The sequence below is a fragment of the Nocardioides rubriscoriae genome (assembly GCF_008087085.1).
Taxonomy (GTDB): Bacteria; Actinomycetota; Actinomycetes; order Propionibacteriales; family Nocardioidaceae; genus Nocardioides; species Nocardioides rubriscoriae.
Map to the genome: position 1 here is coordinate 564276 of NZ_VIYJ01000001.1, position 57393 is coordinate 621668.

The 57393-nt window shown below is 72.8% G+C and carries 52 protein-coding genes and 1 tRNA gene (2 of these 53 running past the window's edge); 35 read left to right on the forward strand and 18 right to left on the reverse strand.

Annotated elements, in window-relative coordinates; genetic code table 11:
- The 6 genes from FZC61_RS02730 to FZC61_RS22910 form a co-directional block, all read left to right on the forward strand.
- Positions 1-307, forward strand: the 3' portion of a protein-coding gene (locus FZC61_RS02730; protein WP_148612199.1) for a choice-of-anchor P family protein. It extends 986 nt beyond the left edge of the window; 307 of the gene's 1293 nt are visible here — the last part of the coding sequence; the start codon falls outside the window, past its left edge; its stop codon occupies positions 305-307.
- Between the two features lie 158 nt (positions 308-465).
- The gene (locus FZC61_RS02735; protein ID WP_148612201.1) at positions 466-3042 is read left to right on the forward strand and encodes a hypothetical protein; all 2577 of its coding nucleotides are present in this window, start codon (positions 466-468) and stop codon (positions 3040-3042) included.
- Between the two features lie 155 nt (positions 3043-3197).
- Entirely contained in the window at positions 3198-6539 is a 3342-nt protein-coding gene (locus FZC61_RS02740; RefSeq protein WP_148612203.1) for a (Fe-S)-binding protein, read from the forward strand.
- Positions 6540-6724: 185 nt separating this feature from the next.
- On the forward strand, positions 6725-7294 hold the full coding sequence (locus tag FZC61_RS02745; RefSeq protein WP_148612205.1) for a toxin-antitoxin system HicB family antitoxin: 570 nt from the start codon (positions 6725-6727) through the stop codon (positions 7292-7294).
- A gap of 76 nt (positions 7295-7370) precedes the next feature.
- The gene (locus tag FZC61_RS02750) at positions 7371-8195 is read left to right on the forward strand and encodes a DUF4097 family beta strand repeat-containing protein (protein WP_148612207.1); all 825 of its coding nucleotides are present in this window, start codon (positions 7371-7373) and stop codon (positions 8193-8195) included.
- 38 nt (positions 8196-8233) lie between these two features.
- Positions 8234-8395 (forward strand): hypothetical protein, encoded by a 162-nt coding sequence (locus FZC61_RS22910; RefSeq protein ID WP_170285947.1) that lies wholly within the window; start codon positions 8234-8236, stop codon positions 8393-8395.
- A 22-nt stretch (positions 8396-8417) separates the two neighbouring features.
- On the opposite strand, the gene dcd is transcribed toward FZC61_RS22910, so the two are convergent.
- A complete protein-coding gene (gene dcd / locus FZC61_RS02755; protein WP_148612209.1) occupies positions 8418-8993 on the reverse strand; it encodes a dCTP deaminase in 576 nt (191 codons plus the stop codon).
- A 93-nt stretch (positions 8994-9086) separates the two neighbouring features.
- Here dcd and FZC61_RS02760 point away from each other — a divergent pair, with 93 nt between their 5' ends.
- From FZC61_RS02760 to FZC61_RS02770, 3 genes are all read left to right on the forward strand, one after another.
- Positions 9087-9857: an SGNH/GDSL hydrolase family protein gene (locus FZC61_RS02760; RefSeq protein WP_211357049.1), complete on the forward strand. Its 771-nt coding sequence runs from the start codon at positions 9087-9089 to the stop codon at positions 9855-9857.
- Between the two features lie 15 nt (positions 9858-9872).
- Positions 9873-9948, forward strand: a tRNA-Gly gene (locus tag FZC61_RS02765).
- 162 nt (positions 9949-10110) lie between these two features.
- Entirely contained in the window at positions 10111-10767 is a 657-nt protein-coding gene (locus tag FZC61_RS02770; protein WP_148612565.1) for a DUF2461 domain-containing protein, read from the forward strand.
- On the opposite strand, the gene FZC61_RS02775 is transcribed toward FZC61_RS02770, so the two are convergent.
- Both FZC61_RS02775 and FZC61_RS02780 read right to left on the reverse strand, forming a co-directional pair.
- Positions 10754-11530 carry a hypothetical protein gene (locus FZC61_RS02775; protein ID WP_148612211.1) on the reverse strand — a complete coding sequence of 259 codons (777 nt, stop codon included), beginning with the start codon at positions 11528-11530 and terminating at the stop codon, positions 10754-10756. The two genes, FZC61_RS02770 and FZC61_RS02775, sit on opposite strands and share 14 nt — an antisense overlap.
- Complete coding sequence (locus tag FZC61_RS02780) at positions 11523-12050, reverse strand: SigE family RNA polymerase sigma factor (protein WP_148612212.1); 528 nt, start codon at positions 12048-12050, stop codon at positions 11523-11525. Before FZC61_RS02780 ends, FZC61_RS02775 begins: the two co-directional genes overlap by 8 nt.
- Positions 12051-12190: 140 nt before the next feature.
- On the opposite strand from FZC61_RS02780, the gene FZC61_RS02785 reads away from it, so the two are divergent.
- Positions 12191-12643, forward strand: a complete 453-nt coding sequence (locus tag FZC61_RS02785; protein ID WP_148612215.1) for a nuclear transport factor 2 family protein — start codon at positions 12191-12193, stop codon at positions 12641-12643.
- 45 nt (positions 12644-12688) lie between these two features.
- Positions 12689-13516 (forward strand): hypothetical protein, encoded by an 828-nt coding sequence (locus FZC61_RS02790; RefSeq protein ID WP_148612217.1) that lies wholly within the window; start codon positions 12689-12691, stop codon positions 13514-13516.
- Positions 13517-13900: 384 nt separating this feature from the next.
- On the opposite strand, the gene FZC61_RS02795 is transcribed toward FZC61_RS02790, so the two are convergent.
- Positions 13901-14359, reverse strand: coding sequence for an RrF2 family transcriptional regulator (locus FZC61_RS02795; protein WP_148612219.1), 459 nt, complete (start codon positions 14357-14359; stop codon positions 13901-13903).
- Positions 14360-14536: 177 nt separating this feature from the next.
- Here FZC61_RS02795 and FZC61_RS02800 point away from each other — a divergent pair, with 177 nt between their 5' ends.
- From FZC61_RS02800 to FZC61_RS02815, 4 genes are all read left to right on the forward strand, one after another.
- Positions 14537-16291 (forward strand): PHA/PHB synthase family protein, encoded by a 1755-nt coding sequence (locus tag FZC61_RS02800; RefSeq protein ID WP_148612221.1) that lies wholly within the window; start codon positions 14537-14539, stop codon positions 16289-16291.
- Complete coding sequence (gene phaZ, locus FZC61_RS02805) at positions 16281-17126, forward strand: poly(3-hydroxyalkanoate) depolymerase (protein WP_148612223.1); 846 nt, start codon at positions 16281-16283, stop codon at positions 17124-17126. The genes FZC61_RS02800 and phaZ overlap by 11 nt, the downstream gene beginning before the upstream one ends.
- On the forward strand, positions 17123-18319 hold the full coding sequence (locus FZC61_RS02810; RefSeq protein ID WP_211357050.1) for an acyl-CoA dehydrogenase family protein: 1197 nt from the start codon (positions 17123-17125) through the stop codon (positions 18317-18319). The genes phaZ and FZC61_RS02810 overlap by 4 nt, the downstream gene beginning before the upstream one ends.
- Before the next feature lie 171 nt (positions 18320-18490).
- Positions 18491-20365, forward strand: a complete 1875-nt coding sequence (locus tag FZC61_RS02815; protein WP_148612225.1) for an acyl-CoA dehydrogenase — start codon at positions 18491-18493, stop codon at positions 20363-20365.
- A 67-nt stretch (positions 20366-20432) separates the two neighbouring features.
- Here FZC61_RS02815 and FZC61_RS02820 read toward each other — a convergent pair whose 3' ends face one another.
- Entirely contained in the window at positions 20433-21293 is an 861-nt protein-coding gene (locus FZC61_RS02820) for a LysR family transcriptional regulator ArgP (protein WP_148612227.1), read from the reverse strand.
- Between the two features lie 69 nt (positions 21294-21362).
- Here FZC61_RS02820 and FZC61_RS02825 point away from each other — a divergent pair, with 69 nt between their 5' ends.
- Genes FZC61_RS02825 through FZC61_RS02840 form a run of 4 tightly spaced genes read left to right on the forward strand, consistent with a single transcriptional unit; the run spans position 21363 to position 24390 of the window.
- Positions 21363-21962 carry a LysE/ArgO family amino acid transporter gene (locus tag FZC61_RS02825; RefSeq protein WP_148612229.1) on the forward strand — a complete coding sequence of 200 codons (600 nt, stop codon included), beginning with the start codon at positions 21363-21365 and terminating at the stop codon, positions 21960-21962.
- A gap of 41 nt (positions 21963-22003) precedes the next feature.
- Positions 22004-22600: a hypothetical protein gene (locus FZC61_RS02830; RefSeq protein ID WP_170285907.1), complete on the forward strand. Its 597-nt coding sequence runs from the start codon at positions 22004-22006 to the stop codon at positions 22598-22600.
- A gap of 24 nt (positions 22601-22624) precedes the next feature.
- A complete protein-coding gene (locus tag FZC61_RS02835; protein WP_148612234.1) occupies positions 22625-23440 on the forward strand; it encodes a maleylpyruvate isomerase family mycothiol-dependent enzyme in 816 nt (271 codons plus the stop codon).
- A complete protein-coding gene (locus tag FZC61_RS02840) occupies positions 23437-24390 on the forward strand; it encodes an oxidoreductase (RefSeq protein WP_148612236.1) in 954 nt (317 codons plus the stop codon). Before FZC61_RS02835 ends, FZC61_RS02840 begins: the two co-directional genes overlap by 4 nt.
- Before the next feature lie 95 nt (positions 24391-24485).
- On the opposite strand, the gene FZC61_RS02845 is transcribed toward FZC61_RS02840, so the two are convergent.
- Positions 24486-26834 carry a DUF6351 family protein gene (locus FZC61_RS02845; protein WP_211357051.1) on the reverse strand — a complete coding sequence of 783 codons (2349 nt, stop codon included), beginning with the start codon at positions 26832-26834 and terminating at the stop codon, positions 24486-24488.
- 119 nt (positions 26835-26953) lie between these two features.
- Here FZC61_RS02845 and pgm point away from each other — a divergent pair, with 119 nt between their 5' ends.
- Positions 26954-28597, forward strand: coding sequence for a phosphoglucomutase (alpha-D-glucose-1,6-bisphosphate-dependent) (gene pgm / locus FZC61_RS02850; RefSeq protein WP_148612238.1), 1644 nt, complete (start codon positions 26954-26956; stop codon positions 28595-28597).
- 72 nt (positions 28598-28669) lie between these two features.
- Here the strand turns inward: pgm and FZC61_RS02855 are convergent, their stop codons facing one another.
- Complete coding sequence (locus FZC61_RS02855; RefSeq protein WP_148612240.1) at positions 28670-29914, reverse strand: fatty acid desaturase family protein; 1245 nt, start codon at positions 29912-29914, stop codon at positions 28670-28672.
- A gap of 28 nt (positions 29915-29942) precedes the next feature.
- On the reverse strand, positions 29943-31061 hold the full coding sequence (locus FZC61_RS02860; RefSeq protein ID WP_148612242.1) for a ferredoxin reductase: 1119 nt from the start codon (positions 31059-31061) through the stop codon (positions 29943-29945).
- A gap of 84 nt (positions 31062-31145) precedes the next feature.
- On the opposite strand from FZC61_RS02860, the gene FZC61_RS02865 reads away from it, so the two are divergent.
- The 3 genes from FZC61_RS02865 to FZC61_RS02875 are packed head-to-tail and all read left to right on the forward strand — an operon-like array spanning position 31146 to position 34257.
- Complete coding sequence (locus FZC61_RS02865) at positions 31146-32345, forward strand: PucR family transcriptional regulator (protein WP_148612244.1); 1200 nt, start codon at positions 31146-31148, stop codon at positions 32343-32345.
- Positions 32342-33271, forward strand: a complete 930-nt coding sequence (locus tag FZC61_RS02870; RefSeq protein WP_148612246.1) for an SGNH/GDSL hydrolase family protein — start codon at positions 32342-32344, stop codon at positions 33269-33271. The genes FZC61_RS02865 and FZC61_RS02870 overlap by 4 nt, the downstream gene beginning before the upstream one ends.
- Before the next feature lie 29 nt (positions 33272-33300).
- Positions 33301-34257 (forward strand): SGNH/GDSL hydrolase family protein, encoded by a 957-nt coding sequence (locus tag FZC61_RS02875; protein ID WP_148612248.1) that lies wholly within the window; start codon positions 33301-33303, stop codon positions 34255-34257.
- Positions 34258-34343: 86 nt separating this feature from the next.
- Here FZC61_RS02875 and FZC61_RS02880 read toward each other — a convergent pair whose 3' ends face one another.
- Positions 34344-35873 carry an amidohydrolase gene (locus FZC61_RS02880; RefSeq protein WP_246142479.1) on the reverse strand — a complete coding sequence of 510 codons (1530 nt, stop codon included), beginning with the start codon at positions 35871-35873 and terminating at the stop codon, positions 34344-34346.
- A gap of 52 nt (positions 35874-35925) precedes the next feature.
- Here FZC61_RS02880 and FZC61_RS02885 point away from each other — a divergent pair, with 52 nt between their 5' ends.
- On the forward strand, positions 35926-36615 hold the full coding sequence (locus FZC61_RS02885; RefSeq protein ID WP_148612250.1) for a hypothetical protein: 690 nt from the start codon (positions 35926-35928) through the stop codon (positions 36613-36615).
- Positions 36616-36629: 14 nt separating this feature from the next.
- Here the strand turns inward: FZC61_RS02885 and FZC61_RS23350 are convergent, their stop codons facing one another.
- Entirely contained in the window at positions 36630-38156 is a 1527-nt protein-coding gene (locus FZC61_RS23350) for a serine/threonine-protein kinase (protein WP_211357052.1), read from the reverse strand.
- 54 nt (positions 38157-38210) lie between these two features.
- Between FZC61_RS23350 and FZC61_RS02895 the strand changes: the two genes are divergently transcribed.
- The 5 genes from FZC61_RS02895 to FZC61_RS02915 all read left to right on the forward strand — a co-directional run bounded on the left by FZC61_RS02895 (position 38211) and on the right by FZC61_RS02915 (position 44423).
- The gene (locus tag FZC61_RS02895) at positions 38211-38804 is read left to right on the forward strand and encodes an RNA polymerase sigma factor (RefSeq protein ID WP_148612252.1); all 594 of its coding nucleotides are present in this window, start codon (positions 38211-38213) and stop codon (positions 38802-38804) included.
- A gap of 159 nt (positions 38805-38963) precedes the next feature.
- A complete protein-coding gene (locus tag FZC61_RS02900) occupies positions 38964-39317 on the forward strand; it encodes a DUF485 domain-containing protein (protein WP_148612254.1) in 354 nt (117 codons plus the stop codon).
- Positions 39317-40936 carry a solute symporter family protein gene (locus FZC61_RS02905; RefSeq protein WP_148612256.1) on the forward strand — a complete coding sequence of 540 codons (1620 nt, stop codon included), beginning with the start codon at positions 39317-39319 and terminating at the stop codon, positions 40934-40936. Before FZC61_RS02900 ends, FZC61_RS02905 begins: the two co-directional genes overlap by 1 nt.
- Positions 40937-41117: 181 nt before the next feature.
- Positions 41118-43121, forward strand: a complete 2004-nt coding sequence (gene acs, locus FZC61_RS02910) for an acetate--CoA ligase (protein ID WP_148612573.1) — start codon at positions 41118-41120, stop codon at positions 43119-43121.
- Positions 43122-43250: 129 nt separating this feature from the next.
- Entirely contained in the window at positions 43251-44423 is a 1173-nt protein-coding gene (locus FZC61_RS02915) for a serine hydrolase domain-containing protein (protein ID WP_148612258.1), read from the forward strand.
- A 28-nt stretch (positions 44424-44451) separates the two neighbouring features.
- On the opposite strand, the gene FZC61_RS02920 is transcribed toward FZC61_RS02915, so the two are convergent.
- Positions 44452-45561, reverse strand: a complete 1110-nt coding sequence (locus tag FZC61_RS02920; RefSeq protein ID WP_148612260.1) for an alpha/beta hydrolase — start codon at positions 45559-45561, stop codon at positions 44452-44454.
- Positions 45562-45689: 128 nt separating this feature from the next.
- On the opposite strand from FZC61_RS02920, the gene nhaA reads away from it, so the two are divergent.
- From nhaA to FZC61_RS02935, 3 genes are read left to right on the forward strand one after another with little or no spacing between them, the layout of a single operon-like run.
- Complete coding sequence (gene nhaA, locus FZC61_RS02925) at positions 45690-46988, forward strand: Na+/H+ antiporter NhaA (RefSeq protein WP_211357053.1); 1299 nt, start codon at positions 45690-45692, stop codon at positions 46986-46988.
- Positions 46989-47048: 60 nt separating this feature from the next.
- A complete protein-coding gene (locus FZC61_RS02930; RefSeq protein WP_148612264.1) occupies positions 47049-47453 on the forward strand; it encodes a phage holin family protein in 405 nt (134 codons plus the stop codon).
- 3 nt (positions 47454-47456) lie between these two features.
- Positions 47457-48317, forward strand: coding sequence for a GNAT family N-acetyltransferase (locus FZC61_RS02935; RefSeq protein WP_148612266.1), 861 nt, complete (start codon positions 47457-47459; stop codon positions 48315-48317).
- A 41-nt stretch (positions 48318-48358) separates the two neighbouring features.
- On the opposite strand, the gene FZC61_RS02940 is transcribed toward FZC61_RS02935, so the two are convergent.
- The 4 genes from FZC61_RS02940 to nth are packed head-to-tail and all read right to left on the reverse strand — an operon-like array spanning position 48359 to position 51529.
- Positions 48359-49555 (reverse strand): MarP family serine protease, encoded by a 1197-nt coding sequence (locus FZC61_RS02940; protein ID WP_148612268.1) that lies wholly within the window; start codon positions 49553-49555, stop codon positions 48359-48361.
- Complete coding sequence (locus tag FZC61_RS02945) at positions 49552-50280, reverse strand: NUDIX hydrolase (protein WP_246142480.1); 729 nt, start codon at positions 50278-50280, stop codon at positions 49552-49554. The genes FZC61_RS02940 and FZC61_RS02945 overlap by 4 nt, the downstream gene beginning before the upstream one ends.
- Positions 50277-50876 (reverse strand): TlpA family protein disulfide reductase, encoded by a 600-nt coding sequence (locus FZC61_RS02950; RefSeq protein WP_170285948.1) that lies wholly within the window; start codon positions 50874-50876, stop codon positions 50277-50279. Before FZC61_RS02950 ends, FZC61_RS02945 begins: the two co-directional genes overlap by 4 nt.
- Positions 50873-51529, reverse strand: coding sequence for an endonuclease III (gene nth, locus FZC61_RS02955; RefSeq protein ID WP_148612577.1), 657 nt, complete (start codon positions 51527-51529; stop codon positions 50873-50875). Before nth ends, FZC61_RS02950 begins: the two co-directional genes overlap by 4 nt.
- 252 nt (positions 51530-51781) lie before the next feature.
- On the opposite strand from nth, the gene FZC61_RS02960 reads away from it, so the two are divergent.
- Complete coding sequence (locus tag FZC61_RS02960) at positions 51782-52459, forward strand: Crp/Fnr family transcriptional regulator (RefSeq protein WP_148612272.1); 678 nt, start codon at positions 51782-51784, stop codon at positions 52457-52459.
- An 86-nt stretch (positions 52460-52545) separates the two neighbouring features.
- Here FZC61_RS02960 and FZC61_RS02965 read toward each other — a convergent pair whose 3' ends face one another.
- The gene (locus FZC61_RS02965) at positions 52546-54429 is read right to left on the reverse strand and encodes a DUF6345 domain-containing protein (protein ID WP_148612274.1); all 1884 of its coding nucleotides are present in this window, start codon (positions 54427-54429) and stop codon (positions 52546-52548) included.
- A 168-nt stretch (positions 54430-54597) separates the two neighbouring features.
- On the opposite strand from FZC61_RS02965, the gene FZC61_RS02970 reads away from it, so the two are divergent.
- Positions 54598-55092, forward strand: a complete 495-nt coding sequence (locus FZC61_RS02970; protein ID WP_246142481.1) for a SigE family RNA polymerase sigma factor — start codon at positions 54598-54600, stop codon at positions 55090-55092.
- Positions 55093-55205: 113 nt separating this feature from the next.
- Complete coding sequence (locus FZC61_RS02975) at positions 55206-56453, forward strand: WD40 repeat domain-containing protein (RefSeq protein WP_148612278.1); 1248 nt, start codon at positions 55206-55208, stop codon at positions 56451-56453.
- Here FZC61_RS02975 and FZC61_RS02980 read toward each other — a convergent pair.
- Positions 56432-57247, reverse strand: a complete 816-nt coding sequence (locus FZC61_RS02980) for an MBL fold metallo-hydrolase (RefSeq protein WP_148612280.1) — start codon at positions 57245-57247, stop codon at positions 56432-56434. The two genes, FZC61_RS02975 and FZC61_RS02980, sit on opposite strands and share 22 nt — an antisense overlap.
- Positions 57244-57393, reverse strand: partial view of an NUDIX hydrolase gene (locus tag FZC61_RS02985; RefSeq protein WP_148612282.1) — the 3' end only. The gene runs 729 nt beyond the window's last position; only the last 150 of its 879 coding nucleotides appear in the window; the start codon falls outside the window, past its right edge; its stop codon occupies positions 57244-57246. Before FZC61_RS02985 ends, FZC61_RS02980 begins: the two co-directional genes overlap by 4 nt.

The following is a 57393-nucleotide window of genomic DNA, read 5'->3' on the forward strand; positions in this document are numbered from 1 at the left end:
ACGCGTCGAGGTCAACGGCATCCTCGGTGTCGCCAACGTCAAGCGCGAGCGCGGCGTCATCACGCGCAACAGCAAGGGCAGCACCGTCCTGGAGATCATCATCGACGGCCAGAGCTACCAGATCCCGGCGATCGGCTCGCTGGAGATCCCGGGCCTGGTCAAGCTGCAGGACCGCATCGAGATCAGGACCAAGAACGGTCTGAAGGTCATCGGCCTGCGCATCACGCTGCTCGACGGCACCGGCGCGGTGCTCGACCTGGGCGTCGCCCAGCTCGGCATCCGTCCCGGGGTCAAGGCCGGCAGCTGACGCCAGCGCCCCGCGCTCACGCACCACGCACGCGCCGCCCGTCTCCTCGTCGCAGGAGGCGGGCGGTCGTCGTTCTCCCACGACGGTCGGTGCCCGACCCTACGATGAGCCGTCCCGCTGTCGCCCCCGTCACACCCGTGCTCCCGAGGTGGACCCGCATGAGACCAGATCACCAGCCGCACCGGCCCCGCCGCCTGCGCTCGGCCTGCGCCGCCTCGACCACCGCCCTCGCGGTCGTGGTCGCAGCGCTCCTGCTGCCGTCGTCGGCCGACGGCCGGACCACGTCGCTGCGCGAGGCCCACGAGCAGCGCAAGGCGGCCGCCGGGCTCCCCCACGTCGATCCCTACGGCACCCCGCCCCACACGCACGACCCGCGCTTCAACAACATGCTGGCCCGCAGCGGCGAGACCGGCGACGAGACCCGCGACCCGACGACGGCGGCGCAGGCCCGCACCGCCGCCGCCTACGTCGCCTCGCAGCGCCGTCTCCCCGACCCCCGGCTGACCACCGTGCCGGTGGTTCAGGAGCGACTCGACGTCCCCCAGGACCGCTTCGCCATGGCCGGCGGCTGCTACACCCTGAGTCCCTCGCCGGGCCGCTTCGTACGCCGCACCGCCGGCGGACTTCGGGTCGAGCGTGTCGGGCTGCGACAGGCGACCCGGTTCCGCTTCCAGGCGACCCGGCTGGGCACCTACCTGCTCTTCACCCACGGTCGCCGCTTCCTGGCCGGCAGCGACGGTCTCGGCCTCGACGCGCGACCCAGTCGCGACGCCGAGCTCACCGTCGCCCGCACCGCTGCAGGCTTCACGTTCCGGCTGCCCGACGGCCGGTCCCTGCGCGCCTCCGGGTCGACGCTGGGCCTCGGCGCCACGCCGACCCCCTTCGCGCTGCGCCGGGTCGACCCCTGCCTGCCCTATCCCGAGGCCCAGGTCGACGTGTCCGGCGACCCCCACGCGGGCGTCACCGCGATCCAGGAGGTGCGCGGCTACATCGACGCCCACACCCACGGCATGGCCTTCGAGTTCCTCGGCGGACGGGCCCACTGCGGCCGTCCGTGGCACCCCTACGGCGTGGCCTACGCGCTGGTCGACTGCCCCGACCACGCAGCCACCGGCGGCAACGGCGCGGCGCTCGAGGCGTTCCTGTCCGGCGAGCCCAGCCACGACCCCGTCGGGTGGCCGACCTTCAAGGACTGGCCGGCCCCGGAGTCGCTGACCCACGAGGGCACCTACTACCGCTGGCTCGAGCGTGCGTGGCGCGGCGGCCAGCGGATCTTCGTCAACCTGCTGGTCGAGAACAACAAGCTGTGCGAGGTCTACCCGCTGAAGAAGAACAGCTGCGACGACATGGACTCCATCCGGCTGCAGGCGCGTGACATGTACGCCTTCCAGAACTACATCGACGCCCAGTTCGGCGGGCCCGGCAAGGGCTTCTACCGGATCGTGAAGACCCCCTTCGAGGCCCGCCGGGTCATCAACGCCGGCAAGCTCGCCGTCGTCATGGGCATCGAGACCAGCGTGCCCTTCGGCTGCACCTTCAAGGCGGTCGCCGGCTCCGACGTCCCGGCCTGCACCGCCGCCGACATCACCCGGCAGATCGACGAGATGCACGGGCTCGGCGTGCGCCAGATGGAGCTGGTCAACAAGTTCGACAACGCGCTGGGCGGGGTCGCGGGCGACGAGGGCACGACGGGCGTGGTCGTCAACGGCGCCAACTTCCTCGAGACCGGCACCTTCTGGGACATGCGCACCTGCTCGCCGGCCACCACCCCCGACCACGACCGGACGCAGTACGCCCTGCCCGGCGGCACCCCCGCCGCGCCCGCCCAGGACGCCATCTTCGGGGCCATCGGGCAGCTCTTCGGCGGCCTGCTGCCCGCCACCCCGGTCTACCCGGCGCCCCAGCACTGCAATGCGCGCGGACTGACCTCGCTCGGCGAGCACACCGTCCGCGAGCTGGTGAAGCGCCACATGCTCTTCGACCCCGACCACCTCAGCGTCAAGGCCCGCGCGAGCGCGATGGACGTGATCGAGCGGCTGCGCTACCCCGGCGTGCTGTCGAGCCACTCCTGGTCGACCCCCGACGCCTACCCCCGCATCTACCGCGCCGGCGGCTTCATCACCCCCTACGCCGGCGACTCGACCGGGTTCGTCGACAAGTGGCGCACCCACGTCCGGTGGGCCGACCCCCGTTACTACTGGGGCATCGGCTTCGGCGCCGACATCAACGGCCTCGGCGCCCAGGGTGCGGCCCGTGGTGCCGACGCGCGGCGACCGGTGACCTACCCCTTCCGCGGCCTGGGCGGCGTCCTGGTCCGCCAGCAGCACGCCGGGCGCCGCGTCTACGACATCAACCGCGACGGCGTCGCCCAGTACGGCCTCTATCCCGACTGGATCCAGGACCTCGCCCAGGTCGCCGGCACGACGCGGCCGGCCGACGGGGCCGCCATCCTCGACGACATGTCGCGCGGCGCCGAGGCCTACCTGCAGATGTGGGAGCGCGCCACGGGCATCCGGCCCGACTCCTGCCGCAACCCCGGTCTGCGCAAGACGGTCGGCCAGGTCCGGCGGCAGGTCCGCCGCGGCATGACGACCGTCGAGGTGATGCGCGCGGTCGGCCAGCCCTACAGCCGACTGGGCTCGACGTACGGCGTCTGCGCCACGGCCGCCGACCGGCCCCGGGTCATGGTGACGATCACCTTCTCCCCGCGGGGCCGCGTCACCCGGGTCACCTGACCGCGGCCGGCGTCCACCGGGGTGAGCGACCGCAGGTTACCCATCGGTAGGATCCTTCTCACCCTGAGATGCGCTGACGTGGGCGGGGCCGGGCAATAGGCTCGTCCAGCCCGTGGCGCTGACCCCTGGGCCGCCGATCGAGTGGAGTCCTCCCCATGTTCCAGACCGTCGCCATCATCATCTCCCTGGCCATCACGGCCGTGGCGGTGACCATCACGACGCTGGCCGTGCGCCAGATGCTCGGGGTGCTCCGGCAGGGCCAGCCCGTGATCGGGCGTCGCGACCAGCCGGTGCAGCGCACGGTCACCATGCTCAAGGAGACCTTCGGCCACACCCGGATGCTCCAGTGGACCTGGGTCGGCATCATGCACTGGTTCGTCTACGCGGCGTTCCTGATCCTCAGCACAGCCGTCGCGACCGCCTACGTGCAGCTGTTCGACCCCGAGTTCGTGCTGCCGATCATCGGCCACTGGTACCCCGTGGAGTGGACCCTCGAGTTCATCGGCCTGCTGAGCACCATCGGCATCATCTACCTGATCATCTACCGCCAGAAGCACCACCCGCGCAGCCTCGGGCGCCAGAGCCGCTTCTTCGGCTCGACGATGTGGCAGGCCTACTTCGTCGAGGCGTTCGCCCTGCTCGAGGGCGGCGCGATCCTGTTCATCCGCGGCGCCGAGTACAAGCTCACCGAGCTCTACCACGGCGGGGAGCACGGCGGCCGTGGACACTTCCCGCTGTCGTCGTACGTCGGTGACGCGCTCTACCCCGACGGTGAGGGCGCGCTGGAGAACATCATCTTCGGCGTCGCGCTGTTCAAGATCGTGCTCGCGATGATCTGGCTCATCGTCATCTCCCGCAACCTGACCATGGGCGTGGCCTGGCACCGGTTCACCGCGTGGCCCAACATCTGGTTCAAGCGCGAAGGCTCGGGCCGCACCGCGCTGGGCGCCGTCAAGCCGCTCACCTCCGAGGGCAAGGCGATCACCCTCGACGACATCGACGACCTCGACGAGGACGCCACGCTGGGCGTCGGCTCGTTCGAGGACTTCTCCTGGAAGGGCATCCTCGACTTCACGACCTGCACCGAGTGCGGCCGCTGCCAGTCGCAGTGCCCGGCCTGGAACACCGAGAAGCCGCTGTCGCCCAAGCTGCTCATCACGGGCCTGCGCGACCACGCCTACGCGATGGCCGCGGGCGACGAGTCCGCCCAGGGCCGCACACTCATCGGCACCGGCGACCGCGACGCCCACGGTGACGGCTCCGACGAGCGGGCGGCCGACTGGTTCTACAACCCCGAGGGCGGGGCGTTCGTCATCGACGAGGACGTCCTGTGGAACTGCACCTCGTGCGGGGCCTGCGTGCAGCAGTGCCCGGTCGACATCGAGCACGTCGACCACATCATCGACATGCGCCGCTACCAGGTGCTGGTCGAGTCCAACTTCCCGGCCGAGCTCAACGGGCTGTTCAAGGGCCTCGAGAACAAGGGCAACCCGTGGAGCATGTCGCCCACCGCGCGCCTGGACTGGGCCAAGGGCCTCGACTTCGAGGTCAAGGTCGTCGGCGACACCATCGAGTCCCTCGACGAGGTCGAGTGGCTGTTCTGGGTCGGCTGCGCCGGCGCCTACGAGGACCGCGCCAAGAAGACGACCCGCGCGGTCGCCGAGCTGCTCGACATGGCCGGTGTCTCGTTCGGCGTGCTCGGCAACGGCGAGACCTGCACCGGTGACCCGGCGCGCCGCGCCGGCAACGAGTTCGTCTTCCAGGGCCTGGCCCAGCAGAACGTCGAGGTGCTGACCGAGGCGAAGGCCAAGAAGGTCGTCTCCACCTGCGCCCACTGCTTCAACACCCTCAAGAACGAGTACAGCGAGTTCGGCATCGAGCTCGAGGTCGTGCACCACACCCAGCTCCTCAACCGGCTGGTCCGCGAGGGCAAGCTGACGCCGGTCAAGGAGGGCGCGGGCGCCCACAAGCGCTCCATCACCTACCACGACCCGTGCTACATCGGCCGTCACAACGGCGTCTACACGCCGCCGCGCGAGCTCCTGCAGATCCTGCCCGGGGCGACGTACGTCGAGATGGAGCGCAACAGCGAGCGGTCCTTCTGCTGCGGCGCCGGCGGCGCGCGGCTGTGGATGGAGGAGAACATCGGCTCGCGGATCAACATGAACCGCACCGACGAGGCCGTCGCCACGGGCGCCGACCAGATCGCCGTGGGCTGCCCGTTCTGCCGCGTGATGCTGTCCGACGGCCTGACGATGAAGCAGTCGCGCGACGAGGCGCGCGAGGAGGTCGAGATCCTCGACGTCGCCCAGATGCTGCTCGCCTCGGTCAAGGGCGAGCAGGCCACCAAGCTCGCCCCCGGTGCCGGCGCCGCCACCAAGGCCGCCGAGGCCAAGGCCGCGCCTGCCGCTCCGGAGCAGGACGTCGCGACCAAGGCCGAGCCCGAGGCCGGCGACGTGACCATCACCGACGACACCGTGGTCGCCACCGAGGACGCCGGCCCGCTGGCCAAGGCGTCCGGCGGCTCGTCGCTCTTCGACGACCCGGCGGTCCGAGACGAGCCCGCCGCCACCGCCGACGAGGACAAGACCCCTGCCGAGGAGGCGCAGGCCGCCAAGCCCGCCTCCTCCGGCGGGTCCCTCTTCGACCTCGGCGCCGACGAGCCGGCCGACGAGAAGCCCGCAGGCGGGTCGCTGTTCGACCTCGGCGGCGACGAGCCGAAGCCCGCGAAGGCCGAGGCCAAGACCGAGGCCAAGACCGAGAGCAAGACCGAGACCGACAGCGAGCCCGCTGCCGACCTCGGCTCGGGCGGGTCGCTGTTCGACCTGCAGGCCGACGAGCCCGAGGCGAAGGCCGCTGCGGCGCCCGAGCCCGCGGCAGTGCCCGCGCCCGAGGCGGCCAGCCCGGCCGCCCCGGCCGCCCCGGCCGCCGACCTCGGCTCCGGCGGGTCGCTGTTCGACATCGCCGCCCCGCAGGCGCCGGCCGCCCACGCGGCGTCCGAGCCCGCCGAGCCTGCTGAGCCCGCCGAGCCCGTGGCCGCCGTCGAGCCCGAGCCCGAGCCGGCCGCGACGCCCGCGGCGACGGCGTCACCCTCCGCCGAGATCCCCGACGGCGGGTCGCTGTTCGACATCCAGGCCCCGGAGCCCGTCGCAGCCGCCGCTCCCGTCGAGGACAAGCTCACCGAGCCCGAGCCCAAGTCCGAGCCGGAGCCGACGCCGGCCCCGACCGACACCGAGGGCCAGCCCGGCACGCTGTCGGGCGGCGCCGCGGTCAGCGCCGCCGCCACCGCGATCGCCTCGGACGCCCCGACCCCCGAGCCCGAGACGGCCACGGTCGAGGAGGCCGACGCCCTGGTCGAGGAGACCCCGGCCGAGCCGGAGCCCGAGCCCGAGCCGCAGGCGACCGCGGAGCCGACGTCGACGCCGCAGAGCAGCGGCGAGGCCCACCAGCCCCGCACCGACGTCGAGATCGGCGAAGGCTCCCTCTTCGACCTCTGACCCCGGCCACCGCTGACCCGTCGCGTCTACGCGACGGGTCAGCGTCATTTCGGGTCGACCCGTCGCGTAGACGCGACGGGTCGACGGGTACGACGCCATGGCGACACCACGTGAGCGTCAGCGAGACATCATAATGATGTCAGAAATGCTTGACGTGATGTCATCATGATGTCAGAGTGGTGCGCATGGACCTCACCCCGTACGTCGACCACCTGCGTCGCGACCTGCTCGCGGCCGCCGAGGGTGCCGGTGACGAGCTGCGCACCGCCGCCGAGCGCCTGGGCTTCGCCCTCGACCCGGCGGCCCGCCTCGCCCTGATGGAGGCCATCAGCCAGGCGTGCTCCGAGATCACCGCGGAGATGCCGTCGGGGGGCGTCGACGTCCGCCTCGACGGACGCGACCTCGCCTTCGTCGTCGACTCGGCCCTCGCGGCCCCCGTCGCGCCGACCCCGCCGACGCCCCCTGCGCCGCCCGCCCCCCCGGCCCCGCCCGAGGACGCCGACGACGACACCACGGCGCGGATCACCCTGCGCCTGCCCGAGTCGGTCAAGACCCGGGCCGAGGACGCCGCGGCCGCCGCCGGTCAGTCCCTCAACACCTGGCTGGTCAATGTCGTCCGCGCCGCCACCCGCGGCACGGGCGAGGGCGCCATCAACGTCGACATCGACCTCTCGAGCCTGCCGTTCTTCGGTGGACCCCACCCGTTCCCCAGCACCCGCGGCTCCGGCCCGAAGCGGATGAACGGCTGGGTCTGACCCCACCAGCACGACCCCGGGACCGGCACCACCGCCGGCCCCGCGGACCCGCACACCCTCACCCAGGAGACCTACCATGACCGACCACCACTTCGAGACCCACGAGCCGATCGGGCTCTACGTCGAGAACGGCAAGGGCGCCGTCGTCGTCCACGCCACCGACACCACCGAGACCCGCGTCGAGCTGACCGGCCCCGACGCCGACGACACGATGGTCGACTTCGACGGCCGCCGCCTCACCGTGATCGCCCCCCAGCAGCGCGGCGGACTCTTCTCCGGCGACCGCCGTCTCGACATCGTCGTCACCCTGCCGAGCAACAGCGACCTGGTCACCAAGCTCGGCAGCGCCGACCTGCGGGTGACCGGTCAGGTCGGCACCGCCCAGGTCCGCTCCGGGTCCGGCGACGTCACCCTCGACGTCCTGGCCGGGGCCTGCCTGGTCGAGACCGGCTCGGGCGAGGTCACCGTCGAGCACGCGGGCCAGGAGCTGCGGGTCAAGAGCGGCTCCGGCGACATCGCCATCGGTACGGCGGTCGCGGAGGTCTCGGTGTCCACCGGCTCCGGCGACGTCGAGATCCGCGACGCCTCCGGCCAGACGGCCGTCAAGACCGGCTCGGGCGACCTGCGCATCGGCCGGGCCGGCGGCGACGTCGGCCTGGTCACCGGCAGCGGCGACCTGCGGATCGGCTCGATCGCCGCCGGCCGCGTGCAGGTCAAGGGCGCGTCGGGCGACGTGCAGGTCGGCGTACCGGCCGGTGTCCCCGTCTGGACCGACGTCTCGACGGTCTCCGGTCACATCCGCTCCTCCCTGCAGAGCGCCGGCGAGCCCGAGCCCGGCGCCGACCACGTCGAGCTGCGGGCCAAGACCGTCAGCGGCGACATCGTCCTCACCCAGGCCTGAGCCCACCCCCCGCATCACACAGCGACAGGAGAACCACCATGAACGAGATCCTCGACCACGAGCTCTACCGCGGCCGCACCAGCCGCGCCGCCGACCGCGAGGCGCGCAACCGCGCCGACGTCCTCACCGCCCGCCGGCAGGCGCGCCGCCACCGGCTGGCCGAGCGGGTCCGTTCGGTCGCCGACCGCCTCGAGGGCTGAACGGCCTGCCCCCGTGGCGTCGTCAGATCGGGGTGCGGTGGAAGTTCTGGAACGACCGTGACGGCGTCGGGCCACGCTGGCCCTGGTAGCGCGAGCCGTACTTGGCCGAGCCGTACGGGTGCTCCGACGGCGACGACAGCCGGAAGAAGCAGAACTGGCCGATCTTCATCCCCGGGTAGAGCTTGATCGGCAGGGTCGCGACGTTGGCGAGCTCGAGCGTCACGTGACCCGAGAAGCCCGGGTCGACGAAGCCCGCGGTGGCGTGCGTCAGCAGCCCGAGGCGACCCAGTGACGACTTGCCCTCGACGCGGGCCGCGATGTCGTCGGGCAGCGAGACCACCTCGAACGTCGACCCCAGCACGAACTCGCCGGGGTGCAGGATGAACGGCTCGTCCCCCTCGGGCTCGACCTCACGGGTCAGGTCGGACTGGTCGGCCGCCGGGTCGATGTGGGGGTAGCGGTGGTTCTCGAAGACCCGGAAGTAGCGGTCGAGCCGTACGTCGATCGACGACGGCTGGACCATGCCCGGGTCCCACGGGTCGAGCGCGACCCGGCCAGCGTCGATCTCGGCCAGGATGTCGCGGTCTGACAGCAGCACGGACGAACCCTACCGAAGCGGTAGGCTCCGCCCGCAGCGGTTCTGCGCCACCCCCGTGCCGGCCGGCGTGGACCACCCCCGCACAATCGCCGGGTGACCCCGCATCCCTATCGTCGCTACGTCGCCCTGGGCGACTCGTTCACCGAGGGCGTGGGCGACCCCGCCGACGACCGGCCCAACGGCGTACGCGGCTGGGCCGATCGGGTCGCGGAGGTGCTCGGCCGCGACGTCCCCGACTTCGGCTACGCCAACCTCGCGATCCGCGGCCGCAAGCTCGGCGCGGTGGTCGACGACCAGGTGCCCGCCGCGCTGGCGCTGCAGCCCGACCTCGTCACCATGTACGCCGGCGCCAACGACATCCTGCGCCCCCAGGTCGACCTAGACGCGCTGATGACGACCTACGACGACGCGATCGCCCGGCTCACCGGCGCCGGCGCGCGGGTGCTCGTGTGGACCGCGTTCGACCCCGGCGGGTCGGCGACCTACAAGATGCTGCGCGGCCGCTTCGCGCTCTACAGCGAGCACGCGCGCGAGAGCGCCGAGCGGCACGGCGCCACGGTCGTCGACTTCTGGCGGATGCGTGAGTACCGCGAGTGGGGCTACTGGGACGACGACCGGATGCACATGGGTCCGGCCGGCCACCAGCGGATGGCGGCCGCCGTCCTCGACACCCTCGGCGTGGCCCACGACCTCGAGCCGCTGGACCCCACCGCCGCCCGCGGCCCGGGCCGCGTCGCCGCCCTGCGCCACCACGCGACCTGGGTCCGGACGTCCGCCGCCCCCTGGGTCCACCGCCGGCTCACCGGACGCTCGTCGGGCGACGGCCTCGACCCTCGCCATGCGACCTACACCCGTCTCGGCTAGCATCGGCCACGCACTGCGGATGTAGCTCAGTTGGTAGAGCGCGACCTTCCCAAGGTCGATGTCGCGAGTTCGAGTCTCGTCATCCGCTCCAGCACGCAGGCCCCCCGCGAGGAACGAGCGGGGGGCCGTTGCGTGCGAAGGTCGAGCGAGCGCGCGGGTAAGGAACGAGCCCACGCCAGCTGGACGAGACCACCGCAGCCGGGCCCGCGACCCGACCACGCACCCGCGTCGTACCCTCGGGCGCGTGGCAGACATGCAGTTCGAAGGCTTCCCCGTCGCCGCCCTCGACTTCTACGACGACCTCGAGCTCGACAACACCAAGTCGTTCTGGGAGGCCCACAAGGGCGTCTACGACGAGGCGGTCAAGAAGCCGTTCGTGGCCCTGTGCGCGGCGCTCGAGCCCGAGTTCGGGCCGGCGAAGATCTTTCGGCCCTACCGCGACGTGCGCTTCGCGAAGGACAAGACGCCCTACAAGACCCACCAGGGCGCGTTCGTCCCCGCCGGCCCGTCGATGGGCTGGTACGTCGAGCTGTCCCCGCGCGGTGTCCGCGTCGGCGGAGGCTTCTACGAGGCCTCGGGCGCCCGGCTGGGCGCGATCCGCGACGCCATCGACGACGACAGGACCGGCCCGGCGCTCCAGAGGCTGCTGACCAAGCTCGAGAAGGCCGGCTTCGAGGTCGGCGGCGAGCAGCTCAAGACCACCCCGCGCGGCTACTCCGCCGACCACCCGCGCATCGACCTGCTCCGGCACAAGCAGATCGTCGTGGGGCGCCCGTACGGCTTCGAGAAGGTCATCCACACCCCCGCCGTCCAGACGCTCGTGCGCGACGACTGGCGCGCGCTCAAGCCCCTGGTGACGTGGCTGCAGCGCGCGGTCGAGGGCGTGCCCGAGGACCTCAGGATCCGGTGAACCAGACGTCGCTGGTCACCAGCTCCTCGAGCTCGGCCATCGAGATCGGGGGCGCGTCGGTCACCGGCGCCACGTCCTTGCCGTCGGCGGCGTCGTAGGACACCGCGCTCACCACGTAGCCGTGCCGCCAGGCCGACACGCCTTGCGCGGTGACACCGTCGGCCTCCTCGGGCGGGGAGAGCAGCAGCTCGACGCCGTCGCGGACGACGCACTCGCCACCAGGCCGGCCGTCGGGCTGGTTGGCCGGGTCGACCTGGGCCGCGCACGAGGCGAGGGTGTCGGCGCGCTCGATGACGAACGTCGTCAGCGTGCCGTCGTAGGTGAAGTGGACGGTCCTGCGCTGTGGCTCGTCGACCAGGCCGAACGGCGCCTCGGTGCGGACCTCGCCGACCTCGCCTCCGAGCAGGCCGCCGACGACGGCCGGCACGTCGGCGGCCGCCACGGTCAGCGCTGCGTCGACCTGGCCCGGGGTCGGGGTCGGGCTCGGAGACGGGGTCGGTGACGCGGATCCGTCGGTGGCGAACCCCGGGCCGGGGACGACGGCGGTGCCCCGCTCGCCGACCAGCCCCGGACCCACGCTCGCCGCGACGCCGATGGCGCCGACCAGGGTGGCCGCGGCGAGCGAGGTCCCGACACGTCGGCGACGGCGGAGCGCGCGCCCGCGGCTGATGCCGCCGTGCACGACCCGGTCGACGTCGATCGTGAGGTCGTCGTGTCGGGTGGCGTCGCGGAGCAGCCGGGACGCCGAGCTGTGGTCATTCACGGGTGGTACCTCTCTCAGGGGTGATGGTGAGGGAGGTGTCGAGCAGCGGACGGATGCGCTCGAGCGCACGCATGCTGCGGTTGCGGACGGCACCCGAGGAGACCCCCATGCGGGCGGCGGTCTCCTCGACGCTGAGGTCCTCGAGGTACCTCAGCACCAGCACGGCACGATCGGCCGGGGCGAGCCCGGCGAGCGCCTCGTCCAGGGCCATCCGCGTCTCCGCCGCGCCGGTCGCGTCGGCGACGGGCCGGTCGGGCAGGTCGGCGTACGGCCGCTCGGTGCTGCTGCGTCGGCGGCGGTTGCTCAGGAACGTGCGCGTCAGCGCCGTGTGGGCGTAGGCCACCGGGTTGTCGATCGGCCCGCGCAGCGTGGCGTGCCACCGCACGTAGACCTTGGCCAGGGTGTCCTGGACGAGGTCCTCGGCGAGGTGGGCGTCACCGCTGAGCAGGCGCGCCGACCGCAGCAGCGCGGGGGTCCGCGCGAGCGCGAACTCCTCGAACTCCTGCGTCCTGGTCGACATCTCACTCCTGGTGTCCGGTCGGCGTCACGTCGGCGACACTGCAAGGACGCCGTCACCCGCTCCCGCGTCACACACTCCCCCATGCGGCCGGCTTCACGCAGAACTAGAACACGTTGCAGTTCTGGTCGTACGATGCCCGCATGATCACCTCCGACGCCATCACCTGGCTCGCCGCCGACGACCCGCACCCGGCCCGCGCGGCCAGCCAGCGGTCCTACTCGGCGGTCGCGAAGGGCGACCTGGCCGAGTGGCTCACGGTCTACTCCGAGCACGCCGTGCTCGAGGACCCCGTCGGACCCTCGATGTTCGACCCCGAGGGCAAGGGCCACCACGGCCACGCCGGCATCTCCGCCTTCTGGGAGAAGGCGATCGCCCCGATCGCGACGTTCGAGTTCACGATCACGGAGTCCTTGGCCAACCCGGGCAGCAACACCTGCGCCAACGTCGGCAGCATCAAGACGTCGTTCGCCGACGGCTCCCACACCACGACCGACCTGGTGATGGTCTACGTCGTCGACGACGACGGCCTGGTCCTGTCGATGAAGGCCTTCTGGGAGCCCGAGCGCACGATGGCGTCGTTCACCCCCGCCTGATCCCGCGTTCATGCTGCGCTCATGCGCAGGTGCCACGCTGGTGGGGTGGCTAGTCGGCGGCGCGCGTTCCTCCATGTCGGTCTCGACGACGGATCGGGTCGGGTGGTCGGCGACGCCCTCGAGGCCCACGAGCACGCCCTGCTCGACCTGCACGTACGCCGCCCGGCCGGGTCGGGCGCGACCTTCCGCGCCGTCCTCGACGTGCTCGACGCCCACGCCGACTGGGGCTACGACCGCGACGAGGTCGACGGCGCCTGGGCCGACCTCGTCGAGCGGGCCCGCAAGGGCCGCGACACCATCGTGCTCAGCCAGACGCTGCTGGCGGCCGCACCGCCCGAGCGGGCGCGCGCCGTGGTCGAGTCCCTCGACGGCTTCGACGTGCACGCCGTCGTGACGGCCGCAGCACCCGTGGCCTGGGTGCGTCCCGGCGACCCGGGCCGCGACCTCGCCGACGTGCTGCCCCGCTGGGCCGGGGCGGTCGGCGCCGCCGACCGTGTGCACGTGCTCCTCGGCGCCGACGCCGCCACGACGTGGAGGTCACTGGGCCGCGTCGCCGACTTCGGCACCTCGTCCCTGCGCGTGCCGGCAGTCGACCTCGACGCCCCCGACCGGGCCACGCCCGCCGACCCCCGGCTCGCCGCCGCCTGGCGCGAGCTCCTCGGAGCCTCGGACTACGACGTCGTCGGCGACCCCGCGGTGCTCGACGTGGCGTCGTACGACGACGACGTGGTGGTGGCCGCCGGCCGCGCCCTCGACCAGGCCCACCACGAGCTGGAGCGGCTGCGCCAGCGCAACGACGAGCTCACCCAGCGCCTGGCCAAGGTCGAGCGCAAGCGCCTCAAGCTCAAGCGCAAGCTGGCCGAGCAGCGCTGACCCGGGTCAGGTCGGGCGGCCGGCTGCGGTCGGGCGGTCTCGTGACGCTCCCCAGCGGGAGCTCCTCGACCACCGTGGGGCGGGGCCTCCAACCTCACCGCACGGCGCACGCCGACGCAGGCGGCCCGCCGAGCCACGGTCGGGGCTGCGGGATCGGTTGCGTGGTTTCGAGGCTCGTCGCTAGCGCTCCTCACTCCTCAACCACCGTGGGGTGTTGAGGCGCCATCCCCATCTGGGCGCCCGGACCACGGACCGACTCGACCACACGGCGCACGTCGGTGGGCGCCGGCCGCGGAGACGGTCCGGCCCGCCGTGTCAGACCGGCGGCAGCGCCACCAGGAAGTGCGGGCCGGCGGCTCGAGCCGGCGCTCAGCGACCAATCGATCAGTGCGGCTGCCAGGCGTCCTCGTCGGCCGTGCGGGAGGTGACGGCCTTGGGCAGCTTGGCGTCGGAGAGCTGTTGGAGGGAGACCTGCTCGAAGACGTCGCGCAGCGAGCGTCGGGCGGCGATCCAGACGTGCTGCAGCACGTCGGCGCGCTCGTTGTAGGTGACGGACTCGGGGCGCAGGCCGTAGACGGAGACCAGGGGGCCGTCGACGGCGCGGATGACGTCGGCGACGGAGACGTCGGTGGCCGGGCGGCCCATCCGCCACCCGCCGGACTGCCCGCGCTGCGACATCACGATGCCGGCACGACGCAGGTCGGCGAGGATCGCCTGCAGGAAGCCATGCGGGATGTCCTGCAACCGGCCCAGCTCCTCGGCGCTGACGGCCTTGCCGTCCTCGCGCCCCGCCATCTCGATGAGAGCCCGCAGCGCGTAGTCGGACTTGGCGGAAACTCGCATGAGGCCAGTGTGTCAGATATGTCGCCTCGGACACTGGACCAACAAGCCCATCGCGTCCACCCCTGCGCCCCACCCCTGCGCATGGGGAGAAGGCACGGCCACCGTGAGAGCGTGAGTGTGGTGCCGGTCACGTGTCGCGGTCAGCGTGACGCGGCCTGTGCCGCCTCGGAGGCCCCCATGTCCCACCCGTCCGGCTCGGCGAAGAGCGCCGCGGCAGCGCAGTCCCGCATCCACGCCGTCGACGACACCGACGCCGCCGAGCGCGCCGCCGCCGTCTCCACCCCGCTCGACCTGCTGCTCGCCGACGCGGCCAGCAGCCCGGTACGCCGTTTCCTGCCCGGCATGTCGGGGGTGCGGTTCGCCGGCGCGCTCGTGCGCCGTCCCGCCCCCGTCGTACGCCGCACGGTCGGGTTGACCAGAGAGCTCGGCCAGGTGCTGGTCGGCCGCTCCGAGCGGGCGCCGGACCCCAAGGACCGCCGGTTCACCGACGACGGCTGGTCCAAGAACCCGTTCCTGCGCCGCACCCTGCAGGCCTACCTGGCCGCAGGCGCCGCGGTGCGCGGGGTCGTCGAGGACACCCGCCTCGGCTGGGGCGACGGCCAGCGGATCGGCTTCATCGTCGACAACCTGGTCGAGGCGTCCTCGCCCAGCAACAACCCGTTCCTCAACCCGAAGGTCCTCAAGCGGGTCGTCGACACCGGCGGCGGCAACCTCGTCGAGGGCACCCGCCGGCTGGTCCGCGACTTCGCGACCGCACCGCGGGTCCCGTCGATGGTCGAGCCCGACGCCTTCGAGGTGGGCGCCGACCTCGCGGTGACGCCGGGGGCCGTGGTGCTGCGCACCGACGTCTTCGAGCTGATCCAGTACACCCCGCAGACCCCGCAGGTGCGCAGCGTGCCGCTGCTCATCGTGCCGCCGACGATCAACAAGTACTACGTCATCGACCTGGCCCCCGACCGCAGCCTGGTCGAGCACCTGGTCGCCCAGGGCCAGCAGGTCTACTGCATCTCGTGGCGCAACCCCGACAAGCGCCACGCCTCCTGGGGTCTCGACACCTACGCCCAGGCGATCCTCGAGGCGATGACCGTCGCGCAGGACATCTCGCGCCAGGAGCAGGTGTCGCTGCTCGGCATCTGCTCGGGCGGGATGATCGCCTCGATGGTGCTGGCCCACCTGGCCGCGACCGGTGACCTCGGCCGGGTCGCCGCCTTCAGCCTTGCCGTCACGGTGCTCGACCAGGAGCAGGCCGGACTTCCGAGTGCACTGCTCTCGCACAAGGCCGCAGCCGCCTCCACCCGCGCCAGCGCCGAGAAGGGCTACCTCGACGGCCGCGCCTTGGCCGAGGTCTTCGCCTGGCTGCGCCCCAACGACCTGATCTGGAACTACTGGGTCAACAACTACCTCCTCGGCCACGCCCCCAAGGCCTTCGACATCCTCTACTGGAACGCCGACTCGGTGCGGATGACCGCCGCGATGCACCGCGACTTCATGGAGCTCGCGATCCACAACTCGCTGACCGAGGCGGGCGGCGCCACCCTGCTCGGCACCGAGATCGACCTCGGCAAGATCGACACCGACACCTACGTCGTCGCCGGCATCGCCGACCACCTGTGCGCCTGGGAGTCCTGCTACCGCACCACCCAGCTGTTCGGGGGCGAGAGCCGCTTCGTGCTGTCCACCAGCGGCCACATCGCCGCGATGGTCAACCCGCCCGGCAACCCCAAGGCGAGCTTCCAGACCGCGCCCCACCACCCGCCCGAGGCCCAGGACTGGCTGGCCTCGGCGTCGAAGACCTCCGGCACCTGGTGGGACGACTACGCCGCGTGGCTCGGCGAGCGCAGCGGGCCCGAGCGCGGCAAGCCCCGCAGGCTCGGCTCGGCACGGCACGAGCCGGTCTGCGACGCCCCGGGTACCTACGTCCATGACCGCTGAGCCCGTGACCGCCGAGCCCGACCAGCTGCGCACCATCGCCGTACGCCGGATCCCGGTGCGCGTCTCGGTCCGCCCCGCGACCGGCCACCTCGCCGACGTGCCCCCGTTGCTGCTCTGCAACGGCATCGGCGCCTCGCTGGAGGCCCTGCAACCGCTGGTCGACGAGCTCGACCCGGCCCGCGGCCTGGTGCGCTTCGACGTCCCCGGCGTCGGCGGCTCCCCACCGCCGCCCTTCCCCTACACGATGGCCGGCCTCGCGTCCTGGCTCGGCGCGATGATGACCCGCCTGGGCCACCCGACGTACGACGTCCTCGGCCTGTCGTGGGGCGGCGGGGTCGCCCAGCAGCTGGCCTTCCAGCAGCGCCGTCGCGTACGCCGCGTGGTGCTGGCCGCGACCGGCACCGGCTCGCTCATGGTGCCGGCCCGGCCCCGGGTGCTCGGCATCATGCTCACCCCGCGCCGCCACCGCGACCCCGACTACGCCGCCAGGGTCGCCGCCACGATCTACGGCGGCTCGATGCGCACCGACCCCGAGCGCGGCGCCCGGCTGCTGCACTCGGTGACCCGCGCCGGCCCCCAGCGCGGCTACTACCTGCAGCTGCTGGCCGGCGCCGGCTGGTCGAGCCTGCCGGGGCTGCCGCTGATCAGGCAGCCCGTGCTGGTGCTCGCCGGCGACGACGACCCGATCATCCCGCTGGTCAACGCCAAGGTGATCGCCCGCCTGCTCCCCCGCTCCACCCTCCACGTCTACCGCGGCGGGCACCTCGGCATCCTCACCGAGGCCGACCGGCTCGCCCCCGTCATCGAGACCTTCCTCCAGGAGTCCCTGCGTTGAGCACCCCCGAGACCGACCCGACCGACACCCCGTTCTCCGACTTCCTCGGCTTCGAGCTGCTGCTCGACGAGCAGGACCGCGCGCTGCTCAGCTCGGTGCGGGCCTTCATGACCCGCGAGGTCGAGCCGGTCATCAACGACTACTGGACCCGTGCTGCGTTCCCCCACGACCTGCTGCCCGGGTTGGCGAGCCTCGGCATCGCCGGCCTGACCTACGACGGCCCCGGCTGCCCGGCGCGGGGCGCCCTGGTCAACGGACTGGTCGCCATGGAGCTGTCGCGCGTCGACTCCTCGATCGGCACCTTCATGGGCGTCCACGGCGGCCTGGCGATGGGGTCCATCATGCTGTGCGGCTCCCCCGAGCAGCGCGAGCGCTGGCTTCCGGCGATGGCGCGCATGGAGCTGATCGGCGCCTTCGGCCTCACCGAGCCCGACACCGGGTCGGCGATCTCGCAGGGGATGACGACCACCGCGCGCCGTGACGGCGACGGCTGGGTCCTCAACGGGCACAAGAAGTGGATCGGCAACGCGACCTTCGCCGACCTGGTCGTGATCTGGGCCAAGGACGAGGCCGACGGCGAGGTCAAGGGCTTCGTCGTGCGCGGCGACGCCGAGGGCTTCACCGCCACCAAGCAGGAGGACAAGATCGCCCTGCGGGTCGTGCAGAACGCCGAGATCGACCTGGTCGACGTGTTCGTGCCCGAGGCCGACCGGCTGCAGGAGGCCCACACCTTCGCCGACACCGCCCGGGTGCTGCGCGTGACGCGCATGGACGTCGCCTGGCAGGCCGCGGGCTGCGCGCGCGGCGCCTTCGAGCACGCGCTGCGCTACACCAAGCAGCGCGAGCAGTTCGGCCGCTCGATCGCGTCGTTCCAGATGGTCCAGGACCTGCTGGTCAAGATGCTCAGCAACGTCACCGCCTCGACCGCGATGAACGCCCGCGCCTCCCAGCTGCAGGACGCCGGCAGCCTGCGCGAGGAGCACGCCTCGCTGTGCAAGGCCCACAGCACCGTGCGGATGCGCGAGACGGTCGGCTGGGCCCGCGAGGTCCTCGGCGGCAACGGCATCCTGCTCGAGCACCACGTCGGCCGCTTCGTCGCCGACGCCGAGGCGATCTACTCCTACGAGGGCACCCGCGAGATCAACACCCTCATCGTGGGCCGCGCGATCACCGGCGAGAGCGCCTTCGTGTAGGTCTCGACGAGCTCGACCACCGAGTCGGTCCGCTGGTCGAGCCTGTCGAGACCCCGCACTGTGACCGATCGGATGTTGCACGGCCATGTACCCCCCAGTAACATAGAAGTTACTGGCCGGTAGTACCTGCGTCCGCGCCCTCCCAACATCTGACACAGAAACGGTGGGTCCATGAGCCACTACAAGAGCAACCTGCGCGACATCGAGTTCAACCTCTTCGAGGTGCTCGGGCGCGACGACGTCCTCGGCACCGGTCCGTTCGCCGAGATCGACGCCGACTCGGCCCGCTCGATCCTCGCCGAGGTCGACCGCCTCTCCCGCGAGGACCTCGCCGCGTCGTACGAGGACAGCGACCGCAACCCGCCGGTCTTCGACCCCGCGACCCACACGGCACCGATCCCCGCGTCGTTCCAGAAGAGCTACCAGGCGTGGATGGACTCCGAGTTCTGGCGCCTGCAGATCAACGAGGACCTCGGCGGCACGCCGGCCCCCTCGTCGCTGGTCTGGGCCCTGGGCGAGATGGTGCTCGGCGCCAACGCCCCCATCTGGATGTACGCCGCCGGGCCCGCCTTCGCTGGCGTCGTGCACCGCAACGGCAACGACCGCGACAAGCGGATCGCCCAGATCATGGTCGAGCGCCAGTGGGGCGCCACGATGGTGCTGACCGAGCCCGACGCGGGCTCCGACGTCGGCGCCGGCCGCACCAAGGCCACCCCCAACGACGACGGCTCCTGGAACATCGAGGGCGTCAAGCGCTACATCACCTCGGCCGAGCACGACATGAGCGAGAACATCATGCACCTCGTGCTGGCCCGCCCGGTCGGCGTCGAGGGTGTCGGCGGCCCCGGCACCAAGGGCCTGAGCCTCTTCCTCGTGCCCAAGATCCACTTCGACCACGAGACCGGCGAGCTGACCGGCGAGCGTAACGGCGTCTACGTCACCAACGTCGAGCACAAGATGGGCATCAAGGTCTCCAACACCTGCGAGGTGACCTTCGGCGACCCCGCCATCGGTGGCGGCGAGCCCGCCAAGGGCTGGCTCCTGGGCGAGGTGCACAACGGCATCGCTCAGATGTTCCAGGTCATCGAGAACGCCCGGATGATGGTCGGCACCAAGGCCATCGCCACCCTGTCCACCGGCTACCTCAACGCGCTCGACTACGCCAAGACCCGCGAGCAGGGCGCCGACCTGACCCAGTCGGGCGACAAGACCGCGCCCCGCGTCACCATCACCCACCACCCCGACGTCCGCCGCTCGCTCATGGTGCAGAAGTCCTTCGCCGAGGCGATGCGCGCCCTGGTCCTCTACACCGCGTCCTGGCAGGACAAGATCCAGGTCGCCGAGCACGCCGGCGAGGGCACGAGCGAGACCACCAAGCTCGCCAGCGCGGTCAACGACCTGCTGCTCCCGATCGTCAAGGGCTACGGCTCGGAGCGTTCGTGGGTGCTGCTCGGCACCGAGTCGCTGCAGACCTTCGGCGGCGCCGGCTTCCTGCAGGAGTACCCCGTCGAGCAGTACGTCCGCGACGCCAAGATCGACACCCTCTACGAGGGCACCACCGCCATCCAGGGCCAGGACTTCTTCTTCCGCAAGATCGTCAAGGACCAGGGCAAGGCGCTCGGCACCATCGCGGCCGAGATCCAGGAGTTCCTCGACGCCGAGGGCGGCAACGGCCGGCTCAAGAACGAGCGCGCCCTGCTCGCCACGGCCCTCGACGACGCCAACGCCATCGTCGGCCACATGATCAACGAGCTGATGTCGGCCCAGGACGAGATCCGCAACATCTACAAGGTCGGGCTCAACACCACCCGCCTGCTGATGGCCCTGGGTGACGTGGTCTGCGCCTGGCTGCTGCTGCGCGGCGCCGACGTCGCCCTGCAGAAGCTCGGCGGCGAGGTCTCCGACAAGGACAAGGCGTTCTACGAGGGCAAGGTCGCCGCGGCGCAGTTCTTCGCCCAGTACAACCTGCCCAAGGTCAGCGCCGAGCGTGCGATCGCCGAGGCCGTCGACAACTCCCTGATGGACCTCGACGAGGCCGCTTTCTGATCCACCCCCGCCGACCCGTCGCGTCTACGCGACGGGTCGGCGTGTTCTTCTGATCGACCCGTCGCGTCTACGCGACGGGTCGGCGTCTTTTTGCGGCCCGGACGGCGGTGGTGAGGCGGGACAGGGCCGCCGACTCGAGCCGCCACCGCTGCCAGAACAGGGGTACGTCGACGTGGTCGCGCGCCGACAGCACGACGAGCCGCCCCGTCGCGAGGTCCGGGTCGAGCTGGGCCGAGGGCAGCAGTCCCCAGCCCAGCCCCAGCCGCACGGCCTCGTGGAAGTCCGCCGACGTCGGCACCCGGTGCACGACCGGCGGCGCCGACAGGCCCCGCGCGACCAGCAGGTCGTGCTGCAGGGCGTCCTTCTCGTTGAAGACGACCACCGGCATCCGCGCCCAGTCGTAGCCGCGGGCCCTGCGCCAGCGCTCGGCGTACGCCGGGGACGCGGCCGGGCGGTAGCGCACCGACCCGAGGGGCTCGACGGTGCAGCCCTGCACCGCGACGGGGTCGGAGGTCACGGCGGCGAGCACGTCGCCGCGCCGCAGCAGGTCGGCCGACCAGCCCTGGTCCTCGACGTGCAGGCGCAGCCGCACGCCCTCCCAGGTGGCGACCTCGCCGACCACCCCGCGGAACCAGGTCGCCAGCGAGTCGGCGTTGACCGCGACGGGCAGGTCGACCACGGCGTCCGGCTCGGACCTCGCCTCGGCGAGGAGCAGCGCCCACTGACGCGCCATCCGCACCAGGGGCTCGCCGGCCGCGGTGGGGGTGCACGGCGCCGTGCGGCGTACGAGCACCTGGCCGGCCGACGCCTCCAGCGCCCGGATCCGCTGGCTGACGGCGCTGGTCGTCACGTGCAGGCTCCGGGCGGCGGCCTCGAAGGTGCCGTGCTCGACGATCGCGGCGAGGGCGGCGAGCTGGTCGGGCTGCATGCAGTGATCCTAAACGGTGTGCAGATTGTTTCGCTGGCCTACATCTGGTGCGACACCTAGCGTGGGAGCGTGCTCACCTCCGCCCTCGCCGGGCTCGTCACCGGTCTCAGCCTGATCGTGGCGATCGGCGCTCAGAACGCCTTCGTCCTGCGCCAGGGCCTGGCCCGCCGCCACGTCGGCCCGGTGGTGGCGGTCTGCGCGCTCAGCGACCTGGTGCTCATCGTCGCCGGGGTGGCCGGCATCGGGACGGTCGTCGAGCAGGCCGGTTGGGTGATCGACGTGGTCCGCTGGGCGGGCGTCGCCTTCCTCACCTGGTACGGCGTCAGCGCGCTGCGCCGGGCCCGGGGCGGTGACTCGCTGCAGGCCGCCACGGGCGACGACGCGACGCTGGGTCGCGCGGTGCGGACCGCGGTCGCCCTGACCTGGCTCAACCCCCACGTCTTCCTCGACACCGTCCTGCTGCTCGGGTCGATCGCCAACACGCACGAGGCCCGGTGGTGGTTCGCCGCCGGCGCGTGCACCGCGAGCGTCCTGTGGTTCACCGGCCTGGGGTACGGCGCCCGCCTGGCCCACCGGGCCCTGTCGACGGCCCGGGCCTGGCAGGTCCTCGACGTGCTGATCGGCCTGACGATGCTCGCGATCGCGGCCGGGCTCGCGCTCGGAGCGTGACCGGTGGTCGGGCGGGCGGCGGACAGGACACAATGCGGGACATGTCGCAGCAGCCGCCGTACGGCCAGGACCCCCAGCAGCCCTACGGGGGTTCCCAGCAGCCCTACCCCCAGCAGCCCTACCCGCCCTACGGCCAGGGCGCCTACCCCAACCCCTACGCGCAGCTGCCTCAGCAGAAGAGCAACACGACCCGCAACGTGCTGCTGATCGTCGGTGCGGTCGTGCTGCTGTTCTGCGGCGGGATCGTCGCCTTCTTCGTGTGGGTGGTCAACAACGTCGACGACGCGCTCGACCCCGACTTCCCCGGCTCCGAGAAGGAGCCGCTCACGGTCGCCGAGGGCGAGGCGTTCTCCATCCGCGGCTTCGACTACGCCGCGGGCTGGACGGTCGAGAACCGCGACGGCGAGGTCGTGGTGGACGGACTGCGCGCCACCAACAACCGCGACGACGAGGACGCCACCTCGGCCTACCTCAACTTCCGCTTCTACCTGGCCAACGAGCAACAGGCATCGGTGGGCTGCAACGGCGTCTTCGACATCGCCTACGGACGCAGTGTCCGGCTGCAGTGCAGCACCTACGGTGTCGAGCTCGTCGACTTCGACGAGGTCGAGGTCTACGACAACTCCTACGCGGAGTGACCCCACCTCACTAGAGTTCCCCGCATGAGCGACGCACCACGCCTGGCCGGCTACGTCGAGACCTGGTGGCAGGCGGTGCAGGACCTCCTCGCGGTCCTCGAGCAGGTGCCGGCCGAGCAGTGGAGCACCCCGACCGACCTGGCCGGGTGGGACGTGCGGGCCGTCGCGTCCCACACCGCCCACCTCGAGAGCATCCTGGCCGGCCGCCCCGAGGAGACCGCCGACGTCGGCGAGCCGCCGCACGTCACCGGGTTCATGGGTCTCTACACCGAGATCGGCGTGGTCAACCGGCGCGAGCACTCCCCCGAGCAGATCGTCGCCGAGATCCGCGAGGTCACCTCGCTGCGCCACGAGCAGCTGCTCGCCGACCCGCCCACCGACGGTGCGGCGCGGCCCGCGGTCGTCTTCGGCGGCGTCCCGTGGACCTGGGAGGTGCTGCTGCGCAACCGCCCCCTCGACGTGTGGATGCACGAGCAGGACGTACGCCGCGCGGTCGGCCGGCCCGGCGGCCTCGACTCCCGTGCGGCGCAGCACACCGCCGACTACCTCACCGAGTCGTTCGGCTTCGTCGTGGCCAAGAAGGCCGGTGCTGCCCCCGGCACCACCGCGGTGCTCGACGTCGCGGGCAGCCCCACGATCGCGTTCACCGTCAACGACGCGGGCCGCGGCGAGCGGCTGCCCGCCGTCCCGGCCGACGCGACCGTCACGCTGCGCACCGACCGCGAGACGTTCGTGCTGCTCGCCGGCGGGCGGCGTACGGCGCCGCAGGGGTCCGTCACGGTCGAGGGCGACCAGGAGCTCGGCGCCCGGATCGTCTCGGTCATGGCGACGACCCCGTGAGCGCCCCCGCCACGGGCCCGGCCGCGGCCTGGACCCTCGCCGACATCCCCGACCAGACCGGTCGCACCGTCGTCGTCACCGGCCCCTCGCTGGGCGGCCTCGGCCACCACACCGCGCTCGAGCTCGCCCGGCGCGGGGCGCGCGTCGTGCTCGCGGGCCGCACCCCGGCCAAGCTCGACGAGACGGCGTCCGCGATCGGCACGGAGGTCCCCGCGGCCGCCCTCGAGCAGCTCGTCGTCGACCTCTCCGACCTCGGCTCCGTACGCCGCGCCGGCGCCGAGGCCGCCCGCCTCGGACCGATCGACGTCCTGGTCAACAACGCTGGCGTGATGGGCACCAAGCGCCGCCGCACCGGCGACGGGCTCGACCTGCAGCTGGCCACCAACCACTTCGGGCCGTTCCTGCTGACCGGTCTGCTCCTGCCCCAGCTCGTCGCGAGCAGCGACGCGACCGTGGTGACGGTGTCGTCGATCTACCACCGCTACGCCGGCGGAGCACCGCTCTCGGACCCGACCCGACCGAGCCGCGGCCTCTACCGCACCTGGCGCGTCTACGGGCAGTCCAAGCTCGCCAACCTGCTCTTCACCGCCGAGCTCGACCGGCGCTGCCGGGCCGGCGGCGTCCCCGTCAGGGCGCTGGCCGCCCACCCCGGCTTCGCCGGCACCCACCTGGCCGCCAACGGCCAGTACGGGCGCTCGTCCGGCGGCATCGCCTCGGTCGTCGACGCCGCCATCCGCCTGGTCTCCCAGTCGGCCGCCGCCGGCGCCTGGCCGACCCTGATGGCGGCCACCGCCGACCTGCCGGGCACGTCGTACGTCGGCCCGAGCGGTCCGGCCGAGTTCGGCGGCACCCCCCAGGTCACCGTGGGCAACCGCGCCTCGCGCGACCCTGACGCCGCGCGGGCGCTGTGGGAGCTCAGCGAGTCCACGACGGGGATCACCTACCCGTAGCCGCCGCCGGGTCGGGATAGTCCCTGACGAAAATCACGGATCGCGCGACCGGATCCGTGATTTTCGTCAGGGACTAGCCCACCTGCAGCCTCCGACTACTGCCGCAGCTGCGAGCGGAACGACCGGGCCAGGACGGCGTCGGCCTGGCGCGGGGCGACCGGCGGCAGGTTGCGCCCGCCGTAGACCACGCCGCCGGTGGGCGAGGAGTAGGTCAGCCAGGTCTGGGCGCCCTGCTGGCCCAGGCCGCGCTGGGAGTAGTCGCAGACACCGTCGGGGAAGACCCCCTGCAGCGTCGCGTACTCGGCGTCGCTGAGCGGGACCAGGCCCACGTCGACGGCCGCCCGGGTCAGCGGCGTGAGCCGGCAGGACAGGACGTCGTTGTAGCGGTCGCCGCCGGCGACCTCGCGCGGGGTGGAAAGCCGCAGCTGGGCCGCGTCGGGCAGCACGCAGGTCACCTCGCCGTCGGCGTCGGTGGTCTGCAGGACGCCGGGCACGTTGGCGCAGCGGTCGGTGATGGCCAGCCGCTTGCGGGCGGCGGTGATCTTGCGGGCCAGCGGGGCCGCGGAGTGGTCGCGCTCGACGGCGTGCAGCCAGCGGTCCATCTGCAGCAACGCGTCGGTGGCCCAGCGCGGGTCGCCGATCAGCGGGGTGACGCCGAACCACATGACGCGGTTGTCGGTGTGGCCCTGGGCGCGCATCAGCCGGTCCTCGGTCCAGAAGGCGTGGGCGTAGTCGTGGGCGATGCCCGGGTCGGGCCCGCCGTGGTTGATGATCGCGACCTGGTCGAGGTTGGTCGCCTCGTTGACCAGCCCGGTGCGGTAGGCGTGGGCGACCGAGGCCGGGTCGCCGGCGATACGCCCGGCCGTGGGCTGGGAGTCGACGTCGAGCCCGCCGACCTTGACGTTGAGGTCGACGAACTGTGCGGTGGTGATGAGCCCGTCGCGCAGCGCGCCCAGCCCGTAGACCACGCCCGTGTTGGCGAACGGGACACCGCCGAAGCCGTGACCGGCGGCCTTCTCCTGCGGGGTCCACACCGACGGCGGGCGCGGGCCGAGCTGGTTGACCAGCAGGTCGAGCACCGAGCAGCGCACGCCGCTCGGGTTGGTCTCGGAGTCGTAGCGCGTGGTCACGTCGCCGGCGACCGGGTCGAGCGTGCCGGGGCAGGCGTGCTCGGGGTCGAGGGCGGCCTTGAAGAGCCCCTCGTCGGCCACGACCGCGTTGACGTGGGTCAGGTGGCCCTCGACGGCGGCGAACTGGGTCGGCGACCAGAGCACGCCGGACGCCCAGCGCGACGGGTCCTCGAAGTAGAGCCGCAGCAGGTGGTAGTCGGCGAACTGCGCGCCGGCGCTGAAGGTGTCGGGGTAGGAGCAGGTCGTGACCAGGCCCTGGTAGATGCCGGGGTAGGCGTTGGCCACCGTGTGCTGGGCGATCGAGCCGCCCGAGCAGCCCGTGCCGATGGTGTAGCGGATGCTGCCGTACTGCTCGACCACCCGCTCCTTGGCCATCAGCACCGACTCGGCGTTCATGGCGACGCTGCAGTTGTGCCCGGTGTTGTCGAGGGCGGTCGAGAGCACGGTGAAGCCGCGCCCCAGCGCCGTGACGTACGACGGGGTCAGGCCGGGGGTCCCCGACGGGATCGTGCCGGAGTAGTCGTCGAGCGGCGGCTGGCCCGGCGTGTAGGACGCCCCGCACCCGCCGCCGTGGGTGACGAGCACCTTGTGGTTGTACTGGGGCTGCGGCGCGAAGCGCGACCACGGCTTGCCGACCTGCCACAGCGTGAGGATCGTGTAGCGGTCACGGTCCTGGAAGCCGTCCTCGCGGCGTACGACGAACGGCACCTCGACGCCCCGGTCGGTCGTCGTCGTGGCGACGTCGGCGGGCGGGTGTTGGGGGTCGTAGGGCTGCAGCCCCGGCTGGAGCGGGTCGGTGGACCGGTAGAGGTAGCGGTAGGTCGCGGGCCGGTTGCACTGCGCGTCGCGCGCCCCGGCCTGGCAGCGGTAGTGCTGCGTCTGAGGACCGGAGAAGAGCGGACCACCGGCCGGGTGGTTGGTGATGACCAGGCGCCCGGCGTAGCCCTGGGCGGTGGCGGTGACCACGTTGCGGCCGACGCGCAGGCCGGTCAGGTAGGCCTCGTAGCGACCGCGGCTGCGCAGCGCGAACCGGCCGGTCACGTCGCGCCCGTTGAGCGTCATCCGCAGCGTCGTACGCCGCAGCTCGCGGACCACCTCGACGGCCACCCGCGCGTCGCCGCCCGAGATCAGGTCGGGCCGGTTGGAGGTGGTGAAGACCCGCAGCGGCTTCGGCGCCGCGGGCTTGGCCGAGACGGACGCGGCCGGACGGTCGGGCACCGGTACGACGGCGGTCGCCCCCGGCGTGAGCGGGAGGCCCGTCGCGGCGAGCGCGACGAGCAGGGAAGCGGCCGAGAGGCGGGCGCGCAGGGACACGAGGGACTCCGTTCCGGGTCGCGGGTGACGACCGTCACCTCCTCAACGAGGGCCTGTTGTCGGGGTCACGCCGCACCGGCCCCTCGGACCCCGGCCGCGGCCGTGGTTCGATGACCGGCATGGCCGACCCCCGCGCTGGACAGCTCGCCGCCCCCTCCGACCTGGTCGACGTCGCCCACCTGGTGACGGCCTACTACACCGGCGTGCCCGACCCCGACGGTGACGACTGGGTCGACCAGCAGGTCGCCTTCGGCACCAGCGGCCACCGCGGGTCGTCGCTCAAGACGTCGTTCAACGAGACGCACATCCTGGCCACGACGCAGGCGATCTGCGACTACCGACGCCAGCAGGGCTACGACGGCCCGCTGTTCATCGGTCGCGACACCCACGGCCTGTCCGAGCCGGCCTGGGCCACGGCGCTGGAGGTGCTGGCCGCCAACGACGTGACGGTGCTGGTCGACTCGCGCGACGCCTACACCCCCACGCCCGCGGTCTCGCACGCCATCATCCGCGCCAACGTCGGCAGGACCTCCGGGCTCGCCGACGGCATCGTCGTCACCCCGTCGCACAACCCGCCGTCCGACGGCGGCTTCAAGTACAACCCGCCCCACGGCGGCCCGGCCGACACCGACGCCACCTCGGTGATCGCGGCCCGGGCCAACGCGCTGATCAAGGGCGGCCTGGCCGAGGTCCGCCGTACGCCGTACGAGCGGGCCCGCCGAGCGGCCGGCTCCTACGACTTCCTCGGCACCTACGTCGACGACCTGCCGTCGGTGGTCGACCTGGACGCGATCAGGCAGGCCGGGGTGCGGATCGGTGCCGACCCGCTGGGGGGCGCGTCGGTGCACTACTGGGGTGAGGTCGCCGACCGCCACGGCCTCGACCTGACCGTGGTCAACCCGCTGGTCGACGCGACGTGGCGCTTCATGACGCTCGACTGGGACGGAAAGATCCGGATGGACTGCTCGTCACCCGACGCGATGGCGTCGCTGGTCGCGCGCCGCGCCGACTTCGACGTCGCCACCGGCAACGACGCCGACGCCGACCGCCACGGCATCGTCACCCCCGACGCCGGGCTGATGAACCCCAACCACTTCCTGGCCGTCGCCATCCAGTACCTCTTCGGCGGCGCGCGCCCCGGCTGGCCCGAGGGCGCCCGCATCGGCAAGACGCTGGTGTCGTCGTCGATGATCGACCGCGTCGCGGCCGGGCTCGGCACGCCGATGGTCGAGGTGCCGGTCGGCTTCAAGTGGTTCGTGCCCGGCCTGATCGACGGGTCGTTCGGCTTCGGCGGCGAGGAGTCGGCCGGGGCGTCGTTCCTGCGCCAGGACGGCTCGACGTGGACCACCGACAAGGACGGGCTGATCCTGTGCCTGCTGGCCGCCGAGATCATCGCGCGCACCGGTCGCACCCCGAGCGAGCACTACGCCGACCTGGTCAACCAGCACGGCGCCCCGGCGTACGCCCGCATCGACGCCCCGGCCACCCGCGAGCAGAAGGCCGCCCTCGCGGCCCTGTCGCCCGACGCGGTCACCGCGACGTCGCTGGCCGGCGAGGCCATCACCGCCAAGCTGACCGAGGCCCCCGGCAACGGCGCCCGCATCGGCGGCCTCAAGGTGACGACGCAGTCGGCGTGGTTCGCCGCGCGACCGTCGGGCACCGAGGACGTCTACAAGATCTACGCCGAGTCGTTCCGCGGGCCCGAGCACCTCGCCGAGGTGCAGGACGCCGCCCGGGAGGTGGTGTCGGCCGCGCTGGGCTGAGCCGGCGCGTCGAGCCCGGCGGGGGTTTCACCGCCTCAGCGGTGAAACTCCCATCCACGCGAGCACCGTCGGTCAGACCGCAGCCTTCTCGGCCTTCTGGCGCTTCTCGAGCTGCACCAGACGCGCCTGGGCGGCGCGGCGGACCTTGGGGCCCTTGGTGCTCATCGCCCACAGCAACTTGGCCTGCGCGGGGAGGTTCTTGGGCGTGGTGGTGGCCAGGAACCCGTTGGGCAGCGACAGGCGCACGACGCGGTGCCAGGCCGACAGCACCTGCTTCGGCAGCGGCGCCTCGTGGTAGTTGAGCTCGTACTTGTCGAACAGCGCCTCGACGCGGGGGGCGATCTCGGCGTAGCGGCTCGACGGCAGGTCGGGGAACAGGTGGTGCTCGATCTGGTGCGAGAGGTTGCCGGTCATCAGGTGCATGGCCTTGGAGCCGGAGATGTTGGCCGAGCCGAGCATCTGGCGCAGGTACCACTGGCCGCGGGTCTCGTCCTCGGGGATCGACTTGCGCTCGAAGGTCTCGACGCCCTCGGGGAAGTGGCCGCACATGATGACCGAGTGCGACCACAGGTTGCGCACGAGGTTGGCGGTGAAGTTGGCGGTGAGGATCGGCAGCGTGGCGCCGAACGGCAGGCCGAGCGCGGGGTGGACGACGTAGTCCTTGGTGGCCTGCTGGCGGATCTTGCGCAGGGTCTTGGCGAGGTCGGACTTGAACTTCTCGCTGCGCTTCTCCTTCGGGATCGACAGGTTCTTGCCGAGCTCGAGGTCGTAGGCCGCGATGCCGTACTCGAAGAAGCAGGCGTTGATGAAGTTCCACAGCGGCTGGCCGAGGTGGAAGGGGTGCCAGCGCTGGTCCTCGTCGATGCGCATGATGCCGTAGCCGAGGTCGTTGTCCTTGCCCACGATGTTGGTGTAGGTGTGGTGGACCTCGTTGTGGGAGTGCTTCCAGCCCTCGGCGGTCGAGGCGTTGTCCCACTCCCAGGTGGTCGAGTGGATCTTGGGGTCGCGCATCCAGTCCCACTGGCCGTGCATGACGTTGTGGCCGATCTCCATGTTCTCGAGGATCTTGGCGACCGACAGCCCGAGGGTGCCGAGCACCCACAGCGGCGGCAGCGCCGAGCCGAGGAGCACCGCGCGCGAGCCGAGCTCGAGCTTGCGCTGCACGTCGACGACCTTGCGGATGTAGGCCGCGTCCTTCTCTCCGCGCGCGTCGAGCACGTCCTGACGGATCGCGTCGAGCTCGACGCCGATCTGCTCGACGTCCTCGGGCGTGAGGTGGGCGGTCGGGTTGACGTCCTGCTTGGTGATGACGGTCATGGTGACTCCTCGGGTGATCGAGCGTGGGTCAGCGGTCGATGGTGCACGGGCCGGCGGCCGCGCTGATGCAGGTCTGGATGGCGACGCCGTCGCCGGGGGTGGCCACGGTGACCTGGCCGTTGCGCAGGTCGCGGACGACGCCCTCGCGCAGCGGCAGGACGCAGCCGAAGCACACGCCGATGCGGCAGCCGCTGGGCATGAGCGCCCCGGCCGCCTCGGCGACGTCGAGCAGGGGCGTGTCACCGGCGGCGTCGACGGTGACGCCGGTCGTGGCGAGGGTGAGGGAGCCGCCCTCGCCGGACGCCTCGAGCAGCGGGGTGCGGAAGCGCTCGGTGGTCAGGTCGAGGCCGCGCGCGGCGTGGTGGGCCTCGAGGGCGTCGAGCAGGCCGGCGGGGCCGCACGCGTAGGCGAGGCGCTCGTCGAGGTCGGGGACGATCGTGGAGAGGGAATCGACGTCGAGCATGCCGTCGCGGTCGTCGTAGCGCTCGACGAGCGTGAGGTGGCCGGCCGCGGCGTGGGCGCGCAGCTCGTCGCGGAAGATGGCCGAGTCCTCGTTGACGTTGACGTGGACCAGCGTGATGTCGGTCGCCGGCGTGGTGGCGCGGGAGAAGAGGTTGCGCAGCATGCCGATGACCGGGGTGATGCCGGAGCCGGCCGTGACGAGCAGCAGCTTGGCGGGCAGCGGGTCGGGCAGCACGAAGTCGCCCTCGGCCTGGGCGAGCTGCACCATCTGGCCGGCGCGGGCGCGTCGTACGAGATAGCCGGAGACGACGCCGCCGGGGATCGCCTTGACGGTGATCGACAGGCAGCCGTCGCGGCGGGGGCCGTGCGTCAGGGAGTAGGTGCGCCACAGGCGCACGCCGTCGACGTCGACCCCGACGCGGACGTACTGGCCGGGCACGTGACCGGCCCAGTCCTTGCTCGGCTTGAGCACCACGGTGGCGGAGTCGGCGGTCTCGGGGCGGACCTCGACGATCCGGCCGCGCAGGCCGGTGTCGCCCAGGCCACCACGCAGCGGGTGGAAGACGTCGAGGACGTCGTCGAGGTCGAGCGGGGTCACGGCGGCGTCGGCGAGGCGCCGCAGGCGCTGGCGGAGGCCACCGCGGCGGGTGCCGCCGGAGGGTCCGTACAGAGCGGGGGAGGTCATGCCCCTAGTCTGCCGATCCCAGGCGCTAAACTCCTGACCACTCGACGTGAAGATCGGCGTCGCTTTTGTTCGTAGGAGACAACAATGCCGTCACGCGCCCGGTCCGCCCGCCCCACCGGTCCCCAGGGCCTGCTCCTGCCCGCGGCGGTCGCCACCCAGATCCGCGACGGGCTGCCCGGGGTCGCCGACGCGGTGGTCGCCGCGATCATCGAGGAGGTGCCGGGTTACACCGACGCCTTCAACGGCCCGATGGGCCAGACCATCCGCCAGGCCGTGCAGATCGCGCTGGGCGGCTTCTTGTCCTTGGCCAGCGGACGTCGCGGCACCGACCCCCGTACGCCGACCGCCCCGGCCGTCGACGGCGCCTACCAGCTGGGCCGCGGCGAGGCCCGCAGCGGCCGCAGCACCGAGGCGATCCTGTCGGCGTACCGCATCGGCGCGCGGGTGTCGTGGCAGCAGATGGCGCAGGGCGCGGTGCGCGCGGGCCTCGACGCCGAGACCCTCGCCTCCTTCGCCGCGCTCGTGTTCGCCTACATCGACGAGCTCTCGGCAGCCAGCGTGGCGGGCCACGCCGACGAGCTGGCCACCACCGGCCGGGTGCGCGAGCAGCGCCTCGAGCGCCTGGCCCACCACCTGGTCACGGGGTCGCCCGAGGACACCGTGTGGGCCGCCGCCGAGCGCGCCGACTGGCCGGCGCCACGCACCCTCTCGGCCGTCGTGACGCCCGAGTCGCAGGTGCGGCCGCTGCTGGCGGCGCTCTCTCCCCTGACCCTGCAGGCCGCCGACCCGCCCGGGCTCGACGACGGGGTCCTGCTGCTGGTGCCCGACGCCCACGGCCGCTCGCGCGCCCGCCTGCTGCGGGCCGTGGCCGAGCGCGGGGCCACCGCCGGACCGCCCCGCCCGTGGCTGGCCGTGCGCGCGTCGTACGAACGGGCGCTGCGGGCGCGCACGCTGGGCCTGGGGCCCGACACCGAGGAGCACCTGCCCGCGCTCGTGCTCACCGCCGACCCCGAGGCGCTCGCCGACCTGCGCACCCGGGCGCTCGCGCCGCTCGCGGACCTGCGGCCCGGCACCGTCGACAAGCTCGCCGAGACCCTGAGGCTTTGGCTGCTGCTCCAGGGGCGGCGCGACGAGGTCGCCGCCGCGCTGTTCGTGCACCCCCAGACCGTGCGCTACCGCATGGGCCAGGTCCGCGAGGCCTACGGCGACACCCTCGACGACCCCCAGGTGGTGCTGGCGCTGACCCTGGCGCTCGGGGTGCCCCCCGTAGCCTCGGACGAGTGATCCGAGCAGCCGCCGCCGTTGCCACCGCCGCCCTGCTGGCCGCGCTGAGCGCCTGCTCCGGCGACCCCGACGACGGGGCCGCGGCCGTGCCGCCGTCGGCGGCGTCGACCCCGTCGACCCCGTCGTCCCCGTCGACCCCGGCGACCCCGGCGACCTCCGGCAGCCCGACGACGCCGGCCAGCCCGTCGGCACCCGCCGTCGGCCCGCAGTACGTCGCCCTCGGCGACTCCTACGCCGCCGCCCCGGGCGTGCCCGCGACGTCGGGGGCCGACGGGTGCTTCCGCTCCAGCGGCAACTACGCGCAGCTGGTGGCCGCCCGCACCGGCCTGTCGGTCACCGACGTCACCTGCAGCGGCGCGACCACCCAGGACGTGCTCACCCGCCAGGTCCCGTCGCTGTCGGCCGAGACCGAGCTGGTCACCGTCGGCATCGGCGGCAACGACTCCGACCTGTTCACCTCGCTGCTGCAGAGCTGCCTCGGACTGGCCTCCTCCGACCCGGGCGGCACCCCGTGCTCCGACGCGATCGGGGCCCAGGTCGACCAGACGCTGCCCCGGACCGAGGCCGACCTCGGCACCCTGTTCGACGCGATCGCCGAGGCCGCGCCCGACGCCCAGGTGCTCGTGGTCGGCTACCCCCGGCTGCTGCCGACCTCCGGCTCGTGCCCCGACCTGGTCCCGCTGGCCGCCGGCGACTACCCGCTGCTCAACGAGGTGACCGACCGTCTCTCCGGCGCCCTGCGCACCCAGGCCTCCGCCCACGACTTCGAGTTCGTCGACCTGGCCCGCCCCAGCCGCGGCCACGACATCTGCTCGGCCGACCCGTGGGTCAACGGCGTGTCCGTCGCCCCCGACGGCACGATCCCCTTCCACCCCTTCGCCGCCGAGCAGCGGGCCGTCGCCGGGATCATCACGACATTTCTGTAGGACGTCCGACTACCTCGTACGATTTGCCCGTGCTCCATCGACGACGCCCTCCCGCGCGCCTGCTGCTGGCCGCCGCGCTGGTGGTCGCGACCCTCGCGGGGTGCGCCGCCCGGGCTGACCAGGGCGCGCTGCCCGACGCCCCCGCGGCCTCCCCGGCCGCCCCCACGACCGGGTCGGCCGGCTCGACGGCACCGACGCCGGACGACGCGCTCGACGTCTACGTCGCCATGGGCGACTCCTACACCGCGGCGCCGCTCTTCCCGCTCGACGACGCCCGGGTCATCGACGACTGCCTGCGCTCCGACTCCAACTACCCGACGCTGGTCGCCGACGAGCTCGGCATCACCGTCGACGACGTCAGCTGCTCGGGCGCCTCGACGACGAGCATCTTCAGCGAGCAGAGGTTCACGACCAAGACCCAGCCGCCGCAGATCGACGCCCTCTCGCCCGACGCCGACCTGGTCACGGTCGGCATCGGGGCCAACGACTTCACGTTCTTCTCCGACATGATCTTCGACTGCCTGGCCGTGGCCGACCGCGACGTGCAGGGCGCCCCCTGCCGCGAGTCCAACACCGACGCCGAGGGCCGCGACCGGCTGCGCCGCAACCTGGTCAAGATCCGCACCAACGTCAAGAAGGTCGTCGAGGCGATCGCGCAGCGCGCGCCCGACGCCCGCATCCTGCTCGTCGGCTACCCGCAGATCATCCCCGACCAGGGCACCTGCCGTCCGCGGCTGCCGCTGGCCGTCGGCGACTACGCCTACACCCGCGACCTCAACCTGCAGCTCGCGCGCGCCGTCCGCAACGGCGGCGTCTCCGCCGGCGCCGAGTACGTCGACCTCGTCGCCGCCAGCCAGGGCCACGACATCTGCGCCGAGCAGCCGTGGGTCGCCGGCATCCGCGGCAAGGACAACCGGGCCGCCGGCCTGCACCCCTACCCCGCCGAGCAGGAGGCCGTCGCCTCGCTCGTGCTCGGGATGCTCTGACCGAGGCGCCACCCGACCCGCTGTAACTCACCGTTACGTGCACTCCCCCACCGGTCTACGGGTGGGCAAGTGCACGTAACGGTGAGTTACATGTCGCCCGACCGGTGCACGACCCGCCCCCCGACGACCGTCAGCGCGACGCTCGTACGCCGCAGGGCAGCAGCGGCCTCGCGGGCCGAGCCGGCCGGGGCGAGGGGGTCGTGGTCGAGCAGGACGAGGTCGCCCAGCGAGCCGACCCGCACGGTCGGCTGCTCGTCGACCGAGGCGGCCAGGGCCTCCTGCGGCGTGAGGGCGTGCTCGGGGTGCCAGGCGTCGCGGTCGTCGTCGTCGCGGCCGCGGTGGACGGCGGCGGCGATCGCCAGCCACGGGTCCAGCGGCGAGACCGGGGCGTCGGAGCCGAGCACGAGCCGGGCGCCGGCCTCGAGCATCCAGCGGAACGCGAAGGACCGGTCGCCGCGACCGGGCCAGATCAGCTCGGTCAGGTCGCGGTCGTCGAGCAGGTGCGCGGGCTGCACCGAGGCGCGCAGCCCGAGGTCGGCGAGCCGGGTCACGTCGGGGCGCGCGACGAGCTGGGCGTGCTCGATCGAGCCGCGGGCGCCGGTGGCGGCGTAGGCGTCGAGCGCGGCGGACAGCGCAGCGTCGCCGATCGCGTGCGTGGCGACCTGGAGCCCGGACATGTGGGCGCGCGCGAGCAGCGCCGACAGCTCGTGCGCGGGCAGGTTGGCGGCCCCGGTCGGCTGCTCGAGGCGGTCGCCGTCGGCGTAGGGCTCGCAGCACCAGGCCGTGCGGGTGTTGAGCGAGCCGTCGCTGATGATCTTGAGCGAGCCCATCACCAGCCGGTCGTCGCCGGGCACCAACGGCGTGCCGGTGCGCAGCCCGGCCTCGATCACCGACTCGAGGCGGTCGGCGTACGACGCCATGCGCACGCGCAGCAGGTCGCAGCCGTCGTGCCAGCGCTCGCGCCACTCGTCGGCGCCCCCGGTGAACTCGAAGTCGACGAGCCCGACCACCCCCTGCGCGGCCGCGGCCGCGAGCGTGGAGCGGTAGGCCGCGGGGCCGTCCCCGGCCTCGCCGGTGAGCCGGGTCAGCAGCTCGTAGGCCGCGAACCACTCGTTCTCGCGCACCACCTCGTCGCGCACGCCGAGCCCGAGCGCGGCCAGCGCGGCGCTGTTGAGCCAGGCGTGGTGGGCGTCGCCGGCGATGAGGACGACCGGGGTCACCCCGGAGACCTCGTCGAGCTCGGTGACGGTGACCTCGCGGGTCCAGACCCCGGGGCGGTGACCGAAGCCGATCACCGGGCGCCCCGGCCGCTCGGCGACGAGCCCGGCCACCAGCGCCCGCGCCTGCTCGGGCGAGGTGAGGGCCGAGGTGTCGACGCGCTGCTGGCTCAGGGTCCACTGGCCGAGGTGGACGTGCTGGTCCCACAGCCCCGGCACGAGCCAGCGCCCGCCGGCCGCGACCTCCTCGACCCCGTCGGGCCGGGTCAGTCCCGGACCGACCGCGGTGACGACCCCGTCGGTCACCAGGACGTCGACGGGCGCGCCGAACACCGGGTCGCCCGTCAAGGGCACGATCCGGGTCTCTCGCAGCAGCAGGCCGGTCATCTGGTCAGGCATCGCGACGACGCTAGCCAACGCCCGGCGTACCGGCTGACATAGGGTCGCGCCTGTGAAGGTCCGGGTCCTGGTCGCGGTGCTACTGGCGCTGGCCGTCGGTGCCGCCGGTGGCTGGGCGCTCGCCGCGTCGCGGCCCGACCCCGAGCCGGGGCACCCGGTCGCCTTCTCCGACCCCGCGCCCGTGCCGGCCCAGAGCCCCAGCCTGCCCGTGCAGGTCACCGAGCCCGATCCCGACGACCCGCCGCTGGCCCCGGGCCTGGCCCTGGAGACCCGCACCCTCCAGGCGCCGCCTGTCGACGGTCGACCCAGTCCGCTGCGGGTCACGCTGCCCGTCCCGGTCGGCTGGGTCGGCGGCGCCGTCGCCATGCCCGACCCCGACGACCCGGTCCGCTTCCAGTTCCGGGTGCCGCTCAACGACACCAACTCGTACGGACTGCGCGTCGACCTCTTCACCGGGCCACCGATCACCGTCGAGCGGGCGGTCGGGGCCCGCCAGGCCGCGATGCGCTCGGCCGACACCGAGGGCAACTTCCAGGACCTCGGGTTCGCTGAGGAGCAGGACGACGGGTTCCTGGCCGACTACATCCTCGACGGCTACCGCCGCTACTCGCTCGAGCGGTTCTTCTCCGGCCCCGACCCCGACGTCGCCTACGTGACGGTGGCGGTGGTCGGGCGCCAGCAGGACCTGCAGGGCATGGAGTACCTCGTGGACCGGATCTCCGAGGGCCTGCGACCCGGCTGAGCGACGGGCGCCCGTCAGAGCGTGCGGACCGAGGCCAGCGTGCGGTTGGCCAGCACCTGGTCGTGGGCGCGCACCTGCACCCACAGCAGCTGGTCGTCGTTGAGCTTGACCACCCGCTCGGCGGTCACGACGCCGCCGGGGCACCGGCTGAAGAGCACCGTGACCGACGGGGTCGCGTCGGCGCTGTCGCGCACGGGCTGCCCGGCCCGCTCGCACTCCGGGTGCTGCGGGACCGTGTCGGGCAGCTCGCTTCCGGGCACCAGGCCGACGAAGACGCCGTCGCCGTCGGTGGTCCAGGTGCGGGAGGTGCCGGCCGACAGGGCGGCGTAGGCCTGGTCGTCCTGGCCGATCGGGGGGACCCACTCGTCGCGCGCGACGGCGTCCCAGGCCGAGGGCACCTCGACCGAGAGGGTGCCGGTGGAGTCGACGACCTCGGTCTGCGTGGCCACGGCGGGGGGCGCGTCGAGCACGTCCTGCCCGTAGTAGCCCGCCACCGCGCCACCACCCAGCGCGACCAGCACCGCGGCGGCGACCGCGAGGGCCGACCCCACCCGCCGCCGGCGGCGGGGCGGCACCGGGTCGGGCAGCGGCTCGTCGGTCGTCAGCGGCGAGGGTCGGGGCCCGGGCATCGTCAGCGCGGGGTCGACCGGGAGCACCCGGGTGCCGGGGTCGGTCGTCGCGCCGTTCCAGTCGCGCAGGGCACCGCCGAGCGCGTCGACGTACGCCGTGACCGAGGGCCAGCGGTCCTCCCGGTCATGGGCCAGCGCGCGACGCACCACCTGCTCGACGGCCACCGGGAAGTCACGCCCCGGGACCGACAGCGCCACCGGCTCCGCGCCCGCCGCGGCGGCGGGCAGCGACGCGTGGTTCCAGGGCAGTCGACCGCTGAGCAGCAGGAAGGTCAGCACGCCCAGCGAGAACTGGTCGGCGCGCGCGTCGGGGGTCTCGCCCTGGGCCTGCTCGGGGGCGACGTAGGCGGGGGTGCCGGCGATCATCGTCAGCCGCGACGACACGTCGAGGGCCTTGCCGAGGCCGAGGTCGCCGACCATGGCGCGCACCCCGCTCGCACCCGCGGTCGGGTCGACGGTGCGGAAGAGCACGTTGGCCGGCTTGACGTCGCGGTGGAGGATGCCGCGGTCGTGGAGCGCCTGCAGGCCGGCCCCGACCTGGGCGACGACCTCGAGCGCCTGGGGCACGGTGACGCCCTGGTCGGCGCCGAGCCGGTCGGCCAGCGAGCCCTGGTCGGCGTAGGCCATGACCAGGTAGGGGCGACCGTCGTCGAGGGTGCCAGCGTCGTAGACGGGCACGACGTGCGGCGACTCGACGCGCCGCAGGTAGCGACCCTCCTCGACGAAGCGCGTGCGCACCTCGTGCTGCTCGGCCCAGTTGTCGGCCAACACCTTGATCGCGACCGGCGCGTCGAGCTGCTCGTCGTAGCCGAGCCACACCGTCGCGAACCCGCCGCTGCCGATCCGGCGGCGTACGGCGTAGCGTCCGAAGTGGCTCGGCCCGCTGGTCGGGGGCGGGCTCGGTTCGGACACCGGTGCATTATCGTGCACAGGCCTGAAGTTCCTCGGGTGGGGAAGGTGGACGGCATGTCCTCTGCACACGACCGACCGTCGTACGGCGGCGAGACGACGCCCGACGAGATCGACGACCTGGCCCACCGCGCCCAGGCCGGCGACGCCGCCGCGCTCGACGCCCTGCTGACCGCGATCCGCCCGCGGACGCTCAACGTGTGCCGGGGGGTGCTGCCCCACACCCCCGACGCCGAGGACGCCTGCCAGGAGGCGCTGCTCAACATCGCGACCAAGATCGGCTCGTGGGGCGGTCGCGGCCGCTTCACCACCTGGACCCACGTGGTGGCCGTCAACAGCGCCCGCACGACCTACCGGCGGATGAAGAACCAGGCCGCGGCCTACGACCCGCAGGAGCACAACCCGCTCGGCGAGAAGCCCGACCCCCGCACCACCAGCGTCATCGCGGGCACCCGCCTCGACCTGCTCGAGGCGATGGAGACCATCGAGAAGGACCACCCGCAGTACGTCGAGCCGCTGCTGCTGCGCGACGTCTACGGCATGGCCTACGACGAGATCGCGGCGCTGCTCGGCGTGCCGCTCGGCACGGTGAAGGCCCAGATCCATCACGGCCGCAAGCTCGCACGCCCGCTGCTGCGCGGCCAGGACTGACAGCGGCGGTCCGACCCGCCCGCGACCACTCGTCGTACCGGCACGACCGCTCGGCGCAGGCGCGTCCCCGTTAGGCGCAGGCTCGGCCCCGCGGCCCTGACAGCCCGACGACGCGCTCCTAGCGTGACCGGCGTCACGTCAACCGAGAGGCGCCCCCGAATGTCGAACGACACCCAGCAACCGCGCGGCACAGCCCTGCGCCACGACCCCGTGTACGACACCCTGCAGTCCTCAGCCGACTTCATCGAGCTGCGTCGGCGCTACCGGACCTTCGTCCTGCCGGCCACCGCGCTCTTCCTGAGCTGGTTCCTGCTCTACGTCGTGATGTCCAACTGGGCCGGCGACTTCATGTCGACGAAGGTGGTCGGCAACGTCAACGTCGCCCTGGTCTTCGGGCTGCTGCAGTTCGTCACGACCTTCCTGATCGCCTACGTCTACAGCCGCTACTCCACCGCGCGTCTCGACCCGTTGGCCGACAGCCTCAACCACCAGTACGAGGAGGGGAAGCGCTGATGGACCACCAGGTGCTCACCACGGTCCTGTTCCTGGCGGTCGTCGCCCTGACGGTCTTCATCACCGTCCGCGCCAGCCGCTCGACGTCCGGCACGTCGGACTTCTACGCCGGGGGCCGCTCCTTCACCCCGGTGCAGAACGGGCTCGCGCTCGGGGGCGACTACATGTCCGCGGCGTCGTTCCTCGGCATCACCGGCATCATCGCGCTGTCGGGCTACGACGGCTTCCTGTACTCGATCGGCTTCCTGGTCGCCTGGCTCGTCGCCCTGCTGCTCGTGGCCGAGATGCTGCGCAACGCCGGCCGCTTCACGATGGCCGACCAGCTCGCCTTCCGGATGCGGCAGACGCCGGTCCGGGTCGCGGCCGCCACGTCGACCGTCGTGGTCTCGATCTTCTACCTGCTCGCCCAGATGGTCGGCGCCGGCGCCCTCGTGGCGCTCCTGCTCGACGTCGACAGCCAGGGCGTCAAGAACCTGGTGATCCTCGGCGTCGGGGCCCTGATGATCTTCTACGTCACCGTCGGTGGCATGAAGGGCACCACGTGGGTCCAGATCATCAAGGCGGTCCTGCTGATGGCCGGCTCGGCACTGATCGTCGTCCTGGTCCTGGCCAAGTTCGACTTCAACGTCTCCGACCTCCTCGGGGCAGCAGCCGACAACAGCGGCAAGGGCCAGTCGTTCCTGGAGCCCGGGCTGAAGTACGGCAGCACCCTGACCAGCAAGCTCGACTTCGTCAGCCTCGGGATCGCCCTGGTGCTCGGCACGGCCGGGCTGCCGCACATCCTGATCCGCTTCTACACCGTCCCGACGGCGCGCGACGCGCGCAAGTCGGTGCTCTGGGCGATCGGCCTGATCGGCGTGTTCTACCTCTTCACGCTGGTCCTCGGCTTCGGTGCGGCGGCGCTGCTCGACGTCACCACGCTCGACGCATCCGGCAACCTCGCCGCCCCCAAGCTCGCCGAGGTGGTCGGCGGTGGCGCCGACTCGACCGGCGGCGCGATCCTGCTGGCGCTGATCGCGGCGGTCGCGTTCGCCACGATCCTCGCGGTGGTCGCGGGGCTCACCCTGACCTCGTCGGCCTCGGTGGCCCACGACGTCTACAACAACGTGATCAAGAAGGGTCAGGCCACCGAGAAGGAGGAGATCAAGGTGACCCGGATGGCGGCGGCCGGCATCGGCCTCGTCGCGATCCTGCTGGCCATCCCGGCGCAGAACCTCAACATCGCCTTCCTGGTCGCCCTGGCGTTCGCGGTCGCCGCGTCGGCCAACCTGCCGACGATCGTGCTCAACATGTTCTGGCGGCGCTTCAACACCCGCGGCGCCCTGTGGAGCATCTACGGCGGCCTCGTCTCCGCCGTGGGCCTGGTGATCTTCTCGCCCGTCATGTCGGGCAAGGGGATCAGCCCGACCACCGGCAAGAACCTGTCGTTGCTCCCGACCAGCATCGACATCTCGTGGTTCCCGCTGGAGAACCCCGGCCTGGTGTCGATCCCGCTGGGCTTCCTCTTCGGGATCATCGGCACGCTGTCCAAGCGTGAGGCGGCCTCCGAGGAGCGCTACACCGAGCTCGAGGTGCGGGCCCTGACCGGCGCCGGTGCCGAGAAGGCCACGGCGCACTGAGCACGCACTGACCCCGGCCACGCCCGCCGGACCGGCCCGTCGTCCCTCGTGACGCCGGGCCGGTCCAACGCGGGCGCAACCCGACCTCGTTAGTGTGACGAGCGTCGCCACCCCGACCCGTAGCCAGCACCGTCGTAGGAGACCAGGAGCCACCGTGAGCGAAGAGACCCAGCCCGAGGCCATGCTGTCCAACCTCCTCCAGGAGGACCGCACGTTCGCGCCGCCGGCCGAGCTGGCCGCGCACGCCAACCTCGGTGCCGAGGCCTACGAGCGCGCCGAGGCCGACGTCGAGGCCTTCTGGGCCGAGCAGGCCGAGCGGCTCTCGTGGACGAAGAAGTGGGACCGGGTCCTCGACTGGGACGACCCGCCGTTCGCCAAGTGGTTCGTCGGCGGCACGCTCAACGCGGCCTACAACTGCGTCGACCGCCACGTCGAGGCCGGCCGCGGCGACAAGGTCGCGATCCACTTCGTCGGCGAGCCGGTCGACGACGACCCGGCCGCTGGGTCGGCCGCCGGGTCGGCCCACAAACGCTCCATCACGTACGCCGAGCTCAAGGACCTCGTCTCGCAGGCCGCCCACGCCCTGACCGACCTGGGGGTCGAGGCCGGCGACCGGGTCGCGATCTACATGCCGATGATCCCCGAGGCCGTCGTCGCGATGCTGGCGTGCGCGCGCATCGGCGCCCCGCACACGGTGGTCTTCGGCGGGTTCTCCTCCGACGCCCTCGCCTCCCGGCTCGAGGACTGCCAGGCCAAGGTCGTGGTCACCTCCGACGGCGGCTACCGCCGCGGGGCGGCCTCGGCGCTCAAGCCCGCCGTCGACGAGGCCCGCGCCAAGGCCGAGACGCTGGGCCACACGGTCACCAAGGTCCTCGTCGTCAAGCGCACCGGCCAGGAGGTCGCGTGGGACGACGCCGTCGACGTCTGGTGGCACGACGCGGTCGAGCAGGCCCCGACCGAGCACACCCCGCAGGCCTTCGACGCCGAGCACCCGCTGTACGTCATGTACACCTCCGGCACGACCGGCAAGCCCAAGGGCATCCTGCACACCACCGGCGGCTACCTGACCGGCACGTCCTTCACCCACTGGGCGGTCTTCGACCTCAAGCCCGAGACCGACGTCTACTGGTGCACCGCCGACATCGGCTGGGTGACCGGCCACTCCTACATCGTCTACGGCCCGCTGGCCAACGGCGCGACGCAGGTGCTCTACGAGGGCACACCCGACAGCCCCGAGCGCGGCCGGTGGTGGGACATCATCGAGGAGTACGGCGTCACGCTGTTCTACACGGCGCCGACGGCGATCCGGTCGTTCATGAAGCAGGGCCGCGAGATCCCCGACCAGCGCGACCTGTCCTCGCTGCGGCTGCTGGGCTCGGTCGGTGAGTCGATCAACCCCGAGGCCTACATGTGGTACCGCGAGGTCATCGGCGGCGACCGCTGCCCCATCGTCGACACGTGGTGGCAGACCGAGACCGGCGCCATGATGATCAGCCCGCTGCCCGGCGTGACCGCCGGCAAGCCGGGCTCGGCGATGAAGGCGCTGCCGGGCATCGCGGCCGACGTCGTCGACGAGAACGGCGACTCGGTGCCCAACGGCTCCGGTGGCTACCTGGTCGTCAAGGGTCCGTGGCCGTCGATGCTGCGCACCATCTGGGGCGACGACGAGCGCTACCGGAACACCTACTGGTCGCGTTTCGCCACGCAGGGCTACTACTTCGCCGGCGACGGCGCCAAGAAGGACTCCGACGGCGACGTGTGGCTCCTGGGCCGCGTCGACGACGTCATGAACGTCTCGGGCCACCGCCTGTCGACCACCGAGATCGAGTCGGCGCTCGTCTCGCACCCCAAGGTCGCCGAGGCCGCGGTCGTCGGGGCAAAGGACGAGGACACCGGCCAGGCCGTCTGCGCCTTCGTGATCCTGCGCGAGAGCGCCGGCGACGGCGGCGCCGACATCCTCACCGAGCTGCGCCAGCACGTGCGCAAGGAGATCGGCCCGATCGCGACCCCGCGTCAGATCATGGTCGTCGCCGAGCTGCCCAAGACGCGGTCGGGCAAGATCATGCGCCGGCTGCTGCGTGACGTCGCTGAGCACCGCGAGGTCGGCGACGTCACCACGCTGGCCGACTCCTCGGTGATGGACCTGATCTCCCAGGGCCTCGGCTCGGGCAAGGGCGAGGACTGACCACCTGCTGACGGCTCCCGTCTCAACGCGACGTTGAGACGGGAGGTCTTGCGTTCCCCTCGACGAGGGTCCACGGTGATGTGACCGGGGTCACGCAACGGGACGGACCCCCTTCACGCTGGAGGCCTCGTGGCCAGGAGCATCGACGGATCAGGCATCGACAAGGTCCTGCAGGACGCGGTCGGGAGCGGCGCGCTGCCCCACGTGGCGGCGATCGCCGCCGACGCCGACGGCGTGCTCTACGAGGGCGGTGCCGGCGTACGCGTGGCCGGTGAGTCCGACGACCCCGTCGACACGTCGACGACGTTCCGGATCATGTCGATGACCAAGATGGTCTGCACGACCGCGGCCCTGCAGCAGGTCGAGCACGGCGAGCTCGACCTCGCCGCGCCGGTCGAGGACTACTGCCCCGAGTTCGCCGACCTCGAGGTGCTCGAGGGCTTCGACGGCGACGAGCCGATCCTGGTCGAGCCGCGCAGCAGGGCGACCGTGCACCAGCTCGTCACCCACACCACCGGCCTGGGCTACTGGTTCTGGAACGAGCAGCTGGTGAAGTACGAGGCGGCCACCGGCATCCCCAACGTCGTGCCCGGCTCGGCCCAGGCCCTCACGGCCCCCCTGACCGCCCACCCGGGCGAGTCGTTCGTCTACGGCATCAACACCGACTGGCTCGGCAAGGTCGTCGAGGCCGTCGCCGGCAAGAAGCTCGACGAGGTCGTCGACGAGGGCATCGCCGGCCCCCTCGGCATGACGAGCACGACCTTCCACCCCGACGACGCCCAGCGCGACCAGGCCGTCATGGTGCACGTCAAGGGCGAGGACGGCGCCTGGGCCTCCGCGGGCAGCATCCTCAACCCGCAGCCCGACTGGTGGGCCGGCGGCCACGGCCTCTACTCCACCCCGCGCGACTACATCCGCTTCGAGCGGGCGCTGCTGCGCGGGGGCGAGCTCGACGGCGTCCGCATCCTGCGTCAGGAGACCGTCGACGCGGCGTTCAGCAACCAGATCGGCGACCTCGACTTCCCGGCCGAGATCCCCACCGCCGACCCGGCGACCACCGCGTCGTTCAACGCGGGGCCGGGCTGGAAGTGGGGCTACGGCCTGCTCCTCAACACCGTCGACGTCCCGGGCCGCCGCCGGGCCGGCACCGGCGCGTGGGCGGGGCTGTTCAACACCCACTTCTTCATCGACCGCACCACCGGCGTGTGCGCGTCGATCTACACCAACTCGCTGCCGTTCGTGACGCCCGAGGCCTTCGGGGTCTACGGCGCGTTCGAGGAGGCGCTGTACGCCGCCCTCTGACGGCAGCCGGGGTCGCAGGCGGCCCGGCTCAGCGCAGGACGGCGGCGATCAGCCGAGGGGCAGCCCAGCGCAGCGGCCGGTTGAAGTAGCGCCAGTCGTGGACGCCGCCGACCGAGACCCGGGCGCGGTAGGGGATCCCGGCCTCGGTGAGGGCCGCGAGGAACGTACGGTGCGTGTTCCACAGGTTGCGCTCGAAGGTGCCGCTGTAGATGCCGGAGCCGCCGGAGAAGCCGGTGCCGGAGGTGACCAGCACCTCGACGCCGCGGAGCCGGTCGACGAGCTTGGTCGGGTTGTGGAAGTCCCAGTTGGCCCGGTCGCGCACCGGGTCGCCCCAGACACGGCGCAGGTCGGGTCCGGGGAACGACACCCCGAGCGGTCCGAGCAGGTCGGGGGCCACGGCGCCGGTCGCGAGCGAGGTCGTGTCCACGTCACCGGAGATGCTGAGGACGGCCTTGAACATGCCCGGGTGGTGGGCGGCGTAGGTGAACGCGCCGATGCCGCCCATCGAGGCCCCGGCGATGCCGCGGGCGCCCGGGAGCGTGCGGAAGGTGCGGTCGACCCACGGCACGACGACCTTCGTGTGGAAGGTCTCCCAGTCGTAGGAGCCGTCGTGCCAGTCGCTGAACATCCCGGCCAGGTCCCCGGTACCGCCGGCCGGCATCACCAGGATGGCCGGCCAGCGGCGCGACATCTCGACGATCTCGGACTTGACCGACCAGCCGTCGTACTGGCCGCGGGCGCCGTTGAGCAGCATGATCACCGGGTAGCGGCGCCCGGCGTTGCGCGGCGCCGAGTAGCCGGTGGGCAGCAGGATGCGCACCCGGTTGTCCGAGACCTTCACCCCCGCCGGCACCGGCACGCGCCGGTCCACGCAGCGGTCGGGCGGGCACGGGTCGCTGCCCGACTCGCGCGGGGCCCGGCTGTCGGGGACCGCGCCGGAGTCGAGCGACGGGATGGCCATGAGCCGGGCGTAGGACGTCAGTGCCCCGACGGGGTTGCGCGCCGGGTCGCTGGTGACGACCGAGACGGCCCCCTCGGCGGGGACGGCGCCGACGGCGGTGCTGCCGGCGCCGGCAGCGGTCAGCGCGAGTCCGGCCAGGGCTCCGAGGGTCGCGACAGCGCGCGTGAAGGGGGTCACACCCCGGTCAACGGCCGTCCCTGACGGTGGTTACGCCCCCGGGTATGCCGGACCAGACAGGTTAAGGTGGCCGCGGTGCGCCGGGAAGTCTGGTCGGCAACGCTGTCGTCGACCCCACCAGGAGCATCGTGCCCCCCTCACCGACCCGTCTCTTCCAGCGCGGGACCTGGCCCGAGGCCTCTCGGGTCGCCGACATCCTGCGCGCCGAGACCACCGGCGGGATGCTGCTCATCCTCGGCGCCACCGTCGCACTGGTGTGGGCCAACAGCCCGTGGTCGTCGTCGTACGCCGCCCTGGGCGACCTGCACGTCGGCACCGACGCGATCGCCGGGCTGCACCTCGACCTGAGCCTCGCGACGTGGGCGGCCGACGGGCTGCTGGCGATCTTCTTCTTCGTCGCCGGCCTCGAGCTCAAGCGCGAGTTCGTCGCCGGTGACCTGCGCGACCCGCGGCGAGCTGCACTCCCCGTGGCCGCCGCCGTGGGCGGGATGATCGTCCCGGCCCTCGTCTACGTCGCCTGGAACGCCCGCGCCGACGGAGACCTGCAGGGCTGGGCGATCCCGACCGCGACCGACATCGCCTTCGCGGTGGCCATCCTGGCCGTCATCAGCACCCACCTGCCGTCGGGCCTGCGCACCTTCCTGCTGACCCTCGCCGTGGTCGACGACCTGCTGGCCATCACCGTGATCGCGCTGTTCTACACCGACACCGTCGACCTGGTCGCGCTCGCGGCGGCGGTGGTCCCGATCGCCGCGTTCGGCGTCCTGGTCCAGCGCCGGATCCGTAGGCCGTGGCTGCTGATCCCCCTGGCGCTGGCCGCCTGGGCCCTGATGCACGAGTCGGGCATCCACGCCACGGTCGCCGGCGTCGTGCTCGGCTTCACCGTGCCGGTGGTGCGCAGCGAGGCCGCCGGCGGCCCCGACGCCGGACCCGGTCTGGCCGAGCACCTCGAACACCTGGTGCGCCCGGTCTCGGCGGGGTTCGCCGTCCCCGTGTTCGCGTTCTTCGCCGCCGGGGTGACGGTCGGTGGGTTCGCGGGCCTGACCGACTCGATCACCGACCCGGTCGCCCTCGGCGTCGTCCTGGGCCTGGTGCTCGGCAAGCCGGTCGGCATCGCCGGGTCGACGTGGCTGCTGGCCCGCTTCACCCGCGCCGACCTCGACGACGACCTCTCGTGGGTCGACGTGATCGGCATGGCGATGCTGGCCGGGATCGGCTTCACCGTCTCGCTGCTCATCGGCGAGCTCGCCTTCGGCGCCGGCAGCCAGGCCGACGAGCACGTCAAGGTCGGGGTGCTGGTGGGGTCCCTGGTCGCGGCGACGCTGGCCGCGGTGGTGCTGCGTGCACGCAACCGGGTGTATCGGCGGTTGTGCGAGCAGGAGACGCTCGACGAGGACCAGGACGGGATCCCCGACGTCTACCAGTAGGGTCAGGGGGGTTCCGCCGGGTCTCTCGCCCGCACCGTCACCCACCCCGAGGATCACCGCATGGCCACCCAGCAGCCCCAGGTCGACGAGCCCACGATCGGCAAGCTGGTCAACGACGCCAGTCGTGACATCTCCACGCTGATCAGCAAGGAGATCCAGCTCGCCAAGTCCGAGCTCAAGGTGAGCGTCAAGCTCGGCGTCGCCGGCATCGTCATGTTCGCCGCGGCGGGCTTCGTCGCCGTGCTCGCCGTCATCATGCTCTCGGTGGCGTTCGCCTACCTCATCAACTGGAACGGCGACGGGCTCGCCCTGCACTGGGCCTTCCTCATCGTCACCTTCGTCTACCTGTTGATCGCCGGTCTGCTGGTCTTCGTCGGGATCAAGAAGGTCAAGCAGGTCGGTCCCCCCGAGAAGGCCATGGAGCAGGGTCGCGAGATCCCCAAGGCGCTCAAGGGCAAGAGCTAGGACGTGACGCTCGTCCGGGCCGCCGGCGTCGACGACGCCGCGGCCTGGGCTGCGGTGGTCGCCGCGGCGACGCCGTACCTCGTCGTCAGCGAGGCGTCGGTGCGCCACGAGACCGAGACCGAGCAGCGCACCCTGGCGCGCCTGGTCGCCGAGGTCGACGGCGTCGTGGTCGGGATCGCGCGGGTGCGCGACCACGGGCACCGCACGATGCTCATGGTGCAGGTCGCCCCCGAGCACCGCCGACGCGGCGTCGGCGGCGCGCTCCTGGCCGCCGCACTCCCCCGCGCCGCCTCGACCGGGGCCGGCGAGGTCGCGGGCATCGTGGCCGGCGACGACGCCAGCCAGGCCGCGGCCCGCGCCTGGGGCTTCGCCCCCGTACGCCGCCACACGATCTCGGCGGTCGACCCGCGGCTGGTCGAGGCGGCAGGCGACGGCGTACCGCTCGACGGGCTCGACCCGACGGCCGTGCACGACTGCCTCGTGGCGTGCGCCGGCGACGACCCGTCGGGGCTGAGCCAGGCCCACGCGCTCGAGGAATTCCTGCGCGAGGACTGGCGCCTGCCGACCCATCGCCCCGACCTCGGCCGCGCCGTGGTCGACACCGAGGGCCGGGTGCTGGCGTTCGCCATGGTCACCGTCGCCGGCGCGCGTGCCTGGAACGCCTTCACCGGCACCCGGCCCGACCACCGGGACCAGGGCCTGGCCCTGCGCGTCAAGACGGCCGCGTTGGTCGCGCTGGCCGGCGCCGGGGTGACGCGCTGCAGCACCGGCAACGACGCTGCGAACGCCCCCGTGCTCGCCGTCAACGCCCGCCTCGGCTACCGACCCATGGCCTGGACGACGTCGGCCTCCCGCCCCCTCTGACCAGTCGGCCCCACGTCGCGCGCACCCCAGGTCGCCCGGTCTCAGCCGGCGCAGTCCTGGGTCGAGACCTCACGGGTGGCGGTGCGGCCCTGGTCAGCGGCGTCGGTGACCTGCTCCCAGGTCAGGGCGTAGCCGGTGTCGCCGTCGGTGACCGAGGCCGCGAAGACGACCCCGGCGACGTGGCCCTGGGTCGTCACGATCGGGCCGCCGGAGTTGCCGGGGCGGATCAGGCCGCGCAGGGAGTAGACCTCACGGATGACGCTGCCCCGGCCGTAGATGTCGGGCGACTCGAGACGCCGCTCCTCGCGGACACGGCCGCGCTGGATGTCGTAGGGCCCGTCCTCGGGGTAGCCGAGGATCGCGACGCCGTCCTTGGCGTCGGTGACGTAGGCGTCCTCCTCGGCGGCGCTGTCGACCAGCGGCAGGGTGGGCAGGTCGCGGTCGTCGAGCTGGAGCACGGCGATGTCGAGGTCGGGGTTGTAGTAGACGACGGTGGCGTCGACGGGCTGGTCGTCGATGATCACGTCGGGGTCGTCGACGCCGGCGACCACGTGGGCGTTGGTCATCAACCGGTCGTCGGCGTAGAGGAAGCCGCTGCCCTCGACCCCGCGACCGCAGTCGTTGTTGCCGCGCACCTTGAGCACGCTGCGCTCGGCGTCGGCGATGTCGGGGTCCTTGAGCAGCCGCTGCGCGCCGGGGCTGACGTCGCGGATCTTCTCGTCGGCGAACGGCTGGAGGTAGCGCGGGAAGGACGTGCCGACAGCGTCGTTGAAGGCGTTGAGGGCGTTGGGGGCCGAGGCCGGCAGGGCGCTGTTGACCGTGCGCAGCACCGTCGACTCGCGGACCATCGCGGTCAGCGAGCCGATCCGGGTGCCGGTGACCGCGACGCCGAGGGCCCAGGCCACCAGCAGCACGGCGGTCGCGCTGAGCAGCGCCCCACCGATGGCGTCGACGGCGCGGGCCGGCTGCCAGGTGATCTTGTCGCGGATCTTGGCGCCGAGGAACTGCAGCAGCGCCTGGCCCAGCGAGGCGCTGACGATCACGATGAAGAGCGCGCCGAGCGACACCGTCAGCGACGGCTCGCGGTCGCCGAGCAGCAGCGGCGCGACGTAGATGCCGAGCAGACCGCCGGCGAGCAGACCGGCGGTGGCGAAGGCGCCGGTGACGAAGCCCTGCCAGTACCCGGAGAGGGCGTAGGCGAGCAGGAGCAGGACCAGGAGCCAGTCGAGGACGTTCATCCGCGGCGCCGCTCCTCGAACTCGGTGTTGGGGCGGACGTCGACGTTGGCCGGCGGCCGGCCCCCCAGCATGTAGGACGGGAGCTCGCGCTCGGGGGCGTCGGGGAGGTCCTCGATCCAGCCGAGGAACTCGAAGAGCCGCGCCACGATGCCGCCGGTGAAACCCCACAGGATGACGTCCTTGTCGTCGCCGATGAGGAACCCCGGCGACTTCCAGCCGCGCGGGCCGACCACGGTGATGCGGTGGGCGGGGTCGCGCAGCTCGTGGATCGGCACCCGCCACACGGCGTGGACCTCGTCGGGCGAGCGCACCGAGACCGGGCTGTGCTCGCGCCACCACGCGAGCACGGGCACGACGGCGAAGTTGCTGGGCGGCAGCCACAGCTCGGGCAGCTCGGCGAAGACCTCGACCCCGGCGGGATCGAGCCCGGTCTCCTCCTCGGCCTCGCGCAGCGCGGTCTCGTGCGGGGTCTCGCCCGGGTCGACCGTGCCGCCGGGGAAGGACACCTGCCCCGGGTGGGAGCGCATGTGGTGGGCCCGCTCGGTGAGCAGCAGCTCGGGCCCCGACCCGCCCTCGCCGAAGAGCATCAGCACGGCCGAGCGGCGTACGCCGTCGGCGTCGTCGGGCACCATGAAGCGGGTCAGGTCGTGGACGGTGATCGCGCGCGCCGCCGCCTCGACCGGGCGCAGCCAGTCGGGCAGGCCCGGGTGCTCGTCGAAGGTCACAGGGTGACCCCGAGGTTGGTCTGCACCGACCGGACCAGCGCGTCGAGGGACTTGATCTCCTTGGCCTCGATCGCAGCGACGCTGCCGTCTTCCGCGAGGTAGATCGTCTGCGGGAACGCCTGGGCCAGGCGGAGCCCGGCGTCGTCGAAGATCGTGCCGCCCGGGTCGGCGAGCTGGGGGTAGGTGGCACCCACCTCGTCGGCGAAGGAGATCGCGTAGTCGGGGTAGGTCTCGATGTCGATGCCGACGATCGGCACCTGGTCGGCGTAGGTGTCGTGGAACTGCTGCAGCACCGGCATCTCGCGCCGGCACGGCCCGCAGCCGGAGTACCAGAGGTTGATCAGCATCGGCCCCTTCAGCGTCGACAGGTCGACGTCGGGACCGCCGCCCAGGCACGGCAGGGTCAGCGCGGGCAGGTCGCTGGTGCCGCTGCCCGGGACACAGTCCTCGATGCCGGCCGCGGCCTTCTGCTCGCGCAGCGCGGGGGTGTCGACGTCGACCTTGCTGGGGCCCGGGGAGGGCACGGCCCCGTCGCAGCCGCTGAGCAGGACGAGCCCGGCCGTCAGGGCCGCGAGCCCGGCCAGGACCCGCCTCACGCCGGCCCCTGGGTCTTGAGGAGCGTGGCCGCGGCCTCGGGGTCGGTCGGGCCCTCGCCGAAGGCGGGGCACAGCCTGGCCAGGGGGCAGGCGCCGCACGCGGGCTCCTTGGCGTGGCAGCAGCGCCGGCCGTGCCAGATGACGTGGTGGCTGAGCATCGTCCAGTCGCGCTTGGGGAACAGCGCCCCGACGGCGTGCTCGGCCTTGACCGGGTCGGTCTCGTCGGTCCAGCCGAAGCGCCGCGAGAGCCGCCCGAAGTGGGTGTCGACGGTGATGCCGGGGACGCCGAAGGCGTTGCCGAGCACCACGTTGGCGGTCTTGCGACCCACGCCGGGCAGGGTCACCAGGTCGTCGAGCCGCCCGGGGACCTGGCCGTCGAAGCGCTCGACGAGCGCGGCGCTGAGCTTGAGCAGCGCGTCGGTCTTGGCCCGGAAGAACCCCAGCGGGCCGAGGATCGTCTCGAGGCGATCGCGGTCGGCGGCCGCCATCGACGCGGGGTCGGGGTAGGCGGCGAAGAGGGTCGGGCGGACCGCGTTGACCCGGCGGTCGGTGGTCTGGGCGCTGATGACGGTGACGACGAGCAGCTCGAAGGCGTTGTCGAAGTCGAGCTCGCAGCGGGCGTCGGGGTAGGTCTCGGCCAGGATCCGGTCCATCCTGCGAGCCCGCCGGACCAGCGAGGTCGACGGGGGCTCGGGCGTCGCTGCGGGCTTCGCAGCGGTCGGCACACGGGTCGGCACGCGCCCAGCCTACGGTTCGGCACCGACACCCTCGTGGGCCGGGAGCCTCGCGGACCGCTCAGGAACGGCACGGAATCGGGCGGTTCGCTTTCTCTGTGAGGTGCAGCACCCTCTAGGATTCGGCTCACGGGCGTTGTGCGCTCGCACCTAATACCTCCAGGAGGACCCGTGGACACCGACGTACTCCGTCAGGCGCCGCTGTTCAGTGCGCTCGACGACGAGGCCGCCCTCGCGCTGCGGTCCTCGATGAGCGAGACCCGGCTGCGCCGCGGCGACGTGCTCTTCCACGAGGGCGACTCCGGCGACAAGCTCTACATCGTGCTCGAGGGCAAGGTGAAGCTCGGCCGCACCTCCGCCGACGGCCGCGAGAACCTCCTGGCCATCCTCGGGCCCGGCTCGATGTTCGGCGAGCTGTCGCTCTTCGACCCCGGCCCCCGCTCGGCGACCGTCACGGCCGTGACCGACGCCGAGTTCGCCTCGCTGTCCCACGAGGACCTGCTGCGCTGGCTCGAGGGCCGCCCGGTCGTCGCCCGCGGCCTGCTCTCCCAGCTCGCCGGCCGCCTGCGCAAGGCCAACGACGTCGTCGCCGACCTGGTCTTCTCCGACGTTCCGGGCCGCGTGGCCAAGGCGCTGCTCGACCTGGCCGACCGCTTCGGCCGCACCGCCGACGACGGCATCCACGTCCACCACGACCTCACCCAGGAGGAGCTCGCCCAGCTGGTCGGCGCCTCCCGCGAGACCGTCAACAAGGCGCTGGCCGACTTCGCCTCGCGCGGCTGGCTGCGCCTGGAGCCCCGCTCGGTCGTCATCATGGACGTCGAGCGCCTGGCGCGCCGCGCCCGCTGACCCGGCGGCCCGCACCGACGCCGACAGCGCCCCCGGACCTCGGTCCGGGGGCGCTGTCGCGTCGTACGCCGCTCGGCGCGGTGTGATCAGACGGTGCCGGTGATCCAGATGAACCCGATGCGCTGCGACGCCGCGATGTCGGGGGTGGTGGCGCCCTGGCCCCAGAACCGGTCGCTCAGGTTGGTCGTGAACCCGGCGCCGATGGGGCTGACCGTGCGGTAGATCGTGCCGCTGGGCTCGAGGTCCTGCGCCATCTGGGCCCAGGCCGACGAGACCGGCAGCGCCGGGCGCCAGAAGGTCGGGAAGAGGTACTCGGCGAACCGGCCCCCGGTGCCGCCGCCGACGCACTGGGCGTTGGTCACGAAGCCGTTGAGCAGGTGCAGGCGGTCGAAGGACTGCGCCCAGCCCCCGAAGGAACCACCCGCGGTGTCCTTGAGCACCTGGCACGACTCGAGCTGCATCCACTCGAGGTCGTCGTCGTCGCCCCAGCGGGCCTCGCTCGGCACGATGCTGCCGTCGGGCTTGCTCGACTTGAAGGTGAAGCTGCCCGGCGAGCCGTGGCCGGTGTACCACTGGGCGTCGACGGAGTCGACCCACTGGTCGTCGTGGCCGCCGGTCGAGCGCTCGTGGAAGTCCTGCTCCCACGCCGACGCGCCCCGCCAGTCGAAGTTGACGCTGTGGCCCCGGCCCTGCATGACCGCCTTGAAGCCGATCGCGCTGTCCTGGGCGCACTGCCACTCGTCGACGGTCTGCTCGATGCCGACCTCGGCGAACGACCCGCCGCCGCCACCGAAGCCGGTGGCCTCCGCCGAGGACGACGCCTCGGCCAGCACGACGGAGGCCGCGGAGACGACGCCGTTGGCGTCGGTCACCTGGACCGACAGGGTCTCCGAGCCGCTGCTGCCCCGACGGGCGCGCACGGCGTAGGAGACCGTGTCGCCGGCCGTGGCGAGCGGGGTCGAGGAGCTGCTCCAGGCGATCGAGTACGGCGCCGTGCCGCCGTCGACCGCGATCCGGGCGCGGACCTGGCCGTCGGCCCGCTCGGCACCGAGCGCGACCTGCGGCGCGCGGTCCGGCGAGGCGGGGACCAGGAGGCCGCTGACGGCCGACACGGCGTCACGCGCGACGCCGGCCGGCTGGCAGGCGTACGCCGGCAGCAGCTGCCGGACCGACCCGTCGCCCAGCGCGGGCGCGGGGTAGACCAGGCGCGGCAGACCCTGGTCGACCCGCTCGCCGTACATCCGGGCGCACTCGCGCTGCGCGGTCTCGGGGCCGATGATCCCGACCGTGTCGACCTTCTGCACGGCGCGGTGGGTGTCGACCAGGGAGAGCACCCTGCCGTCGCCGTCGAAGGTGATCCGGCTCTTGGCGCCGGGCCCGACGACCGGCACGCCGTCGAGGTTCAGCCGGTAGGACACGGCCGTGTCGACGGCGACGTCGGCCCGGATCCTGCGCCGCGGCACCGACACCTGGACCCGCGTGTGGCTCACGACGGGTCGGGCCTCGAACCCCTCGGGCGTGGGGAGCAGGTCGGCGGCCCGACCCAGCGCACGCTCGGCGTCGAGGACCTTCGTCGCGCGCAGGGCCGCGAGGTCGAGCGTGCGGGCCTGGACCGTCCGACCGTGCTCGTCCCGCGCCTTGACGCCGGCCCTGGTCGGGACCAGCCCGGCGCGGCGGGCGTCGACGAACGAGAAGCTGCCGTCCTTCCGCAGGGCGCCGGCGGAGACGCCGGCTCGGTCGGCCAGGTCCTTGGCCTCCTCGGGACTCAGCCCGGTGCGCAGGACCTCGTAGACGGGAGCCTCGCCCGAGAGCTCGAAGCCGCGCATCGGCGGGGTGGGCACCGGGGCGGCCTGCGCGACGTCCGGGCCGCCGAGGGCGAGCATCGTGCTCGCGACCGCGAGCACGGCGAGACCGACGGAGGCACGGCGCCGCCGTCGGGTACGGCGATGGGGATGGGGGGTGACGATCATGGCTGGTCCTTCGCTCCTGGCACGGCACGACCACCGCGCGTTCGAGGGAAGGAGGGCCCGGGGAGGGGCACTGATACGTCCGGAGGAACAACGACGCAGGATCTCCCTGGGTCGCGGTGCCCCCCGGAGGAGGGTCTACGTGCGTATGTCGAGTGGAAGGGGGTCGGTGTGACTGACGAGGACGACTTCACGGCGTACGTCGCCGCGCGCACGCCTGCCCTGTCGCGGACCGCGTACCTGCTCACCGGGGACGCTCACCTCGCGGAGGACCTGGTGCAGACAGCGCTCTACAAGGCCGCCAAGGCCTGGCACCGCATCGACGGCGACCCTGACCCCTACGTGCGGCGCATCCTCTACACCCAGAACGTCTCCTGGTGGCGACAGCGCCGCCTGGCCGAGACCCCGCTGGGTGACCACGACCGACCGGCCCGCCCCGAGTCCGACGTGGCGCTGCGGCTGACGCTGGAGGACGCCCTCGCGCGACTCACCACCAAGCAGCGCACCGTGCTGGTGCTGCGCTTCTTCGAGGACCTCACCGAGGTCGAGACGGGCCGCGCGCTCGGCATCGGCACCGGCACCGTGAAGTCCACGACCCGTCAGGCGCTGGGGCGCCTGCGCACCCTGGTGCCGGAGCTGGCCGAGCTGATCGGGGAGCCGTCGTGACGACCGAGCGGCTGCGCGACGAGCTGTCCCGCGTCGCAGAGGCCGGACCGACCGCCAGGATCGCCCCTGACACGTGGCGGCGGGCTCGGCGTGCACGCACCCGGGACCGGGTCGTGGGAGTCGCAGCGGTGATCGCCGTGGTCGTGCTCGTCGGTGGCCTCGCCGTCACGGGTCTTCCCCACCGCGCCGGCACACCGGTCGCGTCGGGCGACGGGCTCGCCGTCCCCGACCGCTTGTACGCCGTGCCCGACCGGATGGCCGCGCGACGCGACGACGACTCGTGGGCGCGGTCCGAGGTCACCAACGACCTGACCATCGGTCGCGGGGCGGCCGCCTGGGTCATGCCCGAGGGGCTGCCGGTCGTCGTCGACGCCGCGGAGGGCGCCTACCACCTGCTCGACCTACCTGGGTTCTCCGGCAACGACCGGTTGACGACGTTGGCGCAGCAGCCCGGCCTCGCCCTGTCGCCCGACGGGCGGCGGCTCGCCTACGGCTACGGCGACCCCGGCCCCCAGGACGACGACCGCCCGGTGCCCAGCGGGGTCCGCGTCATCGACCTGGAGTCGGGTGACGTGCGCACGATCCCCGTGACAGGCGGCGAGGGCACCGTCGTAGGTCGCCTCCGCTTCTCCCCGGACGGCCGGTGGCTCGTGTGGGTCGGGCGCCGACTCGCCTCGTGGACCGAGGGGAGCATCGGCGGTGGAACGTCGGTGGCGGGTCGGATCGCACCGGGCGCCACCACGTCCGAGGCGATGACCGGCCTGGGCAAAGGAGTCGAGGCCGACATGGCCGGTGACGTCGGCATCGACGACCGGGGAGTGGTCCAGGTCCTCACGAACCGAAGCCTGGTCGCATGGGACGGACGGGTCCTGTCCCGACGACGACTCGCGGAAGAGCTCCTGGGACCGATCGCGGTCCGCCTCGATGGCTCGGCCCTCGCGGTCTCCGGCAGCGACGGGACCGCCCTGCGCAGGCTCGACCCTGCGACCGGTCGGATCACCGAGGTCGTCAACGACGGCCCGTACCTCGATCCGGTCGGCTGGCTCGAGGACGACGACACGACCCTCGTGGTCGTCAAGGGCGGTGAGTTCACCACCCCGACAGCACTCGCGATCGCCGGGCCCGACGGGGTGCAGACCGTGGCCCGTCTCGAGGACGGGCTTCCGACACCGAGCATCGCGGTCGACCTTGTGTCGGCCGAGCAGCCCACCGTCCGTCGCCCCGCGCCCGACTGGCCCTGGTCGGACACCGCCCGGACAGCGGCGGCGGTCGCGGCGGTGGTCGCGGCGGTGGTCGCGGCACTGGCCGCACTCCTCGCGCTGCGGTGGGCGCGACGCCGTCAGCCGCGCTCGCCCAGGTAGGCGAGCTGGGCCCGGACCGACCACTCGGCGGCGTCCCACAGGGACTCGTCGACGTCGGCGTAGACGATCTCGACGACGCGACGGGGCAGCTCGTCGACGGCGAGGCCCTCAGGGTGGGGCTGGTCCTGCAGCTGCTCGAGGGCGGCGCGCACCTGGTCGAGGCGCTGGCGGCGGTGGGCGAGGTAGAAGTCGAGCACGGGGCCGGCCTCCGGGAGTACCGGGCCGTGGGCCGGCCAGATGGCGTCGACCTCGCCGGCCGTCACCAGGGCACGCATCCGCTCGATCGAGGCGAAGTAGGCGCCGAGCTCGCCGTCGGGGTGCGCGACGACGGTGGTGCCGCGGCCGAGCACCATGTCGCCCGACAGCAGCACCCGCTCGGCGGGCAGGACGAACGACACCGAGTCGGCGGTGTGGCCGGGCGTGGTGACCACGCGCAGCTGCAGGCCCCCGACGTCGACGACCTCGTCGTCGGCGAGCGGGTCGGCGCCGACGCAGTACGCCGGGTCGAGCGCCCGGACGGCGCACCCCTTGCGCTCGGCCAGGGCGGCGGCGACCTCGGAGTGGTCGTAGTGGTGGTGGGTCAGCAGGACCAGCCCGACGTCGCCGGTGGTCTCGTCGAGCAGGTCGAGGTGACCGTCCTCGACGGGACCGGGGTCGACCACGACCGACGTGCTGGAGCCCGGCTCGCGCAGCACCCAGGTGTTGGTGCCGTCGAGGGTCATCAGACCGGGGTTGGGCGCGAGCAGGCAGCGCCCCCGCTCCCCGAAGCCGCCCCCGGCCCAGGCCGCGCTCATGGCCGGCGCTGCTGGACGAGGGGTCGCAGACGGTCGGGCATGGAGAGCGTGAAGCCGTCGTCGAGGGCCTCGAGCGACGGGGTGAACATCTCGGCGTTGCGCGACGCAGCCTCGGCCAGGACCTCCTCGGGCGTTGCGAAGGTGCC

Coding starts and splice junctions, on each gene's coding strand:
- FZC61_RS02965 (WP_148612274.1), bottom strand. CDS start 54,429: ATGATCGTCACCCCCCATCCCCATCGCCGTACCCGACGGCGGCGCCGT.
- FZC61_RS02740 (WP_148612203.1), top strand. CDS start 3,198: ATGTTCCAGACCGTCGCCATCATCATCTCCCTGGCCATCACGGCCGTG.
- FZC61_RS22910 (WP_170285947.1), top strand. CDS start 8,234: ATGAACGAGATCCTCGACCACGAGCTCTACCGCGGCCGCACCAGCCGC.
- FZC61_RS02855 (WP_148612240.1), bottom strand. CDS start 29,914: ATGACCGTCATCACCAAGCAGGACGTCAACCCGACCGCCCACCTCACG.
- FZC61_RS02820 (WP_148612227.1), bottom strand. CDS start 21,293: ATGCAGCCCGACCAGCTCGCCGCCCTCGCCGCGATCGTCGAGCACGGC.
- phaZ (WP_148612223.1), top strand. CDS start 16,281: ATGACCGCTGAGCCCGTGACCGCCGAGCCCGACCAGCTGCGCACCATC.
- FZC61_RS02980 (WP_148612280.1), bottom strand. CDS start 57,247: ATGAGCGCGGCCTGGGCCGGGGGCGGCTTCGGGGAGCGGGGGCGCTGC.
- FZC61_RS02750 (WP_148612207.1), top strand. CDS start 7,371: ATGACCGACCACCACTTCGAGACCCACGAGCCGATCGGGCTCTACGTC.
- nth (WP_148612577.1), bottom strand. CDS start 51,529: ATGGACCGGATCCTGGCCGAGACCTACCCCGACGCCCGCTGCGAGCTC.
- FZC61_RS02780 (WP_148612212.1), bottom strand. CDS start 12,050: ATGTCGACCAGGACGCAGGAGTTCGAGGAGTTCGCGCTCGCGCGGACC.
- FZC61_RS02745 (WP_148612205.1), top strand. CDS start 6,725: ATGGACCTCACCCCGTACGTCGACCACCTGCGTCGCGACCTGCTCGCG.
- FZC61_RS02930 (WP_148612264.1), top strand. CDS start 47,049: ATGGCCACCCAGCAGCCCCAGGTCGACGAGCCCACGATCGGCAAGCTG.
- FZC61_RS02880 (WP_246142479.1), bottom strand. CDS start 35,873: ATGCCTGACCAGATGACCGGCCTGCTGCTGCGAGAGACCCGGATCGTG.
- acs (WP_148612573.1), top strand. CDS start 41,118: ATGCTGTCCAACCTCCTCCAGGAGGACCGCACGTTCGCGCCGCCGGCC.
- FZC61_RS02895 (WP_148612252.1), top strand. CDS start 38,211: ATGTCCTCTGCACACGACCGACCGTCGTACGGCGGCGAGACGACGCCC.
- FZC61_RS02735 (WP_148612201.1), top strand. CDS start 466: ATGAGACCAGATCACCAGCCGCACCGGCCCCGCCGCCTGCGCTCGGCC.
- FZC61_RS02940 (WP_148612268.1), bottom strand. CDS start 49,555: ATGAACGTCCTCGACTGGCTCCTGGTCCTGCTCCTGCTCGCCTACGCC.
- FZC61_RS02905 (WP_148612256.1), top strand. CDS start 39,317: ATGGACCACCAGGTGCTCACCACGGTCCTGTTCCTGGCGGTCGTCGCC.
- FZC61_RS02860 (WP_148612242.1), bottom strand. CDS start 31,061: ATGACCTCCCCCGCTCTGTACGGACCCTCCGGCGGCACCCGCCGCGGT.
- FZC61_RS02815 (WP_148612225.1), top strand. CDS start 18,491: ATGAGCCACTACAAGAGCAACCTGCGCGACATCGAGTTCAACCTCTTC.
- FZC61_RS02830 (WP_170285907.1), top strand. CDS start 22,004: ATGTCGCAGCAGCCGCCGTACGGCCAGGACCCCCAGCAGCCCTACGGG.
- FZC61_RS02835 (WP_148612234.1), top strand. CDS start 22,625: ATGAGCGACGCACCACGCCTGGCCGGCTACGTCGAGACCTGGTGGCAG.
- FZC61_RS02770 (WP_148612565.1), top strand. CDS start 10,111: ATGCAGTTCGAAGGCTTCCCCGTCGCCGCCCTCGACTTCTACGACGAC.
- FZC61_RS02785 (WP_148612215.1), top strand. CDS start 12,191: ATGATCACCTCCGACGCCATCACCTGGCTCGCCGCCGACGACCCGCAC.
- FZC61_RS02800 (WP_148612221.1), top strand. CDS start 14,537: ATGTCCCACCCGTCCGGCTCGGCGAAGAGCGCCGCGGCAGCGCAGTCC.
- FZC61_RS02865 (WP_148612244.1), top strand. CDS start 31,146: ATGCCGTCACGCGCCCGGTCCGCCCGCCCCACCGGTCCCCAGGGCCTG.
- FZC61_RS02795 (WP_148612219.1), bottom strand. CDS start 14,359: ATGCGAGTTTCCGCCAAGTCCGACTACGCGCTGCGGGCTCTCATCGAG.
- FZC61_RS02900 (WP_148612254.1), top strand. CDS start 38,964: ATGTCGAACGACACCCAGCAACCGCGCGGCACAGCCCTGCGCCACGAC.
- pgm (WP_148612238.1), top strand. CDS start 26,954: ATGGCCGACCCCCGCGCTGGACAGCTCGCCGCCCCCTCCGACCTGGTC.